Below are 45,186 nucleotides of genomic sequence, written 5' to 3' on the forward strand. Positions count from 1 at the left end.
TCATGCCTGATATTGGCGAAGTCGCTCCATTTTTAATATTTGTTGCAGTCCGAGCGATGGCACCCGTCGCAGGAATGCCGCCAAATAATGGTGCCACCATATTGGCAATTCCTTGTCCCACCAGTTCTTTATTACTATTATGTTTACTATTTGCCATGTTATCTGCCACCATGGCAGATAACAATGATTCAATCCCGCCTAATGCCGCAATGATACAGGCTGCTGGCAGTAACATAAGGATGTTCTCCCATGTAAAGGCAGGCATTTGGAAATCTGGTAGCTGATGTGGAATATCGCCGTATGTAGTCCCAATCGTTTCAAGTTGATTCGGAAATAGCAGGATTGCGATCAAACTTGAAATGACCAATCCTAATAAAGCGCCTGGAATTCGAGGTAACCATTTTGTAGCTGCGATCACAATTCCTAAACACAGAAAAGCGGTAAGGATACTATACCGATTCATATCTGTGATATTTGTCCCAATTTCTTTCATGTTATAAAAAAAGGTTTCTTGTTTTTCCAGGTGATGCAGCCCTAAAAAATTTGCAATCTGTCCAGAAAAAATAATGACCGCAATCCCCGTTGTAAACCCAATCATGACAGGTCGCGGAATAAATGTGATAAACCTTCCTAGTTTGCATACGCCCATTAAAATAAGTAAAATTCCTGCCATAAAACCAGCAATTAATAAGTTTTCATAGCCATATTGCATTACAATCCCAAGTAAGATCGGTACAAATGCGCCTGTTGGTCCTGCAATCTGATATTTTGATCCCCCAAATATGGATACGAGAATTCCTGCGATAATCGTCGTATAAATACCATATTCAGGTCGTACACCGCAAGCAATGGCAAATGCCATAGCAAGTGGAATCGCTACGATTCCTACCACCAATCCTGCTAACATATCTTTTTGTAAGTTCGCGAGGTTATATCCTGCATATCTGCCTGAAAATCTCATCGTTTTTCCTCCTCCTCCTGCATGTATTTAAGGACTTGTTGTATGTGCGTAGGAATATCCCTCTACAACGACTTCTAAATTTCCTGTTTCGGGATGAATGACAAGTCCATGCACAGGTACAGAAGATGGTAATAAGGGGTGTTGGCGTATGATTTCTACACTATGTTGGACACTTTCTTGTACATTGCGGAAACCGGTTAACCATGTAGATAGATCGATTCCTGCATGTTGTAAGGTACGAATGCAAGTGGAATCAATGCCTTGCATTCGTACCTTGTCTAATAGGGGCTCTGCTTGCAAACCCGCCATGCCACAATCTTCATGACCAATTACACAAATTTCCTCCACTTGTAATTCATAAATGCCCAGTATGATACTCCGCATCATACTACCAAAAGGATGGGAAATCACAGCGCCTGCGTTCTTTATGACTTTGGCATCCCCATTTTGTAAGCCCAATGCTTGTGGTAATAATGTTAACAGTCTGGTATCCATGCAGGTTACAATCAATAACTTTTTATTTGGAAATTTGGTCGTAGAAAAAGGTTCGTATTCTTGTTTTTGTACAAATGTTTCATTATGCGTCAATATATTTTCTAACAATGTCACTTGGTAACGCCTCCCTTATAGGTATGATCACATGAACAGGCTGAAATAAAAAAGCTTGCCAATTTTTAAGATTGGTAAGCTTTTGATACGAATTCGGACGTGATCTTATGTTTAGTCTAGAGAGGATAAAATTTGGTGTCAATAACCTAAAACATGAGAAATATATTCTATAGATTTCTTATAAAATATGAAATTCTTTTTTCTGATTCTTACCTGTATCTCATGTTAAGAACATATATAGGAAAAATAAGTATCATAAAATCACCATACATCTGCGTTGTTTCGATTTTTCACTGTTCTACACAGGGAGACATTGTTTTCTGATTCGCAATATGCGTAGGTTGAGAAATACAGATAGTACCTTGTATGTCATATGAAATCCATTTACAATGTAACTAAAGTATCGTTAAGGATGCATTTAAGTTTCGCTAACATGAGAATTTCCTATATATAATTGATTCATGGTGAAATAGAAAAGAATGAAAGCTGAATCTATCATCATGATAGCTATTTTATGTGAAACTTGGAATTGTTACGAGGGAGACAAATTGAGAACAATGGATGTTTATTAGGAACAATCCATTTCATATATGAAGGAGGAAATAGAATGAACAAAACTGTAAAATATGCAATTCGATTTTTAGCTGTACCCTTTGTAACAGGTGCAGTTCTGTTTAGTGCAGCGGCAACGCAAAATGTACAAGCAGCTAGTGAACCATCACTACAAACACAAAAAAGTGAAGTGGGAACATTAGAAATTACATTGACAGCTATGGAATGGAAATATGATCATAGTGAGCCCGGGGGATTTAAATATTATCCTGGAAACAACTTAGCAGATGTAGAATTTACAATCTATAATAAAAAGGACAATACAGAGTATGCAAAGAAACGAACGGATAAAAATGGAAAAGTTTCGTTTCAACTCCCTTTGAATCTTTCTTTTTCCTGTAAACAAACATCCGCATATCCAGAAACAAATGGGGGAAGATATGTCCCTGAGACAAGAACGTTTTCTGGATCTTTTAAAACAAATGGAGAAATCTATCAGCATAATGTGTACAATATGTTCACATTATATTAAAAAACAAAACCCTTTGAAAAACGATTTCAGTTTTTCAAAGGGTTTTAACGTACTAGAGATTATGTAAATATTTTAGTATGAGTTCCAAATTTGCGGAACCCATTCAGGGTAATCAATAAGTGGATTTTGATTCCTTTCAAAATCTTCGCCATGCTTCACGTACATTAAAAGGAATCGAAACGATTCATGCTATATATAAGCAAAAGAGAAGTCACATTCTTGATTTCTCTCTTGCGGCGTGCAAGGAATTATAGGAGTTATTCAGGGTACTTAAAATCTAACCAGATTTTGTGAATTATCGTATACTTTTTCGAACTTTGCAACAGAACTTGTTAGCTTAATAGCGATGTGGTGGAACCAAAAATTATTAAAACATATTTCATTATTACTTCACTGCTTTGGCTACAAGTGCTGCGTATGCTTCTGCACCTACTTTGGTTAAATGCACACCGTCAGGTGCAAAGTAGTCTTGCTTTCCAGCACTTGCTACATACCAATCAACTAGAGTTACATTCGGGTATTCAGATGCCGTAACTTTCAGTCTCTCATTCACAATTGATTCCCACGGACGTGGTACTCTCGTATTAATAAATATGATTTTACGTTCGTTTCCAATTACTTTTATTAATGAGACAAGTTGCTCAGTAGTAAAGGCTCCATTTGTACCTAATCCAATAATGACATAATTTCCTAAATTACCTTCATATTTTAACTGTTCAACTACCGGAATCGCTTTTGACAGCTGGCGACCAATTTGGGCATCAATCCTAATATCAGGAAAAGCATTTTTTAAATACGGAGTAATATCAATCATAACGGAATCGCCTATCGCAGTAACTGTGAGTGAATTTTTAGGTTGCGCAGAATTTACTTCTTTTGATTCTCCTTGTTTTTGAGGCGTCTCTTGATTTGGATTTTCCCAAACTGCAACTGGATGTGGCGCCGGTTGTGTTTGTGCTGTTTCCACCTTATCTTGTTGAGAGTTCTCCCTAGCCTTACTAGCTTTTGATAACCCTACGACCGCTATCGCCGAAACGAATAATGTACAAATTAAAGCTAACTTAACACCTAAAGTGACATTTTGAATTCTTAAATTTTTAAACTGAATGTTCCGGAGCGCACCTTGTCGGATTGGTTTTTCAATAAACTTCCATGAAATTTGCGCAATCAATATAATCAAAAGAAATTGAAGGATTGCTCTTATTAATGAGAAATCCCCAGTATTTACCTTTGGAGTCGTCAATGTAAGAATTGGATAATGCCAGAGGTATATGCCATACGATCTTATCCCTATCCAACGTAAAGGCCTAAATCGTAAAAATTGAGCAATACGACTAGCTGGATGAGCTAGATTGGCCACTAACAATGCTGTTGCAATTGATAAGAGAACCATTCCTCCCTTGTATAGAAATGGATCATATTGATTGGTCTTCCAAAACATAACCAAAATAATAATAAGGGCAATGCCCCCCACTACATCAAGAATGAAACGCGCCTTTGGGATAATTTTATTTGCTAGCCTATTGCTTGGCCAAACTAAGGCAAGTACCGCCCCGATAAGTAAGGAAAAGGCCCTCGTATCTGTACCATAATATATTCTGCTCGGATCAGCTCCAGGTTCATACAAAATTGCCATCGCTAAAGCGGAAGCAACGGCTCCCAGACAAATTAATAAAATCATACGGGATTGTTTTTTTATGTAGTAAAGCCCTAAACTAATGATAAACGGCCAAACAACATAGAATTGTTCCTCAACTGCTAACGACCAAAAATGATTCAATGGAGAAAGCTGGCTAAAATTATCAAAGTACGATAATTTATGATAAATATACCACCAGTTACTAACATAAAATAATGCCGCTAATGAATCTCCGCGCATTTTTTCAAGTAAAGAGCTATGAAAAATCGTAATCCATGCCAACGTTATAACGAGCATTCCCGGAAGCAATCTCTTTGCCCTACTAAGCCAGAATTTTTTTAAATCAATTCTCTGATTTCTCTTCCACTCTATCGCTAGAATATCTGTAATTAAATAACCTGAAAGTACAAAAAATACAGTAACCCCCAAAAATCCTCCAGGCATCCAATTAAAATTAATATGATACAACATAACACCTAGTATAGCTAGGCCCCTGAGACTGTCCAACCCAACCATATAACGACTATTTTTTTTAAAAGGTTTAGCCACCCTACATTCACCTCTATTTCTTGGAAATTAGGTTAGAGGGTGTTGCAAAACTAAAATAAATATGCAATGTTATGAATCAGAAAAACTAGCTGAACATGTAGTAGATAGCGATTTTGACCATACCAACGTGGCTGTTCTAGCCCTTTATTTTTGAGTTTACTAAACTGTTGTTCAATTTTCCCACGCTCTTTCATCAACTGTTTACCAAAGATGGTTTGTACAAAATGAGACAATACACGATGATGTGTACTCTTGATTTGTTCACCATTCCGTGGATTGATTGGATTCATGGCAAAGATGTCACACGTTCTTGCAATTTCATAAATGTGCTGACTATCATACGCAGCATCTGCAACGGAAAACAAGACATTTCGATCTTGTATATCTCGAAGCAATACAGAAGCCATTTTGCTATCATGTACGTTCGCTGTTGTAAATGTATATGACAATACAACACCTTCTGGTGTAGAACAAACATGAGCCTTATATCCTTTATACCAACCATAACGAGTCGATTTCCCCCACCTTGCTTGTGAATCATACAAACTACTTCGTAAGGCCGTGCTATCAATTAAGACGCAAGGAATTAGCCCTAAATTAAGTTCGTGAAGAACCTTTTCATGAATGACTGGAATACTTTCTTCACGAAACCAAGTGCTTACACGTGAAAAGGTGGAAATATGAGGAACAAAAGATAGCCCACAAGATGCACGAAATGAAGGAAATTGATGTAAAAAACGAGTTAATTTGCGTAAAGAATCAATTTGGAATACATTTTTCAGGAAAAAACATTTCAGTAAAGCTTTTCTGCAGATTGGTGGGCGACCTGTAACAGGCGGAACGCCTCCAATTGTTAAACTGTCTACGTACGCAAATAAAATATGTAAAATCGATTGATTTTCCTCAAAATTGGTTATCATACTAGTAAATCCGTCCTTTCTGGAGATAGTTTGGGATACTATCATTCTTCCAAGAAGACGGCTTTCTTTATGCATGCATTTTTGGATATTTATGGGTTTTGCAACACCCTCTAAATGTTTTAGTTCGCTAACCTTCTTGCGTGAAAATTATCTTTCTAATCTTAGTGTGATTACACCATCTAATTCTGAAGTACCAGGTACTGCTACCGGAGTACTACCTGAAATCCGATTTGAAGAAATAAGGTTCCCCCAGATGTCACTATACGTATTTACCACTCCAGTAGTATAGAATCTTTTAGCTTCAAAACCAATGAACCCCCTTTGTCCTGGTTTTAAATTAAAACTATACGTACTAGAGTTGGTTAAAGCCTCAGCCCAATGATATCCTCCATTTAGTTTTACAAATTTTATATCTAATCCGCCTCCAGCATCCCAGGTCTCTGTTTGTGTAATGGCATATGTCTTCGCTATAGAGCAACCATTTCCATTAGCCGGACAGTTCATTGTTGCACTCGCTCTTTGAGAGGGCATATAAAAATTATACTCTCTCTCTGGCTTATATTCTTTTCTATTCGCCATTGCTGCAATAGAGCCTGTATTGTTATTTTGTATTGCTGCTAATTTTTGTTTATTATTAGATTCCCTCTTTTCTTGTTCATATTGCATAATAGGAACCTTTTCAGCCTTACCGTTTGAAATTTTTATGACTTCAGCTATATACGTATTCGCTTCTGTTAATTCCTTTTTACTATTTTTAGGATCTACATCGGTAGAAGCATTTGCAACTCCAGGTAATACACTTCCTGCAAGACAAGATGCAATAAATAAATTACGAACTGTTTTTTTCATATTAATGATTCCCCTTAATTTTAGTGGCGCCTAAAATTAAGAATAGACTGTTTTTTTTTTAATATATAGTCTGTTCTCCCCGAAATATTTTTGTTATACTTACTTATACACATCAAAAATCATCTTAAAATAATATAATCGTCGATATGTTAAGTCTCCCGATACTTGGATTTTTCGGAGAAATGCCATTAAATATATGCTTCTATAACCATATAAGGGGCACCATACATGCCCATCAACGTAAGGACGGAAACAAAATGAGCTTTCGTGCATATTAGCGAAAAAAACTTAAAATATTTTGTGTCCTTAAAAATGAATATAGCAAATAAACCTAGATAGGTAGCATTTTTAAAAATTATGCTACTTTCTTTTGTTTTTCAAATCCATTATATTGCATAAGCAACCCCCATAATGTCAAAGACTGTTTTTGTCTGGTATGTTCGAAATTGTAAGGCATATAAGAATGAGATACAGGAACAATCCAATGAGAAGTATGTATCTTATATAAGTTGGATCATGAAAATCACTAAAAAGAATGATACCGACAATTGTAATCAACATAATAGATAATAAAATGACTGGATGCACATAGGGTGGGTTGTTGGTTATATATATGAGGTAACAAGAAAAGGAAATAAGGAATAGTAAGAAAGCAATGAAATCGGATTTATACATAAGAGGATTCCTTTCTCAAAAAGTGTATACAAAATATTGACGAATGGTAGCGAATCTACATTGGTTTCGCATGAAGGATGCCGAATCAAACATTTGTTTAAAAATATTGATACGTATAGAATCCCACTATAATTACTATATAAACATTTCACTATCAAGGGGATCCCCTTGATAGTATCGTGGCTTCGCTACATTTTGCAACCTCATCAGCACTGATGTCAATGAGGGGTAGAAAACATAAAAATATCCTTTTATTTGTTATTGCTTTTCATTCAATTGCTCAATGAGTGGCTTTTGATATAAAAATAAACACCACAAGTAGGGGCCTGTGGTGTTTAGGAGAAAGTTATAAAAAGCTAGTATAAATGTTAGCATCTTTTATTTTACTAGAAATTATATATATTGGTATTGAGAAAGTTACTCTCTAAATTCGAGATAACAAACAATACATGCAACGATTATTCCCATGATAAGATAACCCAATAGAATATCTATGCCAAGTACAAACATGATGTTTCTTCCCATCTATTGGTTATTTTGCTAGTTGATCTTCATATTTTTGAACCAGTCGATAAAACGTAGTTTTGGGCACATTTGCGTTCTTCATTGCTTCCACTGCTGTAATGGACCCAGTTTTCCAAATATCATATGCAGTGATAAATGCAGGGGTAATTTCCGCTTTGGGTCTACCTAGGTGTTTTCCTTGTTTTTTTGCTAAATCAATCCCTTCTCTTTGACGTGTTTTGATTTTGGTACGCTCTTCTTCTGCCAACCAAGAAAGAATTTGAAGTACAAGATCAGTAATCAAATTTCCTAAATTATCTTTATATTTTGTTGTATCTAACAAAGGCATATCTGTAATGACAATGTGTGCTTTTATATTTTTTGTAATATCCTTCCATTCATTTAAAATCGCTTCTTTATTCCTGCCAAAACGATCAAGTGATTGCACATATAAAATATCTCCTTCTCGCAACATCAGTTTGACAAGTTGATAATTTTGACGATTAAAATCTTTTCCAGATTGTTTATCCATAAAAATATCTCTTTCATCAATTCCAATTTTTCGCATCGCTTCGATTTGTCTACCTTCATTTTGCTCTTTACTACTCACTCTTATATATCCGAATTTTCTGTTATTCAATATACGTGAACCCCTTCAATTTTGTTTATATGATGATAGTATAACAGAGAAATAGACCGAAAGGTGCCATTTTTATAGAAACGTTCCTAAAACACGAATTCGAGGTTTAGGAACGAAGTTTTCGTATATTTTTCACAGTTTCAAAAGGTGTACCTTTATGAACGGTAAATCTAAAATATTTATCAACTTATGTAATATAGTTAATGCATTTAATTTGTTATATATTTAGTGCGTAGCTAAAGTTTTAGTTTACGAAAAGGTAATACATTTGGAGAGGGGAGTTTTATGAAGGATAATACGTTTACTTTTTTTATGATGACATTAGTCGGAATTATCGGATTTTTATTCGTGCCAGTTGTACATGCTGAAACAGAGAAATCATTTCAACCAAATGATTTCTCTACGTATGGATTGGGTTTAAAAGATACGAAGATAAACGAAGCTATACCCGATTATACACCATCTATTTCTTATCTCACAAAACAAGAAGCAACCAAACACAAACAACAGGGAATTCAAAATCCAAATATTCTTCCCAATCGCATCGATTTACGAGAATATTTTCCGGAAGTACGAAGTCAAGGGAAGTTTGGTACATGTGTCCCATTTGCTACAACTGCTTTAAGAGAATACTATATTGCAAAAGATGCAGGAGCACGTGGAACAGACATTACGTATTTATCGCCCTCTTATATTTATTATCCAAGTGGGCCAAAGGACGGTATGTATTTCGAGTCAGCCTTTCAAATTTTAAAACAAGAAGGAGTACCTCCAGAAACAGAACGCTTGTATGATTTAAATCCAGAAAATACAAACCAATTTAAAGAACCTCTTACAGCCTTACAGCAAAAAAATGCAGTTCCTTATAAAATTAGTTCCTATCAAGCTATACGTCAAGCAAATATGCTTGCTGATATAAAGCAAGCACTAGCTAATCAAGACCCTGTTTTAGTAGGAATACATGTATATCCCAACTTTGATGCAACTCCTACATCTGGAATTGTACCACCTGTTACAGAAAAGAAATCCAGAGGGGGACATGCTCTTGTGATCGTGGGGTATGATGAGACAAACCAATGGTTCATTGTAAGAAATAGTTGGGGGACAAAATTTGGCGATCAAGGATATGCATATATGCATTATCAGACATTATTAGATATGTCAAATAGTGTGGCGTATGTGATTAAGCCTATACACAAGCAATATCCGCCATTTGGGGTACAAATGCAAACTACGGATATAAGTCCTTCTGAAATTAAATTCAACATTTCAGCAAAAAATGCGACTGCATACGATTTGTATAAAAACAATCAAAAAATCCAGACTTTTTCAACATCTACTATTACAGATTTAAATATCGTACCTGAGCAATCTTATATGTATCATGTGGTAGCGAAAAACGCGATGGGAGAAACTCGCAGCTATCCTTTATCTATTTCGATTCCACCTATCATATCGATTCAACAGGCTAGTTAATATCTTTAAAATAAGAAGAATCTAGTGGGAGCAACGTACTAAAAAAATGGATGTACTTGTAAAGAGAAGTGAAATATATCTATTTGAATATACACATGGATAAAAATATTGTTAGTACAATGCACGAGTGTAATGAAATGATGACTTCTACCATGTCTATGATAAAATCTACGAAAGAGAAATGCTGTTAAGCACACGATCTTCTATATGATTTGTAGGTGTCATCTAGGAAGTTTTTTTAGAAGACGGTCCTTTTTCGACCGTCTTTTCACCATACATGACCAACAGGTGGAAGATGAGCACAACATAAACATTTCTGTATTCGTAGTTTGTATATGGAGGATATATTAATATTAATCTAATAGGTTTTAATTTTCTGAACTTTACCTATTTTGTGACCAGAGAGGTGGAAAAGATGGATAAACAAAACATTTTGTCGGAACTAAAAAAAGGGATGGAGGCGGTCATTTGTGAAATAGAATTACAGGAACAATCAATTGTGAAAACTGAGGAGATTCTACAGAGCTATCTATATGTGATGAAAGATATCCTTCGTTTACCAGATGTAACCATCGTACAAACACCCCATAGAGAGAAGGAACTCACAGAACCAGAGACGAATACCCTTCATACACATTCTCTTGCTAAAACAGAACCTTTTGAAAAGAGGGAATCGTATGTATTTCAGCGTAAATTAAAGGGAGGAGAATTACAAGGAATAGGATGTTTTGTTCCCGAACGCATTGTCAGAGCGTTAGAATTAGAACATGGGGATTGCGTGTATGTAACAGAAAATGTATCTGTGTCGGATGGACGGTATAAGCATAGATTTGAAGTGGCCGAAAGGCGACATATGCCACCAAATGAAGAACGTGGTTGTTGTTCCTATGCCATTGTAGAATATGATGAAGAACGCCAACAATTTTTTGTGGAGAAAGACATGCAACAGAATCGTATATATGTCAATGGAGCTCCTCATCGATTTTGGATTCCGCCCAAAGATGCTGCTTCTGTCGTCCAGGGAGATATTATTGATCTTGCCTATTACAAGAGTTCTCCAGACATTGTCAGGGTTGCTTGGACGTATCCGTCTAGTTTTGTAAATGATTTTAGTAAACCAGCCCGTATGAAGAGAAAGCAAGAAAAAAATCAAAAAGAGTATGTACAAACGTTGGAAGGAAAGACAATTTTGATGGTAGGATTTGAACCAGGTCGAGCAGCCATTGAAGAAGAAATTACCGTTAGAGGTGGAAATTTTCAGTGGGCGCATGGGAAAAGGGAACGAGAAGTTACATTACGCAAAATGATACGGAATGCAGATATTGTCATGCTCATGTTAGAACATATGGGGCATGGTGGTGCAACCTCCGGCTCTAAAGGTGTGATACGGATAGCAAAAGAATTAGGCGTTCCCTTTGGTACGACACATACATTAGGGAGAAGTTCTTTTGTCCATAACGTTCACCGTATACTAGGCATAGATAGTGTAAACATGCAATCCGTAAGCTAGGTGAAGAACGAAAAGAAAGAACGGTTCTATTTCATAGTCCGAAATTAAGTTGGAACAAATACAAATAACGTTAGATACATTCGAACAACAAAATCAAGTGAAGAACAAAGTAGGGCAAAAGAAATCAAAACAAAAAACAAACATAAACCCTGATAAAAAAGATAAGCCAGATTGGAAATATCCAGCTAAAATGAAATAACAAATTGAATAGTGACTTCCCCTGATATATAATGAATATAGACCATTCTTTTATTCAGTTGAGGGAATGAGCGGATGATACAACAGTATACGATTCTTATTCTCTCTTATATCTTCCCACATCATATGAAAAGGGTGTGCTATGTGTAAATGATTTTCTTATATCGATTTGATGTAAAAGAAAATGGCATTCAATTTGTTTTAAATAAACAAATTGCTGCTGATATGCTTCCACACCATGATATTCTATTGAGACCATTAGTGACAGTATTGGCTGAAACCTTACAATTGTATTGCTTGTTAAGTAAAGAGCCGACCTTATTAACGAGTAACATGCGAGAAAACGGTGAAATAGAAGTCATGTTAAATCAAAAATTAGGACAATGTATAGATGAGTATACAAAAAATCACGTGATTTTGAAAAATGGCAAGCGAATTGCGGATATTTTAATAGAAATTCGGAATACTTATACCATATATCACTAAGCTTACAGGAATAGTAATACATATATAAATTTCAATTATAAAAACAATTAAAAAGAATGTAACAGAAGAAGTGTATCGTTTGAATTTCCAGATTTCCTTTTCTATTTTTCCATAGTAACATGAAAACTATCAGTAAGTTGGATACAAATAGATATCGAAGACAGGAGAGGGATTATACTTGGACAAGTCATGGTCTAGTAATTCTACACAATTGTTACAAGAAATTGATTGGGAAATGAGCAAAATTGAATCGATTCTTCAGCAGGTTTCTATAGATGGTTTGATAAAAGAATCATATGAGATTCACGAGATGCTTATAAAAGTGTCTCAGTTATTGCTCATTTTACAACAAGACCTCAAAATGACACCACTGGCAAAAGGACTAAGTTTACAACTCCAAAGTATACAGGAACAGTACAATCGGTTGTTTAGTAAGGGAGAAATGAATCGTAAATATTCTGAATAATCAAACAATAACAAAGATACACCCATCCTATGCGATAGGTGTATCTTTGTTATTGTCCCAAAATATGTCGTATATCCGACAGGTCCATATTCGTAAATTTTGCAATATCTTCGATATCCATGCCGTTTTTATGCATGCCACGGATAATTTGCTCTCTTTCCGCAAATTTCCCTTCTTGAATACCTACTTCTTTCCCTTTTTCCATACCCTCTTGAAGCCCTTCTTCTCGTCCTTTTTTCTCTGCATATTTATATTTAGAGGCTTCATCAATAAGAGTCTTTTGTCTTGCTTCATACAACATACGGAATCCAGGATCTTGACTCATCTTTTCCCATTTTTGCATCGCATCTTTTAAAATCGGATCTCGATTCATAGCGATCTCCTCCAGCGTATGTGTTAATTGTGTATCTTCGTTTGCAGATAGCAACAGTAACCATCTCACAAAAGAGTCTTCCCACGGATTCACTTGTTCTTCTTTCCATTGTGCCATTAATTTTGGAATTTCAATTACGTGTAATTCCATATCGTCTAAGAGTAGCTTTTGTAACTCGATATCCCACAGCTTTCCTGTTGTATGGAATGTTTCGTATTCTGGAAAGACAGGAAAGTTCAAAATATTAATGGTAATTGTCTTTCGCAATGTATCATAAGAGCTACCTTTTTGCATTTGAGAAGCGTATAAGCGACTCCAATAATACAAACTACGTTTGAGGAAATCATTTTGGTCAGAGAGTTGAATTTCAATGGAAATTTGGGTATCATCGTCTAACGTTGCTAATACATCTAGAATGGACAATTTGTCTTTTTCATATTCGCGGTGCATATGTGGGTCTTCTATTTTCAGCGTTTGAATCGGCGAAGAAAGCGAAGACGCTAACGTCACGTTCAAAAATTGCATTAAAATCTGTTCATTTCCTCTTGTTCCAAATAATTGCTTGAAAGCATAATCGACTCGCAAATTCACTAAAGGTTGCGTCATAAAGTGAGTCACCTTTCTTATTTCATATTCTATATGTTTTTTGTTATTCCCCTTTTTAGAGGGAATGGGCAAAGAAGGTATATATCTATTGTAGCTGAAAAAGGAGAAAAGAAGCAACCTTTGTTGTTTTTTTGATGGTGTGTTTTATTTCTTCGTTACGGTACGTGAAATTTATAAACCGCTTGCATATGCACTTATTCTCACTAATTTATATCCCTTTCTACCTGGAATATTTACTATCCATCTTTTCATCCTCTTATCTACTCGTATGGACGCTTTTTATCTTCCAAGACCAAAATGTATTCGGCACTTTCTTCTCTTTCGTTATAGAGGAATCTGAGCGTTCGTTTTTTATCACCCTCGGCTAATAAATTGGATTTAATTTCCAATTGTTAGGTGGTATTCAAGTGAACAGAACATGATCCTGTCCATCCTGAATTACATGTGAATCGTCAAATGGGCCGAACAGTAAGACACCGCTCGTTGCTTCAACTCTTCGTACGTGCATAATCTTTGTTTCTCAAATAATTTCGGATGTTTCTGTCTATAGTATTGGAACAATTCTTCTCCATTATTCCGTATACGATACCGACGTGTTTCTCTAATGGTGCCTGGGATTTCTTCTGGATCAAATTGTCCTAGAATTTGTAATGCTTGTGAAGAGGGAATTTCTTTCCCAGTCACATAGGCATGGATAAAAATAATTTCTTTTATTGTGATATACGTGTAATATAAATTTCCGCCCATAGAAGAACCCCTCTCCTCGTTTTATTTTGTATCCGAACATAACTTTAGGTACACAAAATCGCGCTATTCAGCTCATCAGTACGTAAAGCGCTTGTTTCACTTGTTTATCGTCCACTCGATAAAATACTTCTGTTCCTTTGCGTTCATGTGATAACACTTTATGATTTCTCATTTTATGGAGATGTTGTGAAACCGTAGATTGCGGCAACGTTAAAATCTGTTGTAATTCGGTCACATTTAAAGTCTGTTTCCTGACTAATTGATGTACAATTTGTAGACGGACAGGATGTGCCAATACTCTCAGTATTTCCGCACCTCGTTCAAGTTCATAATCAAGATCGTTGAGCTCCATATAAAAAACATTTGTCATTTTCTTTCGCCTCATTCTCTTTTTAGGGTACTTTCTCATGTACACGTTTTTCGTTCGCAAAGAATCTGATCTGTTACACGTACAAACTACCTTGCACCGTTTTCATTCTCCCCTTATACTAAGATAATAATCATGACAATAAGAGGTGTTTTATGAATAAAACAGAATTAATTCAAAAGGTAGCGATGGAAACAGGATTAAAAAGACCACAAGCAAGCCTAGCAGTAGATACCCTATTAGAATCCATTCAACAAGCGTTGCAAAATGGTGACAATGTCCAACTACTTGGATTCGGGACATTCGAAGTCCGAGAACGTGCTGCACGAGAAGGACGGAATCCAAGTACTGGGGAGTCTCTTATCATTCCCGCAAAAAAAGCACCTGCCTTTAAAGCTGGAAAAATATTAAAAGAAGCCGTAAACAACTAACTATATATCTGTCTATTTTTCGAAAGAAGCATGATTCCTTACATTCATGCTTCTTTTCTGTTAAAGACAGATCGTTGAAATCGCATGTTTATAGATCAATTGATTTTTGTTATCGGATTCTACCAAAATAGAAAATGCATCATATTCTTTTACGATTCCTTTCATATGAAATCCGTTGATTAAAATCAACGAAATAACCTTCTTCTTTTGTATGACTTCTTGTAATAACCGTTCCTGCATCGATACGGTATTTCTAGCTCTTTCTTTTAAAACAGGTTGTGATTTTTTCTCCATCCGCCATTCCCCCCACGTATTCTCAAACTCTTTCCAGATACTGTTCTAATTCCTCCAGAAGCTGTTTCGCTCCTTCTGGACTCAACGTTAACTGTCCGTCTGCTAGTTTGATATTCTGGGAAGAAATTTCTCCTGTTACGAGACACGTACCATCCGATTTATATTTCTGTAAAATGATACTTTCCTCTTCTACAAATATTTCTATGCCATCTTTTTCGTGGATATCAAGCGTACGCCTCGTTTCCCTCGGTATCACAATCCGTCCTAACTGATCTATTTTCCGTACAATACCTGTTGATTTCATTCCTCTATTTTTCCCCTTTTCAAATAGAATATTTTCTCTCTCGTTACCGTTTTCATTCCGATGAAATGTATGTATACTGTATAACATATTGTATACAGCATGGGAGGCTATTCATGTCTACATCTTATATTTCCTATTTACAAAAGAAAATTAAAAAGAAACAAACAATACTTCGGAAATTAACAAAATTATATGGATTCACACATCCTGTAGTTGTCGCCTATAGTCAAGAATTAGATCCATTAGTTGTTCTTGTCATGCGCTATCTTTCTTCTTGATAGAGGAGAGATTCGAATTCAAATTCTCTATACACATGTCTCCTCTATTTTACCATACTTTTGCATAGAATGGTTTTTATAACCATTTTCGCATAAAATTTTTCTTTTTGCACACCCTAACATTACAAGCCCATCCTACTACTGTTATTTGCACCAAAACTACACTATTTCGCGGGATTGTCATTGCTTATTTTTCCTTAACTCCATTCAAAATGAGGGCAAGACATGTCAAATATACATCGTTTTGTCCTTATTTTATGATTTCTCTCAAAAATAAAATGGAATACATCACCTAGAAAACGTAAAAAAAAACAGATTTCACATATAGTAAAAACAGCAATTCCATCCTACATCTATAACAATTGTATACCGATGATCTGACACAATCGACATTGGAATTGCGCTTTCTCCCGAAAGGCTTACGGACACAGAAAGACGTACTGTATTTCAGTACGTCTTTTCTCATACATCTCTATTTACCTTAACAAATCGGCGTTCCGATGCTTTCATTTTTTATCTGTTCCTCTTCTTCGATTCTTCTGTTTTCTAACTCACTTTCTAATTTCCGATACCACTTTCCCTTTTTACGTGTGAAATACGTCTTTACTTCTACATACGGTATCCAAATATCACGTGCCTGCATTCGTTCCATCACACTATCTATCATATATTCTTCTTCAAAGCGTTTAGGTTTTCGCAAATACATGGCGATAAAACCTCGATATTCTTCTTGTAGCCATTCTGCGATCAAATTCTTCTGATTCTGCTTCAAATGTGACCATTTCTTGTTCGTTTGGAGAATTTGACCATTCACGATATCATGATTTTTCATCGTTCTCCCTCACTTTTCTCACCGTTATTTATTCTTTTATTATACCATATTCTCATTTTTTCAATGACAGACTATGCCACTATCCCCCAAAAGGCTAACAGTTCCGCAAGGAACAGGTCGTATTTTCTTCCGTTTCTCTTCAGAAAATCTCCACCTTTGGAGAAGGGCCACTTCACCTTGTTTCGCAGCCCTCTCCATCCTTGCCCAACTCTTTTCGGCACGTCAACGTATCGTTGCTAAGCTGACGACAAAAAAGGAAACCTTTGCGTTCTTCAGCTTACACGTCATATTGTACGTGCCGAACCGCCTGTACGATCGTCCATTGATTCCACGTATTTCATGTATCGTTACGTCAATCATGGGGACTAGCCCCCATACCCCCAGCTAGCTTCTGCCAAAAAAGAAGGGGCCATTCTAAAATAAAGATATGCATTATTACATATCTTTATTTCTAAGAAACATGGTATGATGTATACTATTCCCTTTAACTGTATAGCAAGTTACTACTCATTTGTATTTATCTATTTTCAGAAAACGACTGTATGATACAGTCGTTTTCTCATTCATGTCTGGGCTACTTTCTTTTTCTTCGGAAATACAAACTGAATTTTGTCTTCATCTAATTGTAAATACGCATCAAATTCTTTTTCTAATTTTCCTTTCAACCCTTTCAACAACGTCGTTTTCTTTCCCTCTAACAGCTTTATCATATTACTTTCACTAATTTTCTGTCCTAAAAATTCTTTCGAAACAGAAAACTTACAACTCTTTAGACTATCCTTCGCATATCCTGAACAACCATATATCGTTTTCTTATCTACGACTGGCTTTCCACAGGATGGGCACTCTCCTATATGATGTTCAGTTTTTCTATCTTCTACAAAATCATTTATTGCCCATGCGTTTACTTGGTCTTTTGCTTCGTTGATGAGTTTCTGCGCTAACTTTTTGGAGGTTTCTACGAAAGGCTTATCCTTTTTCTTCCCTTCTCCAATTCCCTTCAAATATACTTCCCATTTTGCAGTTAATTCTGGTGAACCGATTGCGGTATCTTTAATGGCTTCCACCATCATTTTCCCTTTATTGGTTACATGTACGATGTTCTTTTCAATTTTGATATACAACAGTGTTTTGATTCTCTCTATAATGCCTGATCTCGTTGCTTCGCTTCCAATATCATGTTTTGCCATCAATGTAATCAATTGTCCTTCTGTATATAATTTAGGCGGTTGCGTTTTCCCTTCATGTAACTTGATTTCTGTTGTTTCTACAGATTGACCTTGCTCTACAAGTGGAAGCGTCTGTCCTTTTTGGTTCTCTTTCTCTTCATTTTCTTCTTTTCCAAACACGACTTGCCATCCAAGATGGGTGATTTGCTTCCCTGTCGATTTAAAAACCTCTTGATTCACTTCAGTGAACAGTTCTGTTTGATTATACGTCATAGGTTCATAGAACGTTGCTATGACGCTACGTACAACCTCATCATAGAGCCATCTTTCTTCTTTGGATAAGTTTTCTAGGTTAGGAACTTGATTCGTGGGAATCAGTGCATAATGGTCTCCACATTTTTCATCGTCCACGTATGCTTTTTGCTGTACAATCGTGTCTCTTTCTTTTTTTTCAATCAGAGTTTGATAATCTTTAATGTTCACGAGCTTTTCTAGAACACCTGGCAACTGTTCGGCTTCCGCTATAGGAATATGCTGATATTCTGTTCGGGGATACGAAAGCATTCTTTTATCGTATAGGCTTTGTGCAGTTTCTAGTACCACTTTAGGGGACATTTTATATTTTTTATTTAGCTTTGCTTGTAAGCTCGACAGATTATATAATTTCGGCGCTTGTTTCGATTTTTGTTCCACTGTCACCTTTTGTATACGTGCTGTATGCTCTTGCAATTGTTGCAACTTTCCCTGTGCTTCTTCTTTTGAATGGAGTTTCATAATGTTATGATCTTGGAGGAGTTTTCCGACATAGGGTATTCCATTCGCATTAAAATGCCCATGAATTTCATAGAATGATTGCACTTTGAAATGCTCTAATTCTTTCTCCCGTTTGCGAATTAAGTGTAACAAGGCTGATTGCACCCGTCCTGCACTGAACACCTCTTTCACGCCTTTCTTGTCTCGGAACAACAACGTAAATACTCGTGAGGCATTCATGCCTATAATCCAATCGCTAACAGAACGGGCTTGTTCTTCTAAATAATAACTATATGTTTCTTCTGCATCTCGCAAGTTTTGAAATCCTTTTCGAACAGCATCCTGCGTCATACTCTTAACCCACAAACGTTTTTGTAGTTTGTCGTTCACTCCTGCCATAATAATAATATTTTTTGCAATCGCTTCTCCAGCTCTAGCAGGATCAGTCGCAATAATAATTTCATCTGCTTTTTGTAGCCATTGTTTCGCATTTTGAAAAATCGACTTTTTATCTTTTGACACCTTCATTTTAAACTCTTCTGGAATAATAGGCAGCTGGTCCATACTCCAGTTTTTCCATTCTTCTTTATACTCATCAGGGTTACATAATTCGATGAGATGACCGAGTGCCGAAATCATTACGACTTCTTCGTCTCCAAAGATTTCTTTGTCCTTCACCGTAATATGTGTACCTTCTCGTTTAGCACTTTGAAATGCTTCGGAATAACTTTTCATTTGTTGCGGTTTTTCACATAGTATCACTTTCACGTGGATTCCCCCTTGAATTGAATTACAGTTAGAACTTCCGTTCTTCCTATTACTGTTCTATTTCCGCCGATCCATCTGTATAGTATTCTGTAAAAAGGTTTGCAGGGTCTGCATTCCATTCTTCGATACACACTCTACCTAAACTATTTTCTAATTTTTTGAATGTAATTTGAAAATAATCATGTAAGCGCTTCAACTCATGTAAGTTATAATTCTTCAATTCTCCTTCAACGAGTGTTTCATCTCCATAAGGAATCGTCATGAGTGCCTTGATTTTATCCAAAAACTTTTCATTTTGTTCTTGTTCTACTAGCATTTCTTGCTCAATTATTTTTTTAAAATTACGTAAGTGAAACCAGCTTGGCTCGTGAACATGCTTTAAATAAACACCTTCCCAATTGTGATGCATTTCAATTTCAACATACTCTTGATCCCACCTTCTTGTATGTGAAGTAAATCCGAAATATTTACACAATATATTTTCCAAAGGGGAACCGATGAACCAATTATCCTTTACTCGTTTACTTTTCATATTTAACACGATTTCTTCAATATGTTGTAACAGTTTCCGAACTATGATTTCAGCATGATGTGTAGATACATATATCGCTCCCTTATCATATCCTAAGCTCAAATTATGATAGATTCGATATACAATTTCTTTTCTTTCTTGCACTTCTATATATTCTTCCAACTGTTCTTGTTTCATCATGATTCACCTCTTCAAATGTAGTCATTTAGCAATATACACATTCCATGATTCTAATTTTCTTTTGCAATACTCAATATGCTCTTCTACTGTGCAAGTCGTACCCGTATTAATATATAACTCATTTGTTGTTTCTTTATATAGAAGGGAAAGAAGCATGGAAAAAATAAACTTCACTTCTCTCACGTAAGGTTGCAATTCAGATATCGGCATGTCAATATCGCCCATTGTAAGATAGTACCCTCGATATCCTTTGAATACATCATTCTGGTAATCTCTTGGACTGGTATGAAACTTTTCAAAATCCCCCACATAACTGCACCAATTGAATTCTGGAAGTGTTACTAAGAATCTTCCGTTCCCTTCATGGTTATACACCTGAATTTCCATATCTCCCACGTGTGGAATCCCAACTTGTGCATATACACATCCTGTAGCATCAATATGAATCCTCCATATCGCCAGATTCGCTTCACCATATCGGAATTGTTGTTCCAAATCCTTCACCTCAATTTGTTATATAGAATCAAGTTAGGGTCAACTCACATACTTGTTTTGTATTTTCACTAAGTACAACTTCCAGTCTTTGAAGATTAGGTAACTACTCAGCTTCTTCAAATAAAAAAACAGGCCAAATACATGTTTCCGATTCGAAAACATGAAAAGAAAATACTCCAATCAGAGAAAGAATCTATGCCAAATAGAGAAATTCTCTTATGAAGTCGTGTTATTCCAAGGAACCGTTCTAGTTTCTATGACTTGGTTTATCGCTTGTAAGACCGATTGTTTTTGTTTTTTCATGGTACTCATAAAGCTTCGTATCTGACAAAAAGATTCTGCGCCTTTCTTACTTCGGAAAGTCCCAGACACTTTCTGTTTTACTTTCGTCATCCGAATATCCCGTTCTGCTTGATTGTTATCAAATGGAATGGCTGGATGTTCTAAAAACGCTAGAATTCTGTCAGAATACTTGACGAAGCGATTCCATAAATTTTGAGAAGGCGTCTGCTTTCCTTTCTTCTTTTGTTTCGTGGAAAGAATCTGTTGTTCTTTCAATATGGATTGATACATAATAAACAGATTCTTTTGCGTCGCTTTTGGCATGGTACCTTCGGATTGCTTTTTCATCGTCAACGCTTGCGTTAGAAATTTCTGCATCTGTTGTGCCCATTGTTCTCCAGTACTATCTATAATTCCTTGTAAATCTCGTAAGAGATGGGCATTACATAAAACGTGACGACAATCTGTATACGCATCATACGATTTCCAACCATCATGCATCGCAATTCCAGAAAAAGATGGCAAGATTTCTCCAGCATCCATTGCTTCTTTTCCACGTTTTTGATGAATATGTTGCAATGTCACCTCCGGTGTACTGGCAGTATGTAACCATTGTGTTTTGTTTTCTACACGCATACCAGTTTCATCAAAATGGACAACAGGAGACTGCAGAATCTTTTCCTTTACTTCTTTTATGAATGGCTGCAATTGAGAAGCGAAAGCCTGTGTATGATTTACCAGGGTTCCTTCGCTTATAGAATGTCCAAAACAATCCTGAAAGAATTCTTTTGTTCGCTTCAAAGAAATGCATTGATAATGCGTTAAATAGGGAATCAGTCTTTTTATATTTGGACCATATTGAACAGGACGAGATACTGTCGAAGGAAATTGGGCTTCTTGGATAGAATGGCAATGTGGGCATTCTTTCTGTTCTACTTTATGTTCTGTCACTTCGATCTGAATAGGTGGTAAGTCATACACTTGGCGAATGCGATACCCTTTTACAGGCTCGTGGTTCAAGGAAGTATGACAACAAGTACAATATGTAGGAGAATGTGTAATCGTATGATCTGGAGTCGCTGTCAAACCAAGAGTATGTCCCTTGTGGCCCAACTGGCCACCCGTTTGACGATGAGACGGTTTGCGCAAACTTTTTGTAACGGGCTTACCCAAACCATCTGTAGAAGGTGGCTTATGACTATTTTTGGAGTTTTTTTTTGAAGCATTTTCTAGTTCTTGTATACGTTTTTCTAACTTAGAAAATGTTTCTTCAAATAAAGAAATAACAGCTTCAGGTCCTTTTTTATATGTATCTAAAATAATTTTTCGATCGACCATAAGATTCACCTCCCCTGTTTGATATACTCAGTATTTACAAATGGGAGGCATATGAAACTAGTAAAATTTAAAAAAGACACCGAAAGGTGGCTGAGTAGTTACCCAAATTGTATCGGTTAGAAGGAAATATCTCCTTTACCTATCATGTAGAACCGACTTCTTCTGCTGATATGATTAAGAACTTTAGTAATTCGATTGAAGAGTTAGAAGCAAGATTGCTGTCGGGAAAATTAAATCCTGAAATGAGAAAACGAGCGGAACAGGAACTAGAGAGTGCCAATAATATGCTGGAGGATTTAGTGGCAAATGATACAGGTGGCATGTTACTGGTGCATTTCCTGATTCGGCTTCATGCCGAGAGTCTCGAACAGCTAAAGAAATTAACGGATAAGGTAAACAATGCGTTTTCAGCTCGTAATCTCTTTGCCTATGTGCCGAGTGCACGTATGCAAGATGCTTTTGAATCCTGTTTGCCCATTCTGGAAAATAAGGTAGGAGAATATACGAGAAGAAATATGGATACAAAAGCATTCTCTACTTTCTTTCCTTTTGATGAGACTGAATTATTTACGAAGCGCGGGATTGCGATGGGAAGAAATATCAAAACAAAATCGCTCATTGTGGTGAATAAATGGGAATTACAGAACCGAAATGGGATTATTTTAGGGCAATCGGGATACGGAAAAACCAAATTGAAGCAAATGTTACTGATGCGTGATTTTATGGAAGGGATTCGGATTTTTAACATGGATCCAGAAGGAGAAGATAGCGAATTTGTTGGAAAACTCGGCGGACAAGTGATTGAACTGTCCAATACCACAGATACGCGTGTCAATCCGTTACACGTGTTTTATGAGCGAGATACAAAAAAGAAAGGAAATCCATTACTTGAGCATTTAGAAAGAGTGAAGATTTTTTTCAAGATTATGCGTCCGTCTATGACGATTGATGAATTAGCGGTATTAGATGCTTACTTGGTGGAATTATACGAATCAGAGCCTTTTCGCATGACATTTGATACTGACTTTGAGAAAAAGAAATCCAAAGATTTTCCTGTTTTAGCAGATTTATATGCGCTATTAATGAAAAAAATCGAGGAAGGAGACGACACATTAAAGTTGTTCTCCTATGTACTGAAACAGTATGTGACGGGTGCAAATAATCGTATTTTTAATGGACCTACCAATGTAGATTTACGTAATCAACTCATTTCGTTTGATATTTCCAGACTAGGAGTCGGTTCAGCTTTACAATCTTGTGCGATGTTCAATGCGACTTCGTTTCTATGGGATGAGATTACGAGAACAGCAGGGAGAAAGACATTGTTTTTAGATGAATTACACGTATTCGCAGACCCGTCTAATCCGCAAAGTATGGAATTCATTTATCAGATTTGGAAGCGGATTCGAAAGTATGATGGAAGCGTATGGGGTGCAACACAACAGGTAGAAGAATTACTCCGAGCGAGTGATGGGAAAAAGAATTACGGGGGAGCGGTTATTGAAAATAGTTTAATGAAAATGTTCTTACCACTTGCAGAAAAATCCATTCACGATTTGATGACGCAGGCGCAGATCAAATTTTCAGACAGTGAACGAAAAATTTTAAAACCTCGTAAGAAAAATAAAGGAGAAGGAATTTTTATTTATGCGGATAAACGTGTCCACCTTTTGATTGAACCAACAGAGGTGGAATGGGAACTGATGGGCGGAAAACCAAAAGAGGGGGAAGCGGGATGAGTATGAAGGAAAAACCCCTTGCGGATTCTCGGAAAACATTTTGGTTGTCAGTCGGAATGATTTTCAGTTTCTGTCTTTTGATTGATTATGTGGTGGCATTTGGCCTTCGAATGATTGATTTTTTATTAGAACATAAAGACGAGTTAATGGAGTTGCCGGATGGTACAGCAAAAGACCTTGCGGTCTCCTACCTAACGAGTCCGATCGAAACCGTATCGTTCGCAATAGGACTCGAACTGTATCAATATGCACAACTTATCCTACTTGGTATTTTCGCTTATACAACCTTCCAAACATGGAGAAAATTAAAACCGCATACGGTGGAAGATGCAAGCGAATATGGAGGATTAGGGAGTGCTTCCCTTTCAGATGAAGTAACCATTTTTGATGAACAAAATATTACTGCGGATAAGGAAGAAGAAGGCACTGTTTTAGCAGTCTATAATGATAAATTGATGATTCATAAGAAAAAAAGTCGGTTAAACCGAAATGTATGTGTAGCTGGTGGATCAGGGACAGGGAAAACCAAATGCTATATCTTAAACAATGTCGTGAATACGAAAAACAAATCGATTGTCGTGTCAGATCCCAAGGGGGAAATCTATGAACTTACTTCTCGTGAGAAGAGAGCGCAGGGGTATGAAGTGTACCTCATTAATTTTTCAAATATGGCATTATCCGATATGTATAACTCGATTGATTATGTAGGACTGGATGAAGATGCTGAAAAATTTGCAACAACGCTTGTTTTAGGCGGAGAAGAAGGACCGCAATCAGGAGATAGTTTTTGGCAGGACCAAGCGATTTCCTTGATTACGGCAGGCATTTTATATGTACGAGAAAATCTGCCGAAAGAACAGCATTCGATGGACACGGTATACGATTTCTTGACAGAACCTTCTGAGAAACAATTAAAGAAACGATTTGCCAACTTAGAGGAAGATTCTTCTGCTCGTATGGCGTTTGGTGTGGTGAAGAATGCGACAGATAAAACATGGGGCGGAATTGTGAGTAACGCAGCCAAGGCAATGAAACTATGGAAATTAAAATCGGTTCGTACGTTTTCAAAACATAGTAGCTTTCAACTAGCGGATATTGGGAAACGTAAAATTGCCTTATATGTGGTCATTCCAGTGGCCGACCGTACGTATCGAGCATTAATCAATACATTTTTTGCCCAACTATTTCAGGAATTATATGCGTATGCGGATACGAATCATAATCGATTACATGTACCTGTGCGCTTTTTACTAGATGAGTTTGCGAATATCGGAAAAATTCCGGATTTTGCTGAGCGTCTATCTACGACACGTTCCTACGGTATAGAAGTATCCATCATTATACAGGCTATGGGGCAATTGATGGATCGCTATGGGGAAAAACAGACAGAGGAGATTATGGCCAATTGTGATACGACTCTTTTTTTAGGAACAAATGACCTCGGCACAGCGAAATATTTCTCAGAACGACTAGGTGTGACGACCAAAAGGTTGCGAAATGATAGCCAAACACCTGGAGAATTTGATAGCAATCAACAAGCGTATACCTACGTACAGAGACCGCTTAAGACACCCGATGAACTCTTGAATCAGATGGATGAGAATGAGTGCTATGTCTTCCGACGTGGGAAACTACCGATTCATGCGCAAAAAGCATGGATAGACAATTGGTTTGCAGACCAAGTAGGAGAAAAGGCAGACATGGGATGGCATTTAAAAGAGAAGTCAGCAGAATCGAGTATACCAAAAGAAGAAAAGCCAAAAGAAACGGTAGAGTCTTCCTGTGTATCAGAAGATGAAAAACAGGAAGATAATCAAGACGAATCGCAAGCATCTGTACCAAGCGAAGGAGAAGTACAGGAAACAACGGAAACACCAGAAAGTGAGAAACAGAAGGAGGAACAAAACACCGAAGAAACTGTGTCCTTACCGATTACGGTGAAACGAGAACTATGGGGAGACGAGGTGTTACAACCTGTAGGGGTAGAAAAGAAAAATGGACGGATACAAGCTTTGTATACGATGGACCTAGAAGCGGAGGAAGAAGGAGAAGAGGGCGTTCAATTTCTTGTACAGAAGAATCCAGCTTGCATGATGACAGATATAGAGTTCGTTCCTCAACATGACGTAAAGGAAACAGAAGAACAGTTTTTGATACAGGTGAAAGAAGCGATCCAGCACATTACACTCAGTCTGATTTATAAAGAACAAAAACGAGATTTTTCGCCAGTGGAACATATCGAAGAGAAAGAAGCACAAAGAAGGAAAGAACAAAAAGAGAAAGCGGAGGTGTAGGTATGATTATTGTATTTGGGGACGGGACGGTAGAGGAAACCGCTACAGAATATGTGTATCGGTTTTCGAAAACAAAGTTAAAACAAGAAGCTCCATTTGACAGCATCAAACAAACCAAATCGTATTTGTTACTGTGTACCTTTGCGGAAATTATACGAGGAGATGTCATACTTCGGTATGAAAAAGAATCCCACTTGTTATCGTTTTCTCGTATCCAACAAGAAAATGAAGCGATCAAACGGAAAGTGGTGTCTCGCTTGGTTCACCTCTTCCAAACACATCAAGAAACGATGCTCCTCCCCATTCCAGACAATATTTTTTACACGAAGAAAGGGGAAGTGAAACTCATGTATCAAGCGATGGACCACATGCCTGTAACGGGATTTAATCGAAATGATAGGTTGACCCATACGAAACGTTTACTTGCCTTTGCTTTTTCGAATGAATCATTTGAAGCTTGCATGCTTCAGTCAGTAGAAATGAGGAATGAATTTTTACAACATATCTATCAATCTATAACATGGGAAGCGTTGCAAGAACTCGTGAAAGAACCAGAAGAAACGGAAGAAAAACAAAAAAAGAGAAAGAGAAATTGGTCATTCGCACCCTTCTCTTTCCCTCTTTCCACCAAGTTATGTGTCGCTTTGTTGACACTATCGGTTTCCTGTAATTTGTATGTTATCACAAAAGACAGTATCCAGCCAGCGACGGTGAATGCGAAACAGGATGAACAAAGTGAAAAACAAAAGAAACACATACAAATGCTAGAACAAGAGAAAACAAAGTTACAAAAAAAAATGCAGGATAAAGAATCTGAAATCAAAGAAATTGTGGGACAACTGAAAATTGTCATTGAAGAAAATAAAAAGTTACAACAAAAACAAGCGACTGTGCCTCCCGCACAGTAACAAAAAGGAGTGAACGTGCATGTGGCAAGCGGTGAAAGACTTTTTTACAACGGTAACGAATCCCATTGAAGCCTTTTCTCGGTGGATTGTGGAATTGTCGATTCAACTCTTAAATTTTTTCTTAGGTTCGATTGTGAGTGTCACGAAAATTGATACGGAATATCAAAAGGTACAGGTGATACAAGATGTGTTCTCTTGGGTTCGTTTTCTCGTCTATGCCTTAGTAGGAGTCATTGTCCTTCATCAATTATTTAAACAATACTTAGCGATTTCCACGGGTTCGATTCAAAGAAGAACAACGTCCCAAATCATGGGGGACATCGGAAAATTTGCGTACCGCCTCCTGATGTTACCGTTATTTTTAGACATCATGATTAAAATCAATTCTTTCTGGGTTGGATTTATTTCAGATAAAGGACTGGTAGTGGGCAAATTTGTAGAGTATTTAGGGTTGGATCAAGCAAATTCAAATGAAAAACCCCTTAGTGAAATTGTGTTAGGGAATATCTCGAAAACGTATCAATTGCAAATGGCAGGAACGGTTGTATTTGTCGCTATTTTCTTTTTAGTCTTACTCGCTATCTTGTTTGTCTTAATGTACATTCAAATGATTATGAGACTTGGGCAAATTGTCTTTTGTTATGTGTTAATACCTTTTGTAGCCTTATCCGCTTTAAATGAAGAGATGGATATGTATTCAACTTGGTGGAGAGAAACGATTGCTATTGTGGGAACAGCAGCCGCCCAAGTAAGTTTCTTATATTTAGGTCTCAATTGTATGTTGTCGGGTCACGCTATTTTAGGAACAGGTATTTTAATAGGGGTTGTGACAACACCAGCCGTGTTACAAAAATTTGTCTATTCTACAGGTGTGGCGAGTGGTACAGGAAGCATGATGAAATTTATGACACGTCAAGTGCTGATGAAGAGGAGATGATGAACCGTGTATATCAAAGCAACCGTAACCGTTGTACGAAATTGGAAGCCTATACTGATTGGCATACTGGTTTTGTTTAGTCTCTTCATCTGTTTGATGTGGGGAGGAGGGAGTAAGCCACAAACACCAATGGGGACAGGAACAACAACTGTTCCACCTGAAGTTCTAAAATGGGAACCTACGGTTCGTAAATACGCCCAAGAATTTGGTGTAGAGCCCTATGTACCGTTAATGCTTAGTTTAATTATGCAGGAGAGCGGCGGACGTTTGCTCGATGTCATGCAATCGGCAGAGGGCGCTTTTAACACGAAGTACCCGAAAGTTCAAAACGGAATCACAGACCCAGACTATAGCATATGGGCTGGCGTACAAGAATTTAAACATTCTATTACAATAGCAAATGTGCAGAGTCCATCTGATATCAATCGAAGAAAATTAGCCCTTCAAACATATAATTTCGGCCCGGGATTTTTGAACTATATTAATAGTAATGGCGGGGAATATAGCCTAGAGTTAGCGAAAAGTTTTGCCTTGAAAATGGCAAATGGGCGCACACAATGTGGATTCAGAAGTCCATTTTGTTATGGTGATTATAGTTATGTTGAAAAAGTTTTAAAGTACTATCAAACGAGTGAAATTGCTGGTGGTGGAGCTGTTGGAGACGAATTTTTTCAAAAAGTTATGGCTGAAGCCATTAAATATAAAGGTTATAAATATGTATTTGGCGGAGCAAGCCCAACTGCAAGTTTTGATTGTAGTGGTTTAACCCAGTGGACATTCCGAACAGCAGGTGTGCAATTAGATCGAACCGCACAAATGCAATGGAATCAAACAAAACGTATCTCTGCTGAAGAAGCAAAGCCCGGAGATTTAGTGTTTTTCCATGGAACATATAATGCAGGGACATATATTACGCACGTAGGTATTTATCAAGGAAATATGCAAATGTATCATGCTGGTGACCCCCTTGATTATGCTGATTTAAATAAACCGTATTGGCAGCAACATCTCGCAGGGTTTGGTCGAGTACAGTAACGATGAGAAAGGGTGAATGGAAATGAGACGTAGTATAGCAATTCTGATTTTATCTATAGGTATAGTGATATTAATTGGGTATGCTTGGAAACAAAAAGGGGAGGTGAAAGTATATGAAACAAAATATAAACAAGTTTTGAAAGAAAATACCAGTTTAGAAGAGAAGGTGCAGGCAAAAGAGAACAATGAGGAAACAAAAGTGAAAAAAGATACAGAAGCGTTTTTACGAGCATTCTTTACGTATGATACGTCAAAAGGTGAACAAGGGTGGTCAAAAATTGATGCATATACAACAGAGTCTGTAAGAGGGAAGTTAAAGCCAGCAGGAGAAGAAAAGAAGCCAGAAAAAACACCACCTGAAACAACGATTATTTCAGCTATAAAAGATGTAAAGTTATATTATACAACTGTGCAAAATGGTGAGAAAGCGAATGTGTTTTCTCGTGTGTGGATCAATACGACTGTAAACGGTGTAACGAGTACCACGCAAATGGTATTAGATATTGAGATGGTATATAGTCCTGAAAAGAAAAAATGGATTGTAGGAAACATTAGTATTCAACAGCCTTTAGGTGAAGAAGGATATATCAATTAATTATTTTATACAGAGGGAGTGGTTTATATGAAAATGAAGCATGATAGAAATTGGAATGCGCTATTGGATTTACAGTTACAAGGGGAGAAAAAAATCCAAGTATTAAATTTTGTGATGGAACGATTAGATGCAAAAAATCAATTGCATATGACACAAAAAGAAATCGCAGAACAAACACAGGTATCCGAACGCACTGTCAGCGAGACGATGAAGACGTTACAAGAATCTACCTTTTTACAGCGCTTACAGTCGGGTGTGTATGAGGTCAATCAGGCATTTGAATATGAACATCACCTTTCTGAAGAAAAGGGGTTAGCAAAGGGAATGGAAGTGTTACGTGACAACTTACAAACGGTTACAGTAAAAAACGTATTGAATAAAAGTATGAAGGACGTGCAACAACTGATTGAAAGCGATTTAGAAAATCCGAAAGGTTTTACATTGACCAAAGAGGATGTGAAAGAGTTATTAGATCAGCATGTGAAGAGCTTAGAACAAACCCTTCATCAATACTATGAACAGAAAGAGAAGGGGGCTTCGTGGAAAGAAGCCATTCATACCTTAAAAGAAAATGTAAAACAGAGTTATCAAACCTTAAAAGAAACCTTTATGCAAAAAGTGAAACAAAATGTACAAACGGTAAAAGACGCACCAGGGCAAGTGAAACAATATACAAAAAATAGATTCATTGATGGAGTAGTTCGTGTAAATAATCTCATCCTTACAAAGAGTCAAGAATTGAATCAAAAACTGGAACAGGCGAGACCGTATCAAAAGGAAACGTTACAAGAAAAGGTTAATGAGAAGACGGTTGTACAGGAAAAGGAACAGCTTATAGAAAAAGAAGTGGTGCAAGAAAAAACAGTGGAAGAACCTACTATGCTACAGCCTCTTGAAAAAGACCTCTTAGTAAAACAAAAAGCTGAAATACCTACGGATACGATAAAAAAGAATTTTCAAGAAGTGGTAACAGAACAGTTTGAAAAACATCCTGAAGCAACGATGGAAGCATTACGAGAGTATATTGTAGAACAGCATCCGCATATTCATCGAATTGAACAAGTGAATGCGGAAGAATTTGTCACAAGGATTGAAAAAGTATCACATATTTTACTAGTGAACCAACAAGCCACGATTATAGATCAAAAAGAAGAGTTAGCTGTCATAGCAGAAGAAGTAACAGACGAAAAGCAGGTAGAAAAATTTGCAGATTTAGTGAAGGAAAAACAAGAAGAAATTGTGATGGAAGAAGAGGTTTCAGTGAGTTTCGAAAAATAAGGAATGGACAACAAAATAGAACCCTACGTCATTATTCCTTTGTAGGGTTCTCATATTTCTTTACTAAATCACGAATAGCTTCGTCTAGTAATTTAGATTTATTAATGCGTGTTTTCTCTGTTAATTGTTGGAATTTTACATTTATTTCCTTATCAAGTGTGCTAGAGAAACGATCCCTAGTTTTTAAGTCTGATGTTTTCATTTGTAATCACCTCTACATTTTATTATATCGAGTAGTGAAAGTTAATGCAATGTAAATAAATTTAATTAAAGTTATTGAAACTTAATTAAGTTAGGTGTAGAATAAGAGTATCATCAAAACGAAAGGTAGTGTGATAATCGTGAACTGTCCATACTGTGCAACTCCGATACAAGTTGATAAGAATGGTGTAGTACAAGAAATTTGTGAATTCTGTGGTGGTCATATGCGGGAACAACAAACAGGTGTCTTACAGCTTTGTCAGAATGGGGAGCGTTTTGAATTTACAAAAATGCAGTCACATATCTTCTTAGAACACATCAATCAGTCTGTAGAAGAGCTGAAACAGTATCATACGTACGATTTGTATTTGTTGCTAAAGGAAGTAAGAGAAGCAAGGAGTCAAACGTATTACGGTTTACAACTACTAAATAAAGCTTCCAAAACAGAAAGTACATTACAAGCTACTGCGGATGAAACAGGCGGAGAGTATGAGTATTACACAAGAAAGGCGTGGGTGATAGAAAACATTCTATTAGAACGTCAGGGATTCTTTCCAGAAAAAATTACAGCTCGAGTTCTTCAATATATGTGGGAGCAAATTAAAAAATCGAAGAAAAAGAGTATGAGGATATCAAAGGTTCAGCGCCAGTACAGAGGAGAAGCTTGCTTATAAAGTTTAATGATGGAGTACAGATTCATAATCAAAAGGAGAGAAGAAAAAATGAAAAAACGAGAGAAGTATATGTATGTGAAAGATGTGAAAATGTTTGTGAATCAACAGATTGTTACTTATGCGATGCTGTGTCAGCTCGAAAAATCCCAATGGAAATTGATACAAAGACTATGATGCAAGGTGTGAGAGAAGTATTGGCCTTGATTGAGAGTAAACAAATAAGTATTATGCTAAGTCGTTGCTTTGATGCACCAAGTGACTTAGCGGTAGTAAATATGGCGAAAGAAACGATTCTTGAGGATCTTAATAAGATAGATTTTGTCTTTAACGATGTAACAGCAGTGAAATACAAAGGTTTTATGAGAGAGTGCTTAGGAATTGGATTGCTAGACCCTTATAAAACAGTAGAAGGAGAGCAAGTAACAGGGTTATTTATTTTCACGGAATAGGCTTGTTTGCAAAATTGAAATATTGGAAGAAAGGAGAAGGTGTTGTGGAGGAAATCTTATAGAAGAATCGGAGGAGTATAGTATGAAATTCTTTGAAAAGCGTTTTTTGAAAAGTTTACTGAAGTTTAGCAAATTTGTACATGAATATCGTTTTGAAGATTTTTCAGCACAGGAAGAGAAGGTGTATCAGAAAAACCTTGAGAAACTAAGAAACTTATTTGGTGTAGAGAAATCCCCTATATCCCTAGATGTGATTGATACATCGGTATTAACAGCATATCAGAGAGAACTTTTACAAGAATTTGAGCAGAATGCACCATTCATTAAAGTGAGGTATAGAGAAATGGTATGGTTTATTTGGAGTAATCCACGGTGTACGTTCTCTCGTATCGAACGAGAAGTCATTTGTTATATGCTTCAAAAATTGGGAAGTTCTTCTGGAGAATATTATAGAAATCAGCAAGAGAAAGTGCAAAATTTTCATGAAATTGAAGGGGAAGGAGAGAAAATTCACAGGTTAAGAGAACAATTAATACAAGTAGACATCATGCAATTAAAAGAAATGGCAGCAGGATTGATGCACAACACATTTGTGTTGCTAAGAATGTATTCTTCAAATCAGTATAAGAACATGCTTGGAAAAACAGCTTACCATCAATTTATTTTTGAAATGACAGATAGAATGCATAATTTACCGGAGATTCTTCTTGGTGAGAATAAGAGAGCATTAGTAGAAGAGCTGGCTGATACGGTAGTGTTCTTACAAGAACAGAAGTATGTAGACATTATGTTTTTACAATCTAATCTTGTAACTACTCAGCCACCTTTCGGTGTCTTTTTTAAATTTTACTAGTTTCATATGCCTCCCATTTGTAAATACTGAGTATATCAAACAGGGGAGGTGAATCTTATGGTCGATCGAAAAATTATTTTAGATACATATAAAAAAGGACCTGAAGCTGTTATTTCTTTATTTGAAGAAACATTTTCTAAGTTAGAAAAACGTATACAAGAACTAGAAAATGCTTCAAAAAAAAACTCCAAAAATAGTCATAAGCCACCTTCTACAGATGGTTTGGGTAAGCCCGTTACAAAAAGTTTGCGCAAACCGTCTCATCGTCAAACGGGTGGCCAGTTGGGCCACAAGGGACATACTCTTGGTTTGACAGCGACTCCAGATCATACGATTACACATTCTCCTACATATTGTACTTGTTGTCATACTTCCTTGAACCACGAGCCTGTAAAAGGGTATCGCATTCGCCAAGTGTATGACTTACCACCTATTCAGATCGAAGTGACAGAACATAAAGTAGAACAGAAAGAATGCCCACATTGCCATTCTATCCAAGAAGCCCAATTTCCTTCGACAGTATCTCGTCCTGTTCAATATGGTCCAAATATAAAAAGACTGATTCCCTATTTAACGCATTATCAATGCATTTCTTTGAAGCGAACAAAAGAATTCTTTCAGGATTGTTTTGGACATTCTATAAGCGAAGGAACCCTGGTAAATCATACACAGGCTTTCGCTTCTCAATTGCAGCCATTCATAAAAGAAGTAAAGGAAAAGATTCTGCAGTCTCCTGTTGTCCATTTTGATGAAACTGGTATGCGTGTAGAAAACAAAACACAATGGTTACATACTGCCAGTACACCGGAGGTGACATTGCAACATATTCATCAAAAACGTGGAAAAGAAGCAATGGATGCTGGAGAAATCTTGCCATCTTTTTCTGGAATTGCGATGCATGATGGTTGGAAATCGTATGATGCGTATACAGATTGTCGTCACGTTTTATGTAATGCCCATCTCTTACGAGATTTACAAGGAATTATAGATAGTACTGGAGAACAATGGGCACAACAGATGCAGAAATTTCTAACGCAAGCGTTGACGATGAAAAAGCAATCCGAAGGTACCATGCCAAAAGCGACGCAAAAGAATCTGTTTATTATGTATCAATCCATATTGAAAGAACAACAGATTCTTTCCACGAAACAAAAGAAGAAAGGAAAGCAGACGCCTTCTCAAAATTTATGGAATCGCTTCGTCAAGTATTCTGACAGAATTCTAGCGTTTTTAGAACATCCAGCCATTCCATTTGATAACAATCAAGCAGAACGGGATATTCGGATGACGAAAGTAAAACAGAAAGTGTCTGGGACTTTCCGAAGTAAGAAAGGCGCAGAATCTTTTTGTCAGATACGAAGCTTTATGAGTACCATGAAAAAACAAAAACAATCGGTCTTACAAGCGATAAACCAAGTCATAGAAACTAGAACGGTTCCTTGGAATAACACGACTTCATAAGAGAATTTCTCTATTTGGCATAGATTCTTTCTCTGATTGGAGTATTTTCTTTTCATGTTTTCGAATCGGAAACATGTATTTGGCCTGTTTTTTTATTTGAAGAAGCTGAGTAGTTACCAATTTGGATAAGAACCCCATGTAGCTACCTGATGGATAATCCGTCATACAAAGGATACGTTCATATCCTTCTCCTACCCGGATATAATCTATTTCTTCCTCAAATATAGCTGGTGCAATCTGATCCGCTACAGAAAAACGTTGAAAGGTTGGTTCTTCTTTTTTCTCTTTTCTCTTGAATCGTAACATTCGCTATTCCCCTCCTTTTATGTTTGGTCTACTTTTGGCATGTTTCACTGTAATATAGGGCGAGGACACTTCTTTAAAACGATTAATACGTGCTTGATAGTTGTTAAAATGCACCTGAAGAATTTGAACAATCTCATGAGCATTTAAGATATGACATTCTAACCCGTCTTCTGAAAGTTCCGTCAAATTCTCTCGTAACATCTCCGCTCTTTCTAACAGTGTTTCCATCCCGTTCTGGATACTTTCTTCATTCCCCTGCACTTTCTCCCTTAAAAGAAGATAGTGTGCCTTTTTCAGCGTATTCTGAGCGTGTGAGGAGTTCTCTAGATAAGAAACATATCCACTTCTTAATAGTTGACGCATGGCATTCGATTCTTCTTCTATCTTTTGTTTCTGATCTTCCACATAATCTGATAAGTCAACAGGTTCTGCCAGAACCTCAATTTGAAATTCGCATGGAATTCCTGACACAATCGCACCAAATTCCTCCATCAATTCTAGTTTGTCTTCCTCACCCATTAATTCCAAGTTCATCGTCCCCACCCGAATGCCCACAATCAAGGTTTGCTTCTTCGTCAGAATCGCTTGATGATACAACGTTTGAATCGGAATTAAATCCTGTGTACGTTTTGCTTGTTGTCTCTGTTTTCGTTTTTCTTGCCATTTTTGGAAACCCATTTTTTCACCTACCTACTCTTTTTTATATAACAAGATCGTTTGCTTCTTTCTTTTTCGCTGATGAAAACGAAATACATCTAACAAGTACGCACCTGCTTTCACGTTACATCCTTGAATCGCTGGTAGCACAAGTAACCCTGTAAATAGAACAAACAAAACTAAACCTAATCCAAGTTGCACAAAAATATGAATCGGTAACAAATACAATGTTCCGCCAACAAGTGGAAGGAAGAGAAGATAGTAGCCTATCTCCTTCCACCCTATGCCTGTATTCGGAATTAACTCAAACTTCGCCTCAATATTTTTTGGAATATGAATGTGTTTTGGACTCATCTTTCTTTACCTCAACTTTCCAACCACAAAATTCACAATTAATGTTCCCATAAAAATAACGCCTGTCACCATCACAATGGATAGCATATCGCCTTTGCATTCTGCTTTCTCCGATGGGTTATTTGCGAGCTTCATTTTGATTCCTTTCCATCCAAACATACAAGCTCCAACAGATGGGGCAACGAATAGAATAATAGTCGAAACAGCATCTACAATACTTTTAATCTTTGTTTTAATCTGGTCTTCTTCACCAGCAGCAAAAACAGTATGTGGAGTAAATATAATGACACATATCATCGCAAACATTGCATACTGCCAAATGATTTTATTTTGAAACATGTTTTTTACTTTTTGTTTCATGACAACCACTCCCTCTCTTCTCTCCCCATTTTATGTCTGGCTCTCCCCAATTTGACTTTGGGTCAATGATAAACACCTGCCCTTTCTTACTTTGCTCAGCTGTATAGAGCATACGTGCGTAAGTATAATCCCCCATTCCCACTACACTTGCCCTCCTTGTTCCATTGGCGCCTGCTTGGATGTGTCTTCTGTAGATGATGGTTTCTCGGGTTCGTTTGGTGGTTCAACAGGTGGGTCTTGCTTTTGTTCTTCTACTACTTTGACTACCACTTTCGTAACAGAAAGATTTCCTGCTTTATCGGCTGCCATCACTTCTACTGAAATATCTCCTGCGTTGCTCGTATCATACGCTCCAATCGTTACTGTAGGGTTTGCATCCTGATTATCTTGTACGGTAACCAAATCTTGTGGTAATAATTTTGCTCCGACTTTTACGGTGACATTCTCTTTTGGTGTAATTACAGGCGCTTCCGTGTCTTTATTTTCATTTACATCTATTACTTTCACCGTAACCTTGACACTTGCCTGATTTCCAGAGCGATCTACCGCAATAACTTCTACCTGTATCTCTCCTGCTTTGCTTGTATCGTACTTGCCGACAGAAACAATTGGATTCGCATCCTTGTTATCACTTACAGTAACTAAATCTTGTGCGGAGAGAATGTGACCAACTGTCACTGTAATATTCTCTTTCGGTTTGATCACAGGAGCTTCCCTATCCTTATCTGCTTCGGGGTCGATAACGGTTACTGTTACCCTGATACTAGAACGGTTACCTGCTTTATCAATCGCAACCACTTCTACCTGCATTTCCCCAGTTTGACTTGTGTCATAGTTCCCATTAATCGATAATAACGGACTCTGATCCATGTTGTCGGTTACGGTAACCAAATGATGAGGATTCAGATTCTGTCCTTTTTGTACCGTTAGATTCTCTTTTACTGTCATTTTTGGTGCTTCGCTATCTACGATTGGTTTCGGCTTTTCCGGCTCTATAGGCGGGTCTACGGGAGGTTTTTGCTTATCTCCCCCATTTCCACCTGTCGGTGGTACGATAACGGGCGGTTTCGGTTTATTCCCCCCTCCATCATCTGTTGGTGGCATAATGACTGGTGGCGTAGGCTTATCAGGTTCTGTTGGCAGTTCTACCTTCCCCTTCGGCTTTTCTATATTGGTTGGTGGCGTAGGTTTTTCAAGTGAAATGGATTCTTTTGCATTTGATGTATGTCCTAATGGTGTCAAGATAACTGGTGGTGATGGTTCTATTTTTGGTGGTTCGATTGCAGGCGTTGGTAACTTTTCTTGCTCTATTTTCGATTTTTGATTCGTTTGAAGAATCGTTGTTAATTGCTTCGTCTCATCTTCTGTTAAATATTTTTTCGCTATCGTGGTAGAGATAGGTGAAGATTCTTTTTTAGAAGATACATGCATGACATTCTCATCGGTAGGATGTGGTTCTTTTTCTCCTTCCTTCTCTTTCTCTGACTTCTCCTTTTCCTTCTCAGGCTTCTTCTCTTTTTTTACTTCTTCCGTTTTCTTTTTTCCTTTTTCTTTAGATGATGCTTCTTCTTTTCCAAAACACCCAGTAAGAGAAGACAGCGCAAGCACTGTCCCACTTACAATCGTGACTTTCTTCAGAAATGCTTGTTTCTTAGTCATTTTGAACCCTCCATTTGTATAGTTCTCTAGTCATCTAGTGATTGCAATCTACCTGCTTAATTGGTATTTTTCTTGGAAGATAATACGTATCGAGTACAATCACTTCATTTTGTAGTAAAAAAAGTTCCATTTGATCGTATCCACTCATTCGACTAAAATATTTTGCATCATCCATACTATTTGTGCCAAAAAATAGTATTTGATTGCAATCCCTAGCAATTTGATTGGCAACCTGTTTCCCATAAACCTGTTGGAGATGAGCGTATGACTGAACAATCATGGAAATATGAATTCCTTTGGCTTTCACAACTTGTAGGACATGCAAGAGATTGGGAATGGGATACAACTCATACTCATCTAAATAGAGATGTACATCTCTTTCTAATGTTTTTTCTTGTAGTAGGTCGAATACTTTTTGAAGACGATCTCCCCGCTCTTGATACGTACTATCAATGAGATTGACAGAAATATATAACACAAACTTTTGTTGTGTAGCGTTCACTACCATGTCTTGTAAGCGTTCTTCAAATAGCGGATGAAGGAGATCCAACTGTAAGATTTCATATCCCTGCTTAGCTTTTGTTTGATTGGTAGCATAATAGATTTCCTTTTTCCTACTCTCTACAACGATGATATTCTTTTCTTCTTGCTTTACATTTGGAATGGTATACCATCGTGTTTTTCCTGCACCGGTAGGACCAACGACGTACACATTCGAATGTTTTTCTTTTTCAAACTTGATTTCAGTAGCCCCGATTAACATTTTTTCACCTATCTTTCGGATTTGAATTATAGAAACCATATCAGTAATATAGCTATCCATGTTGGAATGGCTAGTAAACATGCATTCTTACATCCTCTAAAAAAATGGAACGTTTCTTCCGCCTCATAAGAATCTTCCTGAAGCCTTTCTTGGGGCAGATATTCCTTTGCCTTTACCAACTTACTATTTTCCCCTTCCAAAATATAGATTTGACCCATTCCTTCTCCAGACTTTCCAACCACAAAGGAATGTTTCGTAAATTGCTGACTCATACCCCTCTTCCCCTTTCTAGCCCTTTCAGATATTGCTGATAGATATCATGTTTTCGAAGAATGGAAACTAACTGTTCAATAATCCCTGTCCTTGTCATACGTTCTGAAGGATCAATTCTCTTAAAAATATGATACGATGGGTGATTTTCTCCAATTAACGTCATTAACTCTGCTACATAGTCCTCTTGTTCAGTTGCTTTCTGTAGCAAGTCTAATGTTTGGTCTACATCAACATACAGAAGTTCTCCGCTCTTTTTTTGAAAATACATCATACAGCCTGCTAATAATTCTATAGCCGATTCTACCCAAAACCCTTCTCGTTCCGCTGGTTTGACAAATGTTCTCGCAATTGCCATTGCCTGCATATATTCATCCAAGTGGAGAGTATACTTCTTTCCTTTCCCAACTGTACTGCCTACAAATCACTTCTGGTTTTGGTTACCCACGCTTACACCACGCATTTTTCTCCCTACCTTCCCTTTTAGATGATTCTCTCAACTGACACCCTTTATACTATTCCGTTTTCCACCAACCCTTTGTCGTTGAAAATCATTCATTTACTTGTGTCAAACAGTTACTTTCTCGGTAAAATACGCACAACTTTGTGCTGATTCATTATCCCGATTATCAAACAGCTCTCGATACTGTACCATCATGTCCATCCATTCTTCTTTTGAAATTTCCTGTGCTTCAGCAAACCCAATCCCTACATCTTTGGAATACGAATCAATTGTCCATTCTATGGTATAACCACTATCTTTTAATACACTTTGATTCCGTTCAAAGGAGAGAATGGTTTCTTTGTCAAACGAGCACCTCACTAAATTTGTTAGGTAACAAGATTCTCCATTTTTTAGAGAAAGACGTTGGTCTTCTAATTCCTCTGACTCAAATAAACGTTCCTGTCCGTTTTCATCGAACACTTGAAATAAAACATAGACACTCATTGAGCTCACGTCTTCTCCTTTATACACAATCGGTTCATTTGGTATAAATACATAGTCATAACCTAATCGATATTTCACCACTATACCTCACCCTTTCCTACAATTGATGTCCTACTCATTCGCCTTTTTATGTGAGCGATAGGCACGAATTGCGACAAATCCACATAATAACATCACCACTACACCAATCCACTTCCAGTATGGATTTTCTTCTTTTCCACCTGTTGTTGGGAGCGTATTTTCGACTTTTTTGGGTGCTGGCTCTACTGCTTTCACAATTGGCTGGACTTTGATTGGTTGTTCTACCTTTGGCTGTGGTTGTACAGGCTTCTCAGGTTGTTGACTTGGTTGCTCTGGTTTTGGTTGTTCCGGCTTACTTTTGAACTTCACTGTTTGCCCTTTATCCTGAATGTCAGCGTGCGTTGCAACTAACACATCATTTTGATATACGTCTTCAAATACCACTACTTCTTTCCCCTCAAGTGCAGAAGCATTGAATGTGAAATCTAACGTAACAGAACCATCTTTTTCTTTCGCAGTAAATGTCGTTTCTGATGTAACTTCCTTCCCATCTACTTGTAATGGTTTGTTTGTTGCTTTATCCATGAGCTTTCCTTTCACTACATATTCTTTCCCTACGATAAGGTCTTTGTACTCGACTTTATCTTGGATTGTTACAGAATCTGTAGCGTCTAACTCTTTTGATCCATCCACTTTGTTTAGAGCTGTTGTTTTCACTTCAGGATTCACAAACTTGACTGTTTGCCCTTTGTCGTTTATATCCTCATGTGAGGTAACCATCTTTCCGTCTTTGAATAACTTCTCAAATACTACAACTTCTTTTCCTTCTAAACCAGTTGCATTACATGTGAAGTCTAACGTAATTGAACCGTTTGCTTCTTTTGGTGTAAACTTCGCTTCCACTGTTACTTCTTTCCCATCTACAACGAGTGGTTTCCCAGTTGACTTATCCATTACTTTACCTGTAAGCGTGTATTCTTTCCCTACTAATAGGTCATTGTAGTCCACTTTATCTTGGATTGTAACAGACTTAGACGTGTGCATTTCTTTTGCTCCATCCGTTTTATCCGTAGCGGTTGTTTGAATCGATGGAATCTTTTCATCTGCGACAATATGTTTCACGATTTCACCATTCTGCTTGATTTCAAACGAGAATGTTTCTTCATTCAACATATATCCGTTGGGCGAAGCCGTTTCTTTGTAGGTATACTTCCCATAACCAAGTTTGAATGTTGCAACCCCTTCTACATTTGTCTTTCCTTTTGCTACAATTTCACCTTTCTCATTTCGAATCTCAAATTCTGCATTTGGTAGTTTTACATTCCCATCTGCAACATCAATCTTCGTTAGTTCTAATTCACCATAGATTGGTTGATTTTTTGCCTCTAACTCGATTGTCTGTCCTTGTTCTGTGATTTGGAATGGAATTGGTTCTTGCGATAACACGTACCCTTCTTTCGCTTTCGATTCTACAAATGTGTAAGAACCAAATGGAATGTTCTCTACTTTGATTAGACCATTTTCATCTGTTGTATGCTCGCTGATGACTTTCCCTGCACTATTTTTCAATTGGAATGTAACACCTGCAACTTTCTTTTCTGGATGCTCCGCATCTACTTTCAGCAGTTGTACGTTCCCTTTAATTTGTTTATTTTCAGCTGTCCACGTTACCATCTCACCCGTTTTGACTTCTAACGTTTGTGGGGTAGGGGTATCATTTAAGATATAACCCACAGGACTTTTTACTTCTTTCACGACATAAGTTCCAATCTCAATATTATCTAAAGAGGCAATCCCCTTTTCGTTTGTTGTAATCGTTCCCATACTCTTCTGGTCGCTAGCTAACACCTCAAATACTGCTCCTGCCAGTGGTTTCTTGTTTTCATCCACTTTAAGGATTTTCAAACCGCCTACCGCTTTCCAAAAGACTTGTAAATCCTTACTTACTTTCTCTTGACTACGTTCTAATAGAACCGTTGCATCCTGAATCACACTTGTACCTTTATACATCACCGCATGTTGATTTGTCAGGTTGGCAGTTACTCGTAATGACAATTCCGCACTTTTAGAGGATTTCGGTACTTGTACACGGAATTTTTCACCTAGTTGGAATGTTTTTTTTGCTTCTCCCTGTTCTGTGACAACTCGTGTTCCAGCTGGTGCTTCTTGCAATTGAATCTTATACTCACCTTTTTTTGCATTCGTTTCTACAGCATATGTTGTGGTTTCAAAGTATTCACCGTTCAATTTTGCTTCTTGCTTATCTGTTGGTTGTACATTCATATAAACATCTTGTGTGTCTCCTGTATGATCCGCCGCATACGTAATGGCTTTCGTTGCTTGCTCCACAGCTGCATCTTTAAATTGCAACTCACCTGTATTGATTTGTCCAAGTGCATGCCAGATACTCAGCTGCGTGGCGTAATGAGCCTGTTGCCATGTAGAAACTCCTAGTTGTTCAGGCGTTTTTTGCGGATATCCATTTAATAGTACACGGTAGACAACATCATCCGTTCGTCCTACCTCTGGTAAATCTGTACCATTTGGAGACTTGAGCCCGTATACCAAGCAATACGCAATTTGACCACTGGCGTTTTTCAAAAGCTCTGTACGGACATTTTTTCCGTATTGTGGACTGTAAGCCCAATTCATCTCGTAATTTTCACGATGAATCACCTCCGCGCTCACAGATTTCATCGGAATCAGTACACTGATGAAAAACATACATAAGCTCATCACCAAGGCCAAGGATTTGGAATACACGAATCTTTTCGTCATTGTTAGTAGCTCCTTTTTGAGTATGAAATTTTCAAAGACCTAAATAGATTTAATATCAAAAAAATTCAGTCTAAGTTGAACAAAAAAATATACTTCCTGAACATAGTTTCTACTTGCAGTTAAAAATGATTGAAATCTTTCTTATTTCCTATACAATGTACATTGAATGTATATTATATAGGTATACTTATCAAGTTAATTGGAATTATGTGATTTTAGCTCGATAATACGTCGGAATAAATAATCTATCTAATGGCTCGCCTAAAAGGTCAGAAATTTTTTGTGCTCTTTTGGCTAATACTCCTTTTCTCCCAGTCTCTACATCATATAAAGTAGTTACTGGAATATCGCAAATAGTTGCAACATCTTTAATACTAAATCCTTTAGTTTCACGTATTTTACGTATTGTAGTCAATTCGTCACCCCCTTATTTACATTGTATTCGGCTTAAAGCCTAAAGTCAACTTAAATATAATTAATTTTTTAACTATTTTTTAATGAAAGGGCGGATTTATATGTTTGGCCAACGCCTAAAAGAATTACGCAAAAATAAAAAGCTAAGTATGAGACAACTTGGAGAAGTACTCGGTGTTAAACAAACAAATGTATCTAATTGGGAAAATGTTGGAACAGAGCCTGATTACAAAACCTTAATTAGAATTGCACAATTCTTTGATGTTTCTACTGACTATTTAATAGGTAATTCCGTAGAATTCAATGACAATGAAAGTAAAGAAAAGAGAGAAATTGCATTATTAGCCCAAACATTACATAAAGAACTTTCAAAAAATCCAGATCTCAAAAATCAAATTGAACAAGAACTAATACAATATGTTCACTTTCTAAATTATAAAAATAGAGGGAAAGGCATATAGCCTTTCCCTCTATTTCTATAAACCTTAATTTCTTAAGGTTTATAATTCAATTCTTATTTGTAAATTATTTAAAAAAACATTAAACTAGTATGTAGAAGTATCTCTTAAACAATATTAACATACTAAATATAAGTTGAAAAATTAACATAATTTCTGTATTATTATAATCAAAGAAAAACAGAAAAAAAACCCACCGCACAGTTATTAATTAGTTCAGGTCGGCAAACTCGATACCAATTAATAACTCCAAAAGATAGGGTTTTAATTCACACTATAAGTATATGTGGTTCTTTTTTATGTCATACTTGATATTAAAATTATACCATAATACACATACAATGTGAATATAAAACCTCCTATTTTTCCGTAAATTTGCGGTGGAAAAAATAGGAGGTTTTTTTATGGTAACTAGTTTTGAAACCCTAAGTGCTAGTGATTTCACTAACAATATTCAGTTAGAAACAAAAACTTTAAAAACAAACATGAAATTTAGTAAAAAAAATCAAAAATCAAAATACCTCATGCATGGGCCAAAGTTCTTTGATGAGCTTCGTATATATTTAATCAAGAATAACGAACTTGGTGAATATGCTTTACCTTCATCTGCATTAGCTACTCTTATTTTACTTCACTTTAAGGTGAATGATTTAGGACGACTTCCTCGTGATTTTAAATTATCTACTATCGCGAACGAATCTGATATTCCCTATTCAACTATTCATACAGGTTTTCAAGCTTTGCTTCATTCTGGGGCTGTTAGAGAAATTTTTATTAACGGGAAAATTCCAGTGTATGAAATTTGCAACTATGCAAGATTCAATCGTACAGCAAAAGAAACAAAAGGTAATGATGGAAAACTTTCATATTTTCGAATTCCTCATGCATTATTAGAGACTTCTATTTTAAAAGAGTTAGTTTCCCATCGTGACAGCAAAGGTATTATTGAATTTTTAGGATTATGTACCCACTTTACTCATCAATTTAAAAATAGTAAAAATTCCATTGAAGATTATTCTTGTGTTCGTAACATGGACGGCTTAAAGAAACGTTTAGGACGCAATGCGAAAAAAGTGCGAAACTACTTAAAAATCATCTCGCCAATTTTTAAATTTGATGCTGCTATACAAAAGGTTCGAAACCCACGTAAAGGACGGATAGCTCGCATACGTGAAAAAATCCAACAAATCGTTATCACTCAATTTACGGTTAGCATGAATCCTGCATGTGTGATTGAAAATGACCGAGCTGAAATTAAGCAAACTGAAGCTAAAATGCGTAAAGAAGCAACAGCCCGTCTTGAATCCATTGGCATAGCATTAACCACTAAAGATCGTAAAGACATTATTGTTTCTTATAAAGGAGAAGTATCACGAATCGCTACATATATTAAAAACAAACAACTTCGTGATGATTTTATGACTTATACCATGAGTTATGCAATGGATCAATGTGAAA

The 45,186-nt window shown here is 36.8% G+C and carries 50 protein-coding genes and 1 pseudogene (1 of these 51 cut by a window edge); 22 read left to right on the forward strand and 29 right to left on the reverse strand.

Going from position 1 to position 45,186, the window contains the following annotated elements; translation table 11 throughout:
- Both MHH55_RS33380 and MHH55_RS33385 read right to left on the reverse strand, forming a co-directional pair.
- Positions 1-961, reverse strand: the 5' portion of a protein-coding gene (locus MHH55_RS33380; protein WP_078187225.1) for a SulP family inorganic anion transporter. The gene continues 794 nt to the left of window position 1, outside the view; the window shows 961 of its 1,755 coding nt (coding positions 1-961); the start codon lies at positions 959-961; its stop codon lies beyond the left edge, outside the window.
- 27 nt (positions 962-988) lie between these two features.
- A complete protein-coding gene (locus MHH55_RS33385) occupies positions 989-1,570 on the reverse strand; it encodes a beta-class carbonic anhydrase (protein ID WP_078187224.1) in 582 nt (193 codons plus the stop codon).
- Between the two features lie 607 nt (positions 1,571-2,177).
- Here MHH55_RS33385 and MHH55_RS33390 point away from each other — a divergent pair.
- Together MHH55_RS33390 and MHH55_RS33395 are read left to right on the forward strand one after the other, a co-directional pair.
- A complete protein-coding gene (locus tag MHH55_RS33390; protein ID WP_078187223.1) occupies positions 2,178-2,654 on the forward strand; it encodes a SpaA isopeptide-forming pilin-related protein in 477 nt (158 codons plus the stop codon).
- A gap of 134 nt (positions 2,655-2,788) precedes the next feature.
- Positions 2,789-2,908: pseudogene (locus MHH55_RS33395) on the forward strand (IS6 family transposase); the annotation flags it as partial.
- A gap of 131 nt (positions 2,909-3,039) precedes the next feature.
- On the opposite strand, the gene MHH55_RS33400 reads toward MHH55_RS33395, so the two are convergent.
- From MHH55_RS33400 to MHH55_RS33415, 4 genes are all read right to left on the reverse strand, one after another.
- The gene (locus MHH55_RS33400) at positions 3,040-4,842 is read right to left on the reverse strand and encodes an acyltransferase family protein (RefSeq protein WP_078187222.1); all 1,803 of its coding nucleotides are present in this window, start codon (positions 4,840-4,842) and stop codon (positions 3,040-3,042) included.
- 50 nt (positions 4,843-4,892) lie between these two features.
- Positions 4,893-5,762, reverse strand: coding sequence for a transposase (locus MHH55_RS33405; protein WP_078187221.1), 870 nt, complete (start codon positions 5,760-5,762; stop codon positions 4,893-4,895).
- A gap of 147 nt (positions 5,763-5,909) precedes the next feature.
- Positions 5,910-6,611, reverse strand: a complete 702-nt coding sequence (locus tag MHH55_RS33410; protein ID WP_078187220.1) for a DUF6060 domain-containing protein — start codon at positions 6,609-6,611, stop codon at positions 5,910-5,912.
- Between the two features lie 1,207 nt (positions 6,612-7,818).
- Positions 7,819-8,430, reverse strand: coding sequence for a recombinase family protein (locus MHH55_RS33415; protein ID WP_078187219.1), 612 nt, complete (start codon positions 8,428-8,430; stop codon positions 7,819-7,821).
- A gap of 285 nt (positions 8,431-8,715) precedes the next feature.
- Between MHH55_RS33415 and MHH55_RS33420 the strand changes: the two genes are divergently transcribed.
- From MHH55_RS33420 to MHH55_RS33440, 5 genes are all read left to right on the forward strand, one after another.
- Positions 8,716-9,906: a C1 family peptidase gene (locus tag MHH55_RS33420; protein ID WP_078187218.1), complete on the forward strand. Its 1,191-nt coding sequence runs from the start codon at positions 8,716-8,718 to the stop codon at positions 9,904-9,906.
- A gap of 415 nt (positions 9,907-10,321) precedes the next feature.
- A complete protein-coding gene (locus MHH55_RS33425) occupies positions 10,322-11,416 on the forward strand; it encodes a hypothetical protein (protein WP_078187217.1) in 1,095 nt (364 codons plus the stop codon).
- 49 nt (positions 11,417-11,465) lie between these two features.
- Positions 11,466-11,615: a hypothetical protein gene (locus MHH55_RS33430; RefSeq protein ID WP_166669643.1), complete on the forward strand. Its 150-nt coding sequence runs from the start codon at positions 11,466-11,468 to the stop codon at positions 11,613-11,615.
- A 149-nt stretch (positions 11,616-11,764) separates the two neighbouring features.
- Positions 11,765-12,100 (forward strand): hypothetical protein, encoded by a 336-nt coding sequence (locus tag MHH55_RS33435; RefSeq protein ID WP_078187216.1) that lies wholly within the window; start codon positions 11,765-11,767, stop codon positions 12,098-12,100.
- A 178-nt stretch (positions 12,101-12,278) separates the two neighbouring features.
- Positions 12,279-12,566 (forward strand): hypothetical protein, encoded by a 288-nt coding sequence (locus MHH55_RS33440; protein WP_078187215.1) that lies wholly within the window; start codon positions 12,279-12,281, stop codon positions 12,564-12,566.
- A gap of 49 nt (positions 12,567-12,615) precedes the next feature.
- Here MHH55_RS33440 and MHH55_RS33445 read toward each other — a convergent pair whose 3' ends face one another.
- The 3 genes from MHH55_RS33445 to MHH55_RS33455 all read right to left on the reverse strand — a co-directional run bounded on the left by MHH55_RS33445 (position 12,616) and on the right by MHH55_RS33455 (position 14,662).
- Positions 12,616-13,545 carry an Rpn family recombination-promoting nuclease/putative transposase gene (locus tag MHH55_RS33445; RefSeq protein ID WP_078187214.1) on the reverse strand — a complete coding sequence of 310 codons (930 nt, stop codon included), beginning with the start codon at positions 13,543-13,545 and terminating at the stop codon, positions 12,616-12,618.
- 438 nt (positions 13,546-13,983) lie between these two features.
- A complete protein-coding gene (locus tag MHH55_RS33450; protein WP_078187213.1) occupies positions 13,984-14,292 on the reverse strand; it encodes a hypothetical protein in 309 nt (102 codons plus the stop codon).
- 67 nt (positions 14,293-14,359) lie between these two features.
- Positions 14,360-14,662, reverse strand: a complete 303-nt coding sequence (locus tag MHH55_RS33455) for an ArsR/SmtB family transcription factor (protein WP_078187212.1) — start codon at positions 14,660-14,662, stop codon at positions 14,360-14,362.
- Positions 14,663-14,814: 152 nt separating this feature from the next.
- Between MHH55_RS33455 and MHH55_RS33460 the strand changes: the two genes are divergently transcribed.
- On the forward strand, positions 14,815-15,090 hold the full coding sequence (locus MHH55_RS33460; RefSeq protein WP_078187211.1) for an HU family DNA-binding protein: 276 nt from the start codon (positions 14,815-14,817) through the stop codon (positions 15,088-15,090).
- Positions 15,091-15,150: 60 nt separating this feature from the next.
- Here MHH55_RS33460 and hfq read toward each other — a convergent pair whose 3' ends face one another.
- Together hfq and MHH55_RS33470 are read right to left on the reverse strand one after the other, a co-directional pair.
- A complete protein-coding gene (hfq, locus tag MHH55_RS33465; RefSeq protein ID WP_078187210.1) occupies positions 15,151-15,384 on the reverse strand; it encodes an RNA chaperone Hfq in 234 nt (77 codons plus the stop codon).
- Between the two features lie 22 nt (positions 15,385-15,406).
- Positions 15,407-15,688: an AbrB/MazE/SpoVT family DNA-binding domain-containing protein gene (locus MHH55_RS33470; RefSeq protein WP_340882365.1), complete on the reverse strand. Its 282-nt coding sequence runs from the start codon at positions 15,686-15,688 to the stop codon at positions 15,407-15,409.
- A 113-nt stretch (positions 15,689-15,801) separates the two neighbouring features.
- Between MHH55_RS33470 and MHH55_RS33475 the strand changes: the two genes are divergently transcribed.
- Positions 15,802-15,966, forward strand: coding sequence for an aspartyl-phosphate phosphatase Spo0E family protein (locus MHH55_RS33475; protein ID WP_078187209.1), 165 nt, complete (start codon positions 15,802-15,804; stop codon positions 15,964-15,966).
- Positions 15,967-16,447: 481 nt separating this feature from the next.
- Here the strand turns inward: MHH55_RS33475 and MHH55_RS33480 are convergent, their stop codons facing one another.
- The 5 genes from MHH55_RS33480 to tnpC (MHH55_RS33500) all read right to left on the reverse strand — a co-directional run bounded on the left by MHH55_RS33480 (position 16,448) and on the right by tnpC (MHH55_RS33500) (position 22,315).
- Positions 16,448-16,798 carry a hypothetical protein gene (locus MHH55_RS33480; protein WP_061659250.1) on the reverse strand — a complete coding sequence of 117 codons (351 nt, stop codon included), beginning with the start codon at positions 16,796-16,798 and terminating at the stop codon, positions 16,448-16,450.
- Between the two features lie 563 nt (positions 16,799-17,361).
- On the reverse strand, positions 17,362-19,488 hold the full coding sequence (locus tag MHH55_RS33485; protein ID WP_340882368.1) for a type IA DNA topoisomerase: 2,127 nt from the start codon (positions 19,486-19,488) through the stop codon (positions 17,362-17,364).
- Positions 19,489-19,537: 49 nt separating this feature from the next.
- The gene (locus MHH55_RS33490) at positions 19,538-20,200 is read right to left on the reverse strand and encodes a hypothetical protein (protein ID WP_254849826.1); all 663 of its coding nucleotides are present in this window, start codon (positions 20,198-20,200) and stop codon (positions 19,538-19,540) included.
- Positions 20,201-20,221: 21 nt separating this feature from the next.
- On the reverse strand, positions 20,222-20,695 hold the full coding sequence (locus tag MHH55_RS33495) for a hypothetical protein (RefSeq protein ID WP_078188155.1): 474 nt from the start codon (positions 20,693-20,695) through the stop codon (positions 20,222-20,224).
- A 216-nt stretch (positions 20,696-20,911) separates the two neighbouring features.
- Positions 20,912-22,315: an IS66 family transposase gene (gene tnpC, locus MHH55_RS33500; RefSeq protein ID WP_100910632.1), complete on the reverse strand. Its 1,404-nt coding sequence runs from the start codon at positions 22,313-22,315 to the stop codon at positions 20,912-20,914.
- A gap of 107 nt (positions 22,316-22,422) precedes the next feature.
- Between tnpC (MHH55_RS33500) and MHH55_RS33505 the strand changes: the two genes are divergently transcribed.
- The 7 genes from MHH55_RS33505 to MHH55_RS33535 are packed head-to-tail and all read left to right on the forward strand — an operon-like array spanning position 22,423 to position 31,101.
- Complete coding sequence (locus MHH55_RS33505) at positions 22,423-24,054, forward strand: VirB4 family type IV secretion system protein (RefSeq protein ID WP_340882372.1); 1,632 nt, start codon at positions 22,423-22,425, stop codon at positions 24,052-24,054.
- On the forward strand, positions 24,051-26,348 hold the full coding sequence (locus MHH55_RS33510) for a VirD4-like conjugal transfer protein, CD1115 family (RefSeq protein ID WP_340882374.1): 2,298 nt from the start codon (positions 24,051-24,053) through the stop codon (positions 26,346-26,348). Before MHH55_RS33505 ends, MHH55_RS33510 begins: the two co-directional genes overlap by 4 nt.
- A gap of 2 nt (positions 26,349-26,350) precedes the next feature.
- A complete protein-coding gene (locus MHH55_RS33515; protein ID WP_340882376.1) occupies positions 26,351-27,256 on the forward strand; it encodes a hypothetical protein in 906 nt (301 codons plus the stop codon).
- Positions 27,257-27,275: 19 nt separating this feature from the next.
- On the forward strand, positions 27,276-28,193 hold the full coding sequence (locus MHH55_RS33520; protein ID WP_006923713.1) for a conjugal transfer protein TrbL family protein: 918 nt from the start codon (positions 27,276-27,278) through the stop codon (positions 28,191-28,193).
- 6 nt (positions 28,194-28,199) lie between these two features.
- Positions 28,200-29,228: a bifunctional lytic transglycosylase/C40 family peptidase gene (locus MHH55_RS33525; RefSeq protein ID WP_340882379.1), complete on the forward strand. Its 1,029-nt coding sequence runs from the start codon at positions 28,200-28,202 to the stop codon at positions 29,226-29,228.
- A 22-nt stretch (positions 29,229-29,250) separates the two neighbouring features.
- Positions 29,251-29,823: a hypothetical protein gene (locus tag MHH55_RS33530; protein WP_078188138.1), complete on the forward strand. Its 573-nt coding sequence runs from the start codon at positions 29,251-29,253 to the stop codon at positions 29,821-29,823.
- A 27-nt stretch (positions 29,824-29,850) separates the two neighbouring features.
- The gene (locus MHH55_RS33535) at positions 29,851-31,101 is read left to right on the forward strand and encodes a replication/maintenance protein RepL (protein ID WP_340882382.1); all 1,251 of its coding nucleotides are present in this window, start codon (positions 29,851-29,853) and stop codon (positions 31,099-31,101) included.
- 31 nt (positions 31,102-31,132) lie between these two features.
- Here MHH55_RS33535 and MHH55_RS33540 read toward each other — a convergent pair whose 3' ends face one another.
- Positions 31,133-31,303 carry a ribbon-helix-helix domain-containing protein gene (locus MHH55_RS33540; RefSeq protein WP_061659243.1) on the reverse strand — a complete coding sequence of 57 codons (171 nt, stop codon included), beginning with the start codon at positions 31,301-31,303 and terminating at the stop codon, positions 31,133-31,135.
- A gap of 139 nt (positions 31,304-31,442) precedes the next feature.
- On the opposite strand from MHH55_RS33540, the gene MHH55_RS33545 reads away from it, so the two are divergent.
- From MHH55_RS33545 to tnpC (MHH55_RS33560), 4 genes are all read left to right on the forward strand, one after another.
- Entirely contained in the window at positions 31,443-31,976 is a 534-nt protein-coding gene (locus MHH55_RS33545) for a hypothetical protein (protein WP_254849818.1), read from the forward strand.
- Complete coding sequence (locus MHH55_RS33550; RefSeq protein WP_254849817.1) at positions 31,967-32,425, forward strand: hypothetical protein; 459 nt, start codon at positions 31,967-31,969, stop codon at positions 32,423-32,425. The genes MHH55_RS33545 and MHH55_RS33550 overlap by 10 nt, the downstream gene beginning before the upstream one ends.
- An 82-nt stretch (positions 32,426-32,507) precedes the next feature.
- On the forward strand, positions 32,508-33,278 hold the full coding sequence (locus MHH55_RS33555) for a hypothetical protein (protein ID WP_078188112.1): 771 nt from the start codon (positions 32,508-32,510) through the stop codon (positions 33,276-33,278).
- 57 nt (positions 33,279-33,335) lie between these two features.
- On the forward strand, positions 33,336-34,739 hold the full coding sequence (tnpC, locus tag MHH55_RS33560; protein WP_100910632.1) for an IS66 family transposase: 1,404 nt from the start codon (positions 33,336-33,338) through the stop codon (positions 34,737-34,739).
- Here the strand turns inward: tnpC (MHH55_RS33560) and MHH55_RS33565 are convergent.
- The 12 genes from MHH55_RS33565 to MHH55_RS33620 all read right to left on the reverse strand — a co-directional run bounded on the left by MHH55_RS33565 (position 34,734) and on the right by MHH55_RS33620 (position 43,271).
- A complete protein-coding gene (locus MHH55_RS33565) occupies positions 34,734-35,045 on the reverse strand; it encodes a hypothetical protein (RefSeq protein WP_340882385.1) in 312 nt (103 codons plus the stop codon). The two genes, tnpC (MHH55_RS33560) and MHH55_RS33565, sit on opposite strands and share 6 nt — an antisense overlap.
- A gap of 3 nt (positions 35,046-35,048) precedes the next feature.
- Positions 35,049-35,723 (reverse strand): hypothetical protein, encoded by a 675-nt coding sequence (locus MHH55_RS33570; RefSeq protein ID WP_033692616.1) that lies wholly within the window; start codon positions 35,721-35,723, stop codon positions 35,049-35,051.
- 12 nt (positions 35,724-35,735) lie between these two features.
- A complete protein-coding gene (locus MHH55_RS33575) occupies positions 35,736-36,056 on the reverse strand; it encodes a hypothetical protein (protein WP_000074651.1) in 321 nt (106 codons plus the stop codon).
- 6 nt (positions 36,057-36,062) lie between these two features.
- Positions 36,063-36,416: a hypothetical protein gene (locus MHH55_RS33580; RefSeq protein WP_078188078.1), complete on the reverse strand. Its 354-nt coding sequence runs from the start codon at positions 36,414-36,416 to the stop codon at positions 36,063-36,065.
- Positions 36,382-36,558: a hypothetical protein gene (locus MHH55_RS33585; RefSeq protein ID WP_176116725.1), complete on the reverse strand. Its 177-nt coding sequence runs from the start codon at positions 36,556-36,558 to the stop codon at positions 36,382-36,384. Before MHH55_RS33585 ends, MHH55_RS33580 begins: the two co-directional genes overlap by 35 nt.
- Positions 36,558-38,075, reverse strand: coding sequence for a hypothetical protein (locus tag MHH55_RS33590; protein ID WP_078188077.1), 1,518 nt, complete (start codon positions 38,073-38,075; stop codon positions 36,558-36,560). Before MHH55_RS33590 ends, MHH55_RS33585 begins: the two co-directional genes overlap by 1 nt.
- Positions 38,076-38,109: 34 nt before the next feature.
- Positions 38,110-38,919 carry a type IV secretory system conjugative DNA transfer family protein gene (locus MHH55_RS33595; protein WP_340882389.1) on the reverse strand — a complete coding sequence of 270 codons (810 nt, stop codon included), beginning with the start codon at positions 38,917-38,919 and terminating at the stop codon, positions 38,110-38,112.
- A complete protein-coding gene (locus tag MHH55_RS33600; protein ID WP_078187795.1) occupies positions 38,865-39,110 on the reverse strand; it encodes a hypothetical protein in 246 nt (81 codons plus the stop codon). Before MHH55_RS33600 ends, MHH55_RS33595 begins: the two co-directional genes overlap by 55 nt.
- On the reverse strand, positions 39,107-39,487 hold the full coding sequence (locus MHH55_RS33605; protein ID WP_340882392.1) for a hypothetical protein: 381 nt from the start codon (positions 39,485-39,487) through the stop codon (positions 39,107-39,109). Before MHH55_RS33605 ends, MHH55_RS33600 begins: the two co-directional genes overlap by 4 nt.
- Before the next feature lie 189 nt (positions 39,488-39,676).
- Positions 39,677-40,135, reverse strand: coding sequence for a hypothetical protein (locus MHH55_RS33610; protein WP_254849795.1), 459 nt, complete (start codon positions 40,133-40,135; stop codon positions 39,677-39,679).
- A 33-nt stretch (positions 40,136-40,168) separates the two neighbouring features.
- On the reverse strand, positions 40,169-42,856 hold the full coding sequence (locus MHH55_RS33615; RefSeq protein ID WP_078187790.1) for a VaFE repeat-containing surface-anchored protein: 2,688 nt from the start codon (positions 42,854-42,856) through the stop codon (positions 40,169-40,171).
- A gap of 205 nt (positions 42,857-43,061) precedes the next feature.
- Positions 43,062-43,271 (reverse strand): helix-turn-helix domain-containing protein, encoded by a 210-nt coding sequence (locus MHH55_RS33620; protein WP_000207879.1) that lies wholly within the window; start codon positions 43,269-43,271, stop codon positions 43,062-43,064.
- Positions 43,272-43,371: 100 nt separating this feature from the next.
- Between MHH55_RS33620 and MHH55_RS33625 the strand changes: the two genes are divergently transcribed.
- Together MHH55_RS33625 and MHH55_RS33630 are read left to right on the forward strand one after the other, a co-directional pair.
- Positions 43,372-43,731, forward strand: a complete 360-nt coding sequence (locus MHH55_RS33625) for a helix-turn-helix domain-containing protein (protein WP_000467904.1) — start codon at positions 43,372-43,374, stop codon at positions 43,729-43,731.
- Between the two features lie 401 nt (positions 43,732-44,132).
- Positions 44,133-45,186 (forward strand): hypothetical protein (locus tag MHH55_RS33630; protein ID WP_340882396.1); only part of this gene is annotated, 1,054 nt, incomplete at its 3' end.

The sequence above is a fragment of the Bacillus sp. FSL K6-2944 genome, from assembly GCF_038005385.1.
GTDB lineage: Bacteria > Bacillota > Bacilli > Bacillales > Bacillaceae_G > Bacillus_A > Bacillus_A cereus.

Coding starts and splice junctions, on each gene's coding strand:
- MHH55_RS33390 (WP_078187223.1), top strand. CDS start 2,178: ATGAACAAAACTGTAAAATATGCAATTCGATTTTTAGCTGTACCCTTT.
- MHH55_RS33405 (WP_078187221.1), bottom strand. CDS start 5,762: ATGATAACCAATTTTGAGGAAAATCAATCGATTTTACATATTTTATTT.
- MHH55_RS33410 (WP_078187220.1), bottom strand. CDS start 6,611: ATGAAAAAAACAGTTCGTAATTTATTTATTGCATCTTGTCTTGCAGGA.
- MHH55_RS33420 (WP_078187218.1), top strand. CDS start 8,716: ATGAAGGATAATACGTTTACTTTTTTTATGATGACATTAGTCGGAATT.
- MHH55_RS33425 (WP_078187217.1), top strand. CDS start 10,322: ATGGATAAACAAAACATTTTGTCGGAACTAAAAAAAGGGATGGAGGCG.
- MHH55_RS33435 (WP_078187216.1), top strand. CDS start 11,765: ATGATTTTCTTATATCGATTTGATGTAAAAGAAAATGGCATTCAATTT.
- MHH55_RS33445 (WP_078187214.1), bottom strand. CDS start 13,545: ATGACGCAACCTTTAGTGAATTTGCGAGTCGATTATGCTTTCAAGCAA.
- MHH55_RS33450 (WP_078187213.1), bottom strand. CDS start 14,292: ATGGGCGGAAATTTATATTACACGTATATCACAATAAAAGAAATTATT.
- MHH55_RS33455 (WP_078187212.1), bottom strand. CDS start 14,662: ATGACAAATGTTTTTTATATGGAGCTCAACGATCTTGATTATGAACTT.
- MHH55_RS33460 (WP_078187211.1), top strand. CDS start 14,815: ATGAATAAAACAGAATTAATTCAAAAGGTAGCGATGGAAACAGGATTA.
- hfq (WP_078187210.1), bottom strand. CDS start 15,384: ATGGAGAAAAAATCACAACCTGTTTTAAAAGAAAGAGCTAGAAATACC.
- MHH55_RS33470 (WP_340882365.1), bottom strand. CDS start 15,688: ATGAAATCAACAGGTATTGTACGGAAAATAGATCAGTTAGGACGGATT.
- MHH55_RS33475 (WP_078187209.1), top strand. CDS start 15,802: ATGTCTACATCTTATATTTCCTATTTACAAAAGAAAATTAAAAAGAAA.
- MHH55_RS33480 (WP_061659250.1), bottom strand. CDS start 16,798: ATGAAAAATCATGATATCGTGAATGGTCAAATTCTCCAAACGAACAAG.
- MHH55_RS33490 (WP_254849826.1), bottom strand. CDS start 20,200: ATGATGAAACAAGAACAGTTGGAAGAATATATAGAAGTGCAAGAAAGA.
- tnpC (WP_100910632.1), bottom strand. CDS start 22,315: ATGGTCGATCGAAAAATTATTTTAGATACATATAAAAAAGGACCTGAA.
- MHH55_RS33510 (WP_340882374.1), top strand. CDS start 24,051: ATGAGTATGAAGGAAAAACCCCTTGCGGATTCTCGGAAAACATTTTGG.
- MHH55_RS33515 (WP_340882376.1), top strand. CDS start 26,351: ATGATTATTGTATTTGGGGACGGGACGGTAGAGGAAACCGCTACAGAA.
- MHH55_RS33520 (WP_006923713.1), top strand. CDS start 27,276: ATGTGGCAAGCGGTGAAAGACTTTTTTACAACGGTAACGAATCCCATT.
- MHH55_RS33530 (WP_078188138.1), top strand. CDS start 29,251: ATGAGACGTAGTATAGCAATTCTGATTTTATCTATAGGTATAGTGATA.
- MHH55_RS33535 (WP_340882382.1), top strand. CDS start 29,851: ATGAAAATGAAGCATGATAGAAATTGGAATGCGCTATTGGATTTACAG.
- MHH55_RS33540 (WP_061659243.1), bottom strand. CDS start 31,303: ATGAAAACATCAGACTTAAAAACTAGGGATCGTTTCTCTAGCACACTT.
- MHH55_RS33555 (WP_078188112.1), top strand. CDS start 32,508: ATGAAATTCTTTGAAAAGCGTTTTTTGAAAAGTTTACTGAAGTTTAGC.
- tnpC (WP_100910632.1), top strand. CDS start 33,336: ATGGTCGATCGAAAAATTATTTTAGATACATATAAAAAAGGACCTGAA.
- MHH55_RS33565 (WP_340882385.1), bottom strand. CDS start 35,045: ATGTTACGATTCAAGAGAAAAGAGAAAAAAGAAGAACCAACCTTTCAA.
- MHH55_RS33570 (WP_033692616.1), bottom strand. CDS start 35,723: ATGGGTTTCCAAAAATGGCAAGAAAAACGAAAACAGAGACAACAAGCA.
- MHH55_RS33575 (WP_000074651.1), bottom strand. CDS start 36,056: ATGAGTCCAAAACACATTCATATTCCAAAAAATATTGAGGCGAAGTTT.
- MHH55_RS33580 (WP_078188078.1), bottom strand. CDS start 36,416: ATGAAACAAAAAGTAAAAAACATGTTTCAAAATAAAATCATTTGGCAG.
- MHH55_RS33590 (WP_078188077.1), bottom strand. CDS start 38,075: ATGACTAAGAAACAAGCATTTCTGAAGAAAGTCACGATTGTAAGTGGG.
- MHH55_RS33595 (WP_340882389.1), bottom strand. CDS start 38,919: ATGTTTACTAGCCATTCCAACATGGATAGCTATATTACTGATATGGTT.
- MHH55_RS33600 (WP_078187795.1), bottom strand. CDS start 39,110: ATGAGTCAGCAATTTACGAAACATTCCTTTGTGGTTGGAAAGTCTGGA.
- MHH55_RS33615 (WP_078187790.1), bottom strand. CDS start 42,856: ATGACGAAAAGATTCGTGTATTCCAAATCCTTGGCCTTGGTGATGAGC.
- MHH55_RS33625 (WP_000467904.1), top strand. CDS start 43,372: ATGTTTGGCCAACGCCTAAAAGAATTACGCAAAAATAAAAAGCTAAGT.